Origin of the sequence: Halorubrum sp. Ea1, from assembly GCF_002252965.1 — an archaeon.
GTDB lineage: Archaea > Halobacteriota > Halobacteria > Halobacteriales > Haloferacaceae > Halorubrum.
Genome location: NZ_NHPG01000088.1, coordinates 1 through 53,199, shown reverse-complemented (window position 1 = coordinate 53,199; position 53,199 = coordinate 1). Strand labels below are relative to the sequence as shown.

The following is a 53,199-nucleotide window of genomic DNA, read 5'->3' as shown; positions in this document are numbered from 1 at the left end:
CCTCGACCACCTCGATGAGACGATGTTCACGTCCTACTCCCGGGAGGACATGGTCGCCGCGTCCCGGGAGATCGAGGACCGCGCGTGGCGCGTCGGCGACGGCGAGCTCCACGCCGGGTTCCAGACCCTCGACGTCCTCACCGGCGAGGCGGACACGTACGACCTCTTAGGCGAGAAGGAGCGGCTCAGCGTCCACGCGTACGCCGCGAACGAGGGCGACCCGCCGGACGTCGAACACTACACGGTCCACGTCGGGGAGACCGCCGAGATCCGCGAGACGTGGTTCGTCGCGTACGACGGCGGCGGCTACGACGACGCGAAGTGCGCGCTGCTCGCCGAGGAGCGCGCGCCCGGCGAGTTCTTCGGCTTCTGGAGCTACGACCCCGAGACGGTCGATTACATCATCGACTACCTGGCGGAGCGGTACGGGGGATCGGAGCAGACGGACGACGGCGGAGCGACGGTGTGACCGGCCGCCCCTCGGAGGCGACGGTCTGGCTGTCGGCCGCGACGCTCGTCGCGACGGTCGCGACCGCGGGGAGCCTCTGGTTGAGCCTCGGGCTCGGGCTCGCGCCCTGCGACCTGTGTTGGTACCAGCGGATCCTCATGTACCCGCTCGTCGCGGTGCTCGGCGTCGCGACGGTCGAGGCACGGCCGGCGGTCTCGCGAACCGCGCTCCCGCTCGTGGCTCCCGGACTGGCCCTCTCGGCGTACCACTCGCACCTCCAAGCGACGCAGGGACAGTGCACGCTCGACGGTCCGTGCGCGACCGTTCAGTGGCAGAGCCCGTCCCTCGGACTCACGATCCCGAACCTCTCGCTCGTCGCGTTCGTACTGCTCGCGGTCCTGCTCGTCGGGATGCGGCTACGCGTCGAATAAGAGCGGAGCGGCGAACGCCGCGCGACGGTGTCTTCAGTCCTTCCGCTTGACCACGTCGCCGAGCGTCATCGTCCCCGAGTCGCCGCCGTCCCAGTCGGCGTCCTCGACGGACTCGCCCTCGACGAGCGAGATGTCGAGCGCCCGCTCCAGCTTCCGCTGGACCTCGTCGGTCGGGAGGGTGTCGCCGCGTTCGAGCTTGCGGATGAGGCTGGCCTTCTCGTTGAGCTGGTCGGCCAGCTCCTCTTGGCTGAGCCCGCGGGACTCGCGGGCGTTCCGGATCTGATCGTCGTAGTCGGTGGCGATCTCGTCCATGTCGTCGAACATGTCGCGCGGCCGCGTCGAGCCGCCCGAGGAGCCGCCGGACCCCGAGGCGCCGGACGACGAGCCTGAGGCGGACGACTTCCCGGTGCTTGAGCTCGTGGAGTACTTGCTGCCACCGGAGCCGGTGGACTCGTCGCGGACCTCTGTGCCGAAGTCCGTACACGAGCTACACAGCTCCAGTTCGGCGCCTTCGACCTTCGTCGTCGTCAGCGAGGCTTGGTCGGCGCCGCACATCTCACACTGGGGCATACGCGACGCTAACGCTCCCGGTGGTATAAAGGGTGCGCCGGGGCGCCGCGGCGGAACCGATCGACCGCGTCCGCGGCCGTTCGCCCCGCGACGAGTCGTGCCGCGTCCGGTACCGACTTGTCGCCGCGCCCGGCAGAGGTGGTATGGACGTCCACGTCACCAACTCGACCGTGCGGGGGACGACCCGCGCGCCGCCCTCGAAGAGCTACACGCACCGCGCGCTGCTCGCCGCCGGGTACAGCGACGGCGCGACCGTGCGGTCCCCGCTCGTCTCCGCTGACACGCGGGCGACCGCCCGCGCCGTGACCGCCTTCGGCGGCGCGGTCGGGCCGGAGTCCGGGAGCGACGTCGCCGACGCCGACACCGACGCGCTCGTCCCCGACGGCGCCGAGTCCCTCTCAGTCGACGGCTTCGACGGCCGGCCGGCGGTCCCCGACGACGTGATCGACTGCGCGAACTCCGGGACGACGATGCGGCTGGTCACGGCCGCGGCCGCGCTCGCCGACGGCGCGACGGTGCTGACGGGGGACGGGTCGCTCCGGTCGCGCCCGCAGGGGCCGCTCCTGACGGCCCTCACGGACCTCGGCGTCCGCGCGGAGTCGACCCGGGGTAACGGCCAGGCGCCGCTGGTTATCTCCGGGCCCCTCGCGGGCGGCGAGGTGGCGATCCCGGGCGACGTCTCCTCGCAGTACGTCACCGCGCTGCTGATGGCCGGCGCGGTCACCGACCGGGGGATCGAGATCGATCTGACGACCGACCTCAAGTCGGCGCCGTACGTCGACATCACGCTCGAACTGCTCGACGACTTCGGCGTCGAGGCGACCCCCGTGGGGGCCGACGGGGAGGCGCTCGACGGCGCCGCCGGCGCGGCGGGGTTCGTCGCCGAGGGCGGCCAGTCGTACGCGCCCGCCGGCGGGAGCTACGCCGTCCCCGGCGACTTCTCGTCCATCTCGTACCTCGTCGCGGCCGGGGCGGTCGCGGCCGGCTCCGGCGAGTCCGTCCGGATCGAGGGCGCTCGCCCGAGCGCGCAGGGTGACTCCGCGATCGTCGACATCGCGGAGCGCATGGGCGTCGACGTCGAGTGGGACCGCGACGAGGGGGTCATTTCCGTCCGACGTTCGGACCTCTCGGGCGTCGAGGTCGACGTGGGCGACACGCCCGACCTCCTCCCCACCATCGCCGCGCTCGGCGCGGTCGCCGACGGCGACACCCGGATCACGAACTGCGAGCACGTCCGGTACAAGGAGACCGACCGCGTCGCCGCGATGGCCGAGGAGCTGACGAAGATGGGCGCCGAGACGACCGAGGAGCCGGACGTCCTGACGATCCACGGGTCCGAGAGCGACCTGCGGGGGGCGACCGTCGACGGCCGCGCCGACCACCGGATCGTGATGTCGCTCGCCGTGGCCGCGCTCGCCGCCGAGGGCACCACGACGATCCGCGGCGGCGAGCACGTCGACGTCTCGTTCCCGGACTTCTTCGACGCGATGGCCGACCTCGGGATGGCCGTCGAGCGCGAGGGTACGGGCGAGTAGACGCGATATATAAACACCGCTAGACGGAAGCGGCGATTATTTATAAACGAACGGCGGTGCAGTGGCGCGTGCCTGCGAGGTCGCTTCGCGGCCGAGCAGCACGCGCGAGGGAGTCGCGAACGAAGTGAGCGACGAGGCTGGGGAGGTGTGAGGCTGCGGTGCGGTTGCGGGTGGATGGGACTCAAAGGGGCAGTCGCGAGGACGAAGACGGGCGATGCAAGCACCGCAGGGAGCGAGTGAAACGAGCGACTGAGGAGCGCAGCGAGCCCATCGAGTCCTCGCGACTGGGGCTTTGGAGGTGTTCACCGCCGATTCGCGGTCAACCATTTCCAACCGAGCGACTGGGGCTTTGACGTCATTCGCCGAGATAGCGACAGTCACTCTGATTGTCTATTTTCCGCGATCTGACTCCCACGAGTCCCCTTCGTAAGACCGACGAGTACACAAACGCGCCGCGCCCACGACCCGGTATGGACGACATCGACGTCGAACCCGTGGATCGCGTCGAGGAGCCCGAGAGCGACGAGGACGCCGCGGGCGACGGCGAGCACGGAGCCGGCGGTCACGAGACCGACGCCACCGACGCCGACCTACCGGCCGAGACGGACGCCGCCACGGACCTCCCCGAGGGCGTCGACGCCCCCGAGTACGTCCTCTACGGCGGGAAGGGCGGGGTCGGGAAGACCACGATGGCGGCCGCGACGGGGCTCTCCTCGGCCGCGGGCGGCGTCCGCACGCTCGTCGTCTCGACGGACCCGGCGCACTCCCTCTCGGACACCTACGAGACGGACATCCCGGCGGAGCCGACGCGCATCCGCGAGGACATGCCGCTGTTCGCCGCCGAGATCGACCCCGACGACGCGATGGACGAGGGGATGTTCGGCGCGGACGGCGACCCCCTCGGCGGGATGGGCGAGATGGGCGACGCGATGGGCGGGATGGGCGGCATGGGCGGCGCCGACCCGGACGGCGACCCCGACGGCGAGGAAGGAATCGGCTCGCTGCTCGGCGGGACGATGCCCGGCGCCGACGAGGCGGCCGCGATGCGCCAGCTGCTGGAGTACCTCGACGACCCGCGGTTCGACCGGGTGATCGTCGACACCGCGCCGACCGGGCACACCCTCCGGCTCCTCCAACTGCCCGAGATCATGGACTCGATGATCGGCCGCGTGATGAAGCTCCGCAACCGCTTCTCGGGGATGATGGACGGGCTCAAGGGGATGTTCGGCGCCGGGGACGACGAGGCGGACCCGACCGCCGACCTCGACGAGCTGCAGGAGCGCATCGAGCGCCTCCGGGCCGTGCTGCGGGACCCCGCACAGACCGACTTCCGCGTCGTGACGATCCCCGAGGAGATGAGCGTCGTCGAGTCGGAGCGCCTGGTCGCCCGCCTCGACGAGTTCGGGATTCCGGTGAACACGCTGGTCGTCAATCGCGTGATGGAGGGCGTCGGGGACGTGGCCGACGTCGACCCCGCGTGGATCGTCGAGCCTAACCCGGACACCTGCGAGTTCTGCGCGCGGCGGTGGGAGGTCCAGCAGTCCGCGCTCCGACGCGCCACGGACCTGTTCCGCGGCCGCGACGTGAAGCGCGTGCCGCTGCTCGCGAACGAGGTCCGCGGCGAGGCCGCGCTGCGGGTCGTGGCGGCGTGTCTGCGCTAGGACCGTTCGTCTAACGCCCCGTACAGCCCCTCCCGGACCCGCTCCGCGACGCCCGTGAGGTGCGCCTGTCCGAACGTCGCCACGACCAAGGCCCCCACGGAGTTGTACATCAGGTCGAGCACGGTGTCGTCGAGCCCGAACTGGGCCAGCGGCATCGAGACCCCCGTCTCGTCGGCGACGATGTCGAGCGCGAACTCGAACAGCTCCCAGACGACGCCGAACGCCAGGACGACGACGAGGATGAAGACGAACGCGAACCGCGAGGGGATGGATATCTCGTCGCTGTGGAGGTCGATGGCCCGCAGCGTCGTGTACCCCGCGCCGGCGATCAGCGACGCCGAGAGCGCGTGGGTGAGGTGGTCCCACCACGGGATCTGTGCGTAGAACCACGCCGACCCGAGCGTGTGGAGTAACACCGCCGACGTGATCCACACGCCGAGCCACGGGTCCAGCGGGATGTCGTAGTTGCGTTCCAAAAGCGCCGGCACGAAGGTAACGAAGAGGCCGAGGCCGCCGTTGGTGATCGCCTTCGGTTGGCCGAAGACCACGCCGTACACCACGATGGCGGCGAGGAGGACCTGCATCCCCCTCGTGAGCCGGCGCTGGGTCCGTAGCGACGGGCGGGCGCGGAAGGCCCCGCGGACGCTCATCGGCGCACCACCCATCGGATGGCGCGACGCAGCCGCGCCCCGCGGCGCCGGAAGTAGGCGTCGAAGATGACCCCGGCGGCGGCGCCGGCCAGCGTCACGTACATCCACTCGATCATCAGCGCCTCGTTGGTCGTCAGGAACTCCGTGCCGAGCAGTCTGTCGGCGTTCCACCGGAGCACCGTCCACGCGGCCGCCGTCGCCATCGTCGCCAGCACGACGAACACGATCGCGAACCAGTGCGTGACCCGCAGCGTGGTGAACATCTGGAGTTCGACCGTGACGATCAGCGCGAACGCGGCGATCGCGAGGTACGTCGCGAACGTCCCGAGTTCACCCCCGAAGAGCGTGCGTACGAGCACCGGCAACAGCGCGAGTCCGAGGACCTCCCACGGGGGAATCACCCGCGGGTCCCGTGCCGCGACCGCCGGCGCGACCACGACGGCGGCGATGGCGGCGACGAGGACCATCGGAAGGAGGTCGGCCCCGAGCAGGCTCTCGACGAAGGCGCCGACGAGCACGGCCACCATCGACCACGCGACGATGGCGTTCGTCCGGCCGCTCTGAAACAGCCGCGCCAACCGGTCTTCGATGGCGTCCCCCTCCGGGCCGTCCGGTTCGTCGTCGGTCGGGTCTTCGGACTCCGCCTCGGCACGTTCGGACCCCGCCTCGGCACGTTCGGACTCCTCCCCGGCCCCCTCGAACTCCGTCCCGGTGTCCCCGTCCGCGGGGTCCGCCGGGGATCGGTCGGTGTCCATACCGCTCTTCAGGCGTGCCCCCACTAATATAGGTTGGCTCCGGGTCGCAGACCGACCGTCGCCGCGGCCCGGTCCGGCCGTCACTGCACCGGGGCGAACGGAGGCGCTCGCGGTGACGTGAACGGACGCGCTTTTACCCGCCACGCGCCTCCGTTCGATATGAACTGTCGGCGGTGTGGCACTCCACTTCGCAAGCCCGGTGACTACTGTCTCACCTGCAACACCGCCAACGCCGACGCCGTCGTCGCCGAGTTCGCCGAGGACCGCGCGCGCCTGACGATGCTCGATGAGGACGAGGTCATCGGCGAGACCACGGTGACGACCCGCCCGGAGAGCGACGAGCAGCTCACCGAGATCCAGCTCCGCAACTTCGCCGGTCGGGTCGCCGACGAGATCCGCCGCAAGCGCCCCGACACCGTCTACGCGGCCGGGGCGCGCGAACCCCTCCGTGAGACGCGCGCGCAGGTCCACCACGAGTTCTACCGCGTCCCGGACGCGCGGACCGACGCGGGCGACGACCCGGACGCGACTCGCGGTCTCGACGTGAGCCCGGTCGTCTCGTGGGTGCTCGACCGGCGCGGCGACCGCGCGCTTGAGGTGGTCGAGACCCCGCCGCGCGAGAAGATCGGCGGCTCCCACTCGACGCTGATCGGCGACCGCAAGGGGCGGAAGGCGGTGAGCACGGTCGCGCAACACCCCCACGTCAAGAAGATCGTCCCGGGTCCCATCGACGCCGGGGGCACCGGCTCGCGGACCGGCCTCCGCGCGAAGGCGACGCGCGCCGGCACCAACGGGAACGTCCGGCTGCTCCTCCGCGACGGCTCCAGCGTGCAGGAGAACCGGATCGTCACCACCGCGATGGACCGCGAGACCGGCGAGCGCGTCCGCGAGGACCTCAACGAGGCGCTGCGGGAGGCCGAGCTCCAAGACGAGTGAGCGTCACCGACCGGAGCGCCGCGGACGCCGCTTCCGACCGCTCCTCACTCCCGGTAGGTATTTCAGCCGCGGGCCGCGATCGCTTATAAATGCTGAGCGACGTCATGGAGGACTACCTGAAGGCGATCTACGTCCTCCAGTCCGAGCAGGGGCCGCCCGTCTCGACGTCCGCGATCGCGGAGTACCTCGACAAGACCTCCCCGTCGGTGACGGACATGCTGGGGAAGCTGGAGGACCGCGGGCTCGTCGAGCGCGAGCCGTATCAGGGCGCGGAGCTCACGGCGGAGGGGGAGGCCGTCGCGCTGGAGGTCGTCCGCCACCACCGGCTGCTGGAGGCGTTCCTCGCCGACCGACTCGACTACGACTGGAGCGAGGTCCACGACGAGGCCGACGCCCTGGAACACCACATCTCCGAGGAGTTCGAGCGCCGCGTCGCCGAGGCGCTCGGCGACCCCGCCGTCGACCCCCACGGCGACCCCATTCCCGGAGCCGATTTGGAGCCGGTCGACGAGGGGAGCGGGCCGCGGCTCTCAGACCGCGCCGAGGGGGACCGGGTCGTCGTCGCTCGCGTCTCCGACCGCGACGAGGACGAACTCGACTACCTCGCCGACGCCGGGATCACGCCCGGGACCGAGGTCGAGGTCGTCGACGTCGCCCCCTTCGGGATGGTGACCGTGCGGACGCCGACCGGCGAGCAGAGCCTGCCGGCGGCGATCGCCCGGTCGATCCGCGTCGACGACGCGGACTGAGCCGCGAGCGCGGCGCCGACCGCGGCGCCGATCGCGGCTTGTCGGTCGCATCGCTCACCACACCCGTCCGTCGACCGTCGCGCTCGACACATCCGCTCGTCGACCGTCGCGCTCGACACATCCGCTCGTCGACCGTCGCGCTCGACACATCCGCCCGTCGGTGTCGGTTTTCCGACGCTGACGCTCATCGCTCCTTCGCGGACTTTTTCACGAAACCGACCGTTCCGAGCGGTGTGAACCTCCTCGTGACGCTCGCCGCGGGGGTCGTCTTCGGCCTCGCGCTCGCGGCCCCGCCCGGTCCGATGAACGCCGTCATCGCCGAGGAGTCGGTGCTGCGCGGTCGGGCCGCCGGCTTCCGGGCCGGGCTCGGCGCGGCGACCGCCGACGCGATCTTCTTCGTCCTCGCGTACCTCGGCGTCGTCGCCGTCGTCGACGCGCTCCCGCTGCTCCGCGCCGCGATGGTCGCCGCCGGCGGCGTCCTGATGCTGTACTTCGCCGTCGGCGCGGCCCGAGGCGCGCGCGCGTCATTCCGCCCGACCTCGGGCGACGAACCGGCGATCGAGGCGGGCAAGGGGTTCCGGAAGGCGCTGGTACTCGCGCTCACGAACCCGTACCAGGTGCTGTTCTGGCTCACCGTCGGCGTCGGCCTGCTGCGCCCCGGCGAACTCGACGTGCTGGCCCGACTCCCGGTCGTCGGCGCGGACCTCGCCGGCGCCTTCGTCGTCACTACCGGCTCCCCCGCGCTCATCGGCGGCTTCTTTCTGGGCATCCTGATCTGGATCACCGGCTTCCCCGCGGGGCTCGTCGCCGCCGAGAACCGGGCCGAGACGTTCGCGCCCCTCGTCGCGGTGGCCTCGGCGGTCGTGCTCGCCGGGTTCGGCGTCTTCTTCCTCTACGACGCGGCGACGACGCTCTCGGCGCTCGCCGCGTAGGCGGCCGCGCGGAGAGCGGGCGTCGCTCCCGACCGACATGGACAACGGCTTTGACCCGCGGGCGCGACCGACCGGTATGTTCGACAAGTCCACGTGGATCAAGCTCCCGCGCAACGTGCTCGTCGGTCACGACGTGATCGACGACCTCGGCGCCGCGGTCGGCGAGCTGTACCTCACGGGGCGGCCGCTCATCGTCACGAGCCCGACGCCGAACGAGATCGCCGGCGACCGGGTGCGCGCGCAGTTCGACGACCCCGCCACCGCCGTCGTCGAGGACGCCTCCTTCGACGCGGTCGAGGAGCTGAAAGAGACCGCCGAATCGGCCGACCCCGGCTACCTGATCGCCCTAGGCGGCGGAAAGCCGATCGACATCGCGAAGATGGCCGCCGACCACCTCAACGTCGGCTTCGTCTCCGTCCCCACGGTCGCCTCCCACGACGGGATCGTCTCGGGGCGCTCCTCGATCCCCGAGGGCGACACGCGGCACTCGGTCGCCGCCGACCCGCCGCTCGCGGTCGTCGCGGACACGACGCTGCTCGCGAACGCCCCGTGGCGGCTCACCACCGCGGGCTGTGCCGACATCATCTCCAACTACACCGCCGTGAAGGACTGGCGGCTCGCCCGCCGGCTCCGCAACGTCGAGTACAGCGAGTACGCGGGCGCGCTCTCGGAGATGACCGCGGAGCTGCTCGTCGAGAACGCCGACATGATCCGTCCCGGCTTAGAGGAGTCCTCGTGGGTCGTCGTGAAGGCGCTCGTCTCCTCCGGGGTCGCGATGTCGATCGCGGGCTCTTCCCGACCCGCCTCCGGCGCGGAGCACCTCATCTCTCACCAGCTCGATCGGATCGCCCCCGGAAAGGCGCTCCACGGCCACCAGGTGGGCGTCGCCTCGGTCATGACGGAGTACCTCCACAGCGGCGAGAACGGGCGGTGGAGCGCGATCCGCGACGCGCTCGCCGAGCTCGACGCCCCGACGACCGCCGCCGAACTCGGCGTCGACGACGAGGAGCTGATCGCCGCGCTGACGACCGCCCACGAGATCCGCGACCGCTACACGATCCTCCAAGGCGGGATCAACGAGGAGGCCGCGATCGAGGTCGCGAGGGCGACCGGCGTCATCGAGCGGTGAATCGACGCCCGGCGCCAACGACCCGTGAGCGCCGACCGCCTGCGACTCGTCCCGTCCTCGAAAGCGAAATAACCGTTCCGCGACAACCGACTGTATGTCCACCGTCAGCGTTCGCGACCGGGCCAAGGGCCGGGCCGGCGCGATCACCGTGCTCCTCACCCTCGTCGGCTACGGCGCCGTCGGCGGCGTGTTCCTCGTCCCCGAGTTTCAGGCGCTGTTTCCGACGCTTTCCCGCGGTACCGTCGATCTGCTCGCACACGGCATCGCCGCCGTCAACACCGTCACGATCGTCACGCTCTCGCTCGGGTGGTACTGGATCCGCAACGACGAGGTAAAGAAGCACGCGGCGGCGATGACGACCTCCTTCGCCCTCATCCTCGTGTTCCTCGGCATGTACCTCCCAAAGGTCGCGGGCGGCGGGACGAAGGAGTTCGTCTTGGACTCCGCGTACGCGTGGGTCCCGCTGTGGGAGTGGGTGTACCCGGCGTACCTGATCATGCTCGCGATCCACATCCTCCTCTCCGTCGTCTCCGTCCCCGTCGTCCTCTACGCGATCGTCCTCGGGCTCACCCACACGGAACGGGAGCTCCGGAACGAGACGCCCCACCGCCGCGTCGGCCGGATCGCCGCGAGCGCGTGGATCCTCTCGCTCGTGCTCGGCGTCGTCACCTACCTCCTCTTGAACCACCTGTACGACTCGACGTTCGCGGCCGCCGAGGCCGCGACGGCCCTGCTGCCGCTCGTGCCGGGGGTATAACCTCCGGCACCGGCCGCCGCCACCGAAACGCTTGAGCCGCCGCCGCCGCACCCACGCCCATGACCGACTGGATCGGCGACACGTTCACGAGCGACGCCGGCTGGCGCCACCTCGAAGCCCTCGTCGACCTCGACCACCGCATGGCGGGCACCGACGGCGAGCGCGAGGGACTGGAGCTGACGCGCGACGCGCTGGCCGCGGCCGGCGCGCGGAACGCCCGGATCGAGGCGTTCGAGATACAGGGCTGGGAGCGCGGAGACAGCGCGATCCGACGCGGCGATGACCCCGTCGCGAGCGGAATGAACGCCTGCATCGCGCTCCCGCGAAGCCCGAGCGGCGAGGCGATCGGGGAGTTCGTCGACCTCGGTTACGGCGTCCCCGAGGACTTCGAGGGCGACCTCGACGGGACGGTCGTGATGGTCTCGTCGGACACCCCCGACTCCGTCGACCGGTTCATCCACCGCCGCGAGAAGTACTACCACGCCGTCGAGGCCGGCGCCGCCGCGTTCGTCTTCGCGAACCACGTCGAGGGGACGCTTCCGCCGACCGGCAGCGTCGGGACCGCTGACGCGCCGGTGGGCGACATTCCCGCGGTGGGCGTCTCGAAGGAGGCCGGCTCGCGGCTCGCCCGCCGCAACGAGGGCGACGACCTCACCGTCGCCGTCGACTGCGAGACGCCCGACGCGACGAGCGGGAACGCGGTCGCCGAACTCGGGCCCGACACCGACGAGTACCTCGTCGTCTCCTCGCACGTCGACGCGCACGACATCTCGCAGGGCGCGATGGACAACGGCGCCGGAACTGCGACGATCGTCGAGGTCGCGAACGCCCTCGCCGCCCGCGAGGACGAGCTCGACCGGCGGGTCCGGTTCGTCGCCTTCGGCGCCGAGGAGGTCGGGCTCGTGGGCTCATCGCTGTTCGCCGAGGAGGTCGACCCCGACCGGGTCGCGGCGGTCGTCAACGTCGACAGCAACGTGTTCGGCCGCACCCTGAAGCTCGAACACCACGGCTTCGACACGCTCGAGACGGCGGCCGAGCGCGTCGGCGACCGCTTCGACCACCCGGTGTCGCTCGGCGGGGAGCTGGTCCCGCACAGCGACCACTGGCCGTTCGTCGAGCGGGGGATCCCGGGATACATGGTCTCCGGCGAGACGGAGGGTCGCGGCCGCGGCTGGGGGCACACCGGCGCGGACACGCTCGACAAGCTGGAGCCGCGGAACCTCCGCGAGCAGGCGATCCTGTTGACCGAGCTCGTCGCGGAGCTCGCCGACGCGTCGGTGACGACCGAGCGGCGGGACCGCGAAGAGATCGCGGCCGCCCTCGAACGCGAGGGGAAGGCGACCGGGATGAAGATCACAGGCGACTGGCCGTTCTGAGGGCGACCGCCGTCGCGAACCGAGGGGTTTTCACGCGCGCCGGCCGCATCCCTCGCGTATGCACTCGTCGGAACGGCGCGTCGCGGTCGTCGGCGACGACCGGGCGGCGGCGCTCCGGCAGGCCCTCGGGGGCCTCCCGTATCGATCCGTCGAACGGTCCGCCGCGGACGCGGTCGTCGCGGTCGGCGACGAGGCCCTCCGCGACGTCCTCGTCGACGCGCCGGACGCGCCGGTGATCCCAGTCGGCTCGCGGCGGCTCGCGGTCGATAGCGACGCCGCGGAGCGGCGCATGGGTGCCCTGCTCGACGCGGCCCTCTGCGGCGACGGCGACCGCTCCGGCGACGGCGACCGTCTCGCCGACGGCGATTTTCCCGCCGACGGCGACCGCCCCGCAGACGACGTCCGGCGCGTCACGCATCCGGTCCTCGCGGTCGACGCGGGGGACGGCGAGGCCCGGCGCGCCGCCTTCGACGTCGCGCTCGTCACCGCGGAGCCCGCTCGTATCTCCGAGTTCGCGATCGACTTCGCCGGTGGGACGCACGAGTCGTTCCGCGCCGACGGCGTCGTCGTCGCGACCCCCCTGGGAAGCGGCGGGTACGCCAGCGCCGCCGGCGGACCGATCGTGGAGCCCGGCGGCGGGCTCTCCGTCGCGTCCATCTCCCCGTTCAGCACCCGGACGGACGCGTGGGTCGCCGCCGGGCGGCTCTCGCTCTCCGTCGAACGCGAGGCCGAGTCGGTCGCGCTCGTCGTCGACGGCGAAGAGCGCGGGGACGTCGATCCCCATCGATCGGTCGCGATCGAGGCGACCGACTCGGTCGCGGTCGTGACGTTCGCGGGCGCGGGCCGAGCGCGTCGATCGGAAACACTCTAATAACTCGTGAACGGATGTGACGATATGGACCCACTGCAGTTCCTCGTTCCCCTCGGCTGGCTGTCCGCCGTCGGACCGGTGCTGCCGTACGCGATACTCGTGATGGCGGTGGCGAACCTCGCCACACGTCACGTCGCGTACCGACGACACGTCGAACAGGGAAACGCCGGTGACGACGTCGAACCGTACACGCCGCACGCGTTCACGAACATCGGACTGCTACTGCTGAGCTTCCTGTTCGTGCTCGACGCCCCCGTGAGCGGCGTGATCCTCTCGGTGCTCGTGATCACGATGCTGACCGCCGACCTCTTCGAGCTGGAGGCGCGGAACGTCGAGGCGCGCAACGACATGCCGATCGAGGCCCCGAAGAGCTCCATCGCCGCGTCGCTACTCGTCTTGGTGTTCGCCTCCTACTACGCCCTCTGGTTCCTCGTCGCGGGCGTCTGGAACCAGTTCGTCGTCGCGTAGCTCGGCGACGCCGGGAGCGACGTGTCCACGTCGTCACCGCCTGCGGTCGCCGCCTCGGTTCGCTCTTTTCTCGTCGCGGTTCCGTCCTCCTCATCGCCGTCTACGTCGTCGTCCACGTCGTCGCCGTCCACACAGTCGCCGTCCACGCCCTTTCGAGCCCCTCAGTTGAGCGCCGTCCGCTTAGCTGAGCGCCGCTCGCGGCTTTCCCGACGTGACCGCGTTCACGCACGCTCCGCCGTCTCTCCGGCCACGAAGCGGCACTGACGCGCCGACGAGTCGCTGATGGAGCTGCGACAGACTACGGTAAAACGAGATCAGGGGGCGAGAGCCGGCTCGAAGGGCGAAACGGCTCCGGATCAGTTCGCGGCGTCGGCGTCGTCGTCGTTGAGAACGTCGCGCAGTTCGCGGCTCGCCGGAATCAGCACCCAGAACGTGAGCGCGCCGAGGACCATCACCCAGAAGAACGCGTCGCCGGCGACGAGGCCGATCTCCCCGTAGACGCTATCAACGCCTTCGGCGGGATTGACCAGCTGCACGACGTCGTAGTACGTGGGCGTCCGGTACCATCCGCCGAAGGTGAGCCAGCCGAGGCCACCGAGCGCGAACAGGGCGAACCCCTTCATGAACTCGTCTGCCATTAGCTTACGATTCGCCGGAGTCGTCTTGAGACTTTCCCATCCCTTGGCCCCGGAACCGCGTCCCCAGCACGTACACCGCCGTCCCCCCGACGATGAACGCGATGCCCGTGATCGCCAGCGCGGCGACCAGCGTGTCGTCCGAGGGGTAGAGGCCGGCGCTGTTCAGGAGATAGACGACCGTCGTCCGGAAGAAGCTGATCTGGCGCGTCGCAGCGTCGACGAGCGTGAACCCGATCAGGTACGCGATCACGGCCGCGAGCGTCGAGAAGACGGTGACGGCCTTGTACATCCGGAACGGGACCACCACCTCGCGCCCGTCGGGCCCGATACGCGGGCCCGTCGGCTCGTCGCGAGGGTCCTCCTGCTCGTCGGCGGCGATGGGGTCGCCCGTCTCGTCGAACGCCTGTGCGTCGTCGCGGTCGGTTGGTGATGACATCGAAATAGTGGAAACAGGCGGAAACGGTCGGGCGGCGGGTGCGGTTCTGTGTCGTTACTTCGGGGGCCGAAGCATGTAGTACCGCCGGTTCAGGTCGTACATGTACCCTTCACGCATCGTCTTCAACACCGCGTAGGTGATGATCCCCCCGACGAGCGGGAGCATGAACGTCAGCGTGAGCAGCAGGTCGAGCGTGATCGGGAAGAAGTTCTGGATCGCGAGCGCCGCGAGCGTGATCGACAGAACGACGCCGGTCACGCCGACGGCCGCCCAGAACGGCTCCTCGACGGGACGCCGCGCGCCCCCCTTGTTGAGGAACGGCACGAGCGTGATGGTACCGAAGACGATCCCGTGAGCGATGATCCCGAGGAACTCGTTGGAGATCGCGATGTTGCCGCCGAGCACCGCCAGGTTCGGGTTGATGGGGTTGAGCTTCAGCAGCCCGAACGACCAGTAGAGGTACCAGTCCGGCAGGATGATCGCCGGCGTCGCGCCCGGATTTGCCGGCTCGCCGTAGTGGGCCGGCAGGATCGCCGCGATGAGGATTATGATCCCGACGAAGAAGCTCGTGATAGCGAGGTTCCGGATCGTCTCGTGGGGCCAGGTCGGGAAGCCGAGCACGTCGCGCTCGACGTACGTCGACTCCGCGCGGAGGTTCTCGTCCTCGCGCCGCGACCGCTCGAAGTACTGGTAGGTGAGCTGTGCGAGCCCGCTGGTGTGCTCCTTGCGCTCGCTCCAGGTCGGCGTCTCGTCGTCCGGCGGAACTGTCGCCGGCGGCCCGCCGTCCGTGCGGGCCTCCTCATCGGTGCCTCCGTCCGTCATGGGGGTGGTGTCGTCGGTCATTGGATTAGTGCGGCTCCGCGATTCCCTGCACCCAGACGATGCCGACGTGGAGCGCGATGAGACCGGTCACCACGAACGGCAGCACGAAGACGTGCAGGATGTACATTCTCACGAGCGTCGCCTGTCCGAGGGTGAAGCCGCCGAACAGGAGCTGCGCCGCCCACTCGCCCACGAGGGGCGTCGCGAGCGCCATCTCGACGCCGATCTGTGCGGCCCAGAAGGACAGCTGCTTCCACGGGAGCACGTATCCGGAGAAGCCGAACAGGAGCGTCAGACCGATGAGGATGACCCCGAGGATCCAGTTGACCTCACGGGGCTCCTTGTACGACCCGGTGAAGTACACGCGGAGCATGTGTAGGAACACCGCGGCGACCATGAACTGGGCCGCCCAGCTGTGGATCGAGCGGAGCATGAACCCGAACTGGACGTCCGTCATGATCATCACGACGGAGTCGTACGCGGCCGTCGGGTCGCCCTGCGCGGCGGCGCCGGCAGTCGACGGGGAGTAGTAGAACCCGAGCAGTGCGCCCGAGACCGCCGCGACCAGATACGCGATAATCGACAGCGATCCGAGCGAGTACAGCGGGTACCAGTACCAGAACTTGTTGTCGAGGTCGTACTGCTCCGTGTGGCTCTTCGGCATCTGCATGTTCGCGCGGTAGTACATCGTCTCCAGCAGCTCGAGGTAGTCGACGATGCGTAGCCGCTTGTCGAGCCAGATGAGCGTGGTGAGGAACGCGGTCTCGATGACCGTCAGATCCTGCTTTTTGAGCCACGCGTTGTGGTCCATATCGTCTTGTTTCTTTAGACTCATTGTCAGTTACTTCTTGTAGTACGGGTAGATGGCCCGTTTCACCGTCTCCATCGCCCCGTCGGTGTCTATTCCGACGCCGTCTTTGTCCTCCTCGCGGACGTAGAGGTCCTCCCACTTGCGGCGGCGCTTCTTCACGATCATCACGTCCGGCAGGAACTCCTTGCGATACAACAGGAGGATGAACGCGAGGTCGATGAAGATCATCGCCAGCAGCGCGGCGGTGTACATGTTCCCGAACTCCGTCGACGCCCACGCGGACATGAGCCCGTAGACGAACAGCCCGACGAACACGACCTCGATGACCGTGAGGAGCACGATGGCGATCGCCGCCGCGGTGCTCTCGCGGGCCGGCTCGTACCGGTGGATGTCACCGTACGAGGAACCGCCGGAACTCATTGGGCACCTCCGTGACCGGTGTGAGCCGACTCGCCGTACTTCAGCATGTAGAACGTGAACACGAACGTGAGCGAGATGCCGAGGACCGCGGCGATCCCGACCCAGTGGGCGTGGAGCGGCACCCCGACGTGGGCGATGTTCTCCGGCCACCCGCTGGCGCCGCCGCCACCGGCTTCAGTCGTCGGGATGTCCTCGCCGACGGCGAGGCCGGCGTGCATGCCGACCGCGGTGTGGGGAACGCAGTGGTAGTGCGTGATGCCGACGTCCTCTTCGGTCACCTCGTACTCGTAGGTGTACCCCTCCTCGCCGACCGGGTCACCGCTGTCGAGGCTGGCCGGGCCGCCGCCCTCGACGGTCTGGACGTTGTGCGCTCCGCCGTTCCCCGTCCACTCGAACGTGATCGTGGTACCAGTGTCGACCCACAGCTTGGTCGGGTCGAACGCGAGGCCGCTGTCGCCCGCGCCGACCTGCACGGTCACCTCGCTCTCGCCGCGGGCGTCCTGATACGACCCGAGGTTCCCGCTGGTGACCCCGCTCGGCCAGTCCGGTTGTTGCTCCTGTGCGGCGGCCGTCCCGGTCGCTCCGGCACCGGCCGCGACCGCGGCGGTCGCACCCCCGGCCGTCCGCACGAATTCCCGCCTTTTCATACAGGTTCACTCAGGACGGCGTGCGCTTAAACCCACCGACTGAATCCGTCGACGTGGGGGCGTTTACAGGGGCTCTATCACCCGATATCGGCGCTTTACTCGTCCAGCTGCTCCTCGTCTACGACCCCCCCTTCGACCGGGACGAAGTCGGGCCGCTCCTTCGCCTCGCGGAGGGCCCGTAACCGCTCGCGGTACTCCTCCGAACGGAACCGATCTGAGAGCCGCGCGTTCGCCACCATCACGAAGAGGAACAGGCCCACGAGCAGGAACACGATCCCCATCGCCGGCGCCACGATGGTGTCGAGGTCGGTCAGGAACGTGGCGACGAGCAGCGCCGCGCCCGCGAGCACCTGCACGACCGCGATCACCTGAACCATCAGGTTGCCGAACTCCCCCGACCCCTGGGGAACCGTGTCCGGGTGCGGGAGCGACCAGTCGTCCGGCGGTTCCGGCACGTCGTACGACTCCATCGCCGCCAGCGCGACGATCGGCTCGATGTCGCGCAGCACCGTCCCCTGTCCGGCCACCTCTCCGGTCGGGCGGACGATGGCGTACCCCTCGTCGGAGTAGACCAAGATCCGCTCCTCGCCGTCGGCGCGAACTCGTTCCAACACGCCGAACACCTCGCGGCGGGCGACCCGCGACTTGAGCTCCGCCTCGGCGCGTTCGAGCAGGCGGTCGCCCGTGATCCACGAGTCGGGGTCGAAGGCGGCGTCCCACTCCTCGGCGCTCATCTTGGCCATGTCTGACGGACCGAAGTCGTCGAAGTCGTACTCCTCCTCGACGCGCCGCCTGAGCTCGTCGAGGTCGTCCGCGGCGCCGCCCTCGACGGTCGGTTCTCCCCCGTTCCCGGACGTTTCCCCGCCGGGAGACCCCTCGTCGCCGTCCGGTGTGTTCCGCGATCGGTCCGGTCTCGGCTCCGATTCCGATCCCGTCGAGGTATCCTCCATCGTCCGGCCGTACGGGCTCCGGACGCTAACTGTTTTCGTCCTCGGTCCCCGACCCGACGCCGACCGGGCAGACCGGCTCGGAGGCGATACCGTCCGGTGAGAGACGCGGATCGGGGAGTTTTACGCGCCGGAGCCCGAACCGTTGATCGATGGTAGACGAGTCGGTCTTCGCGGCGCTCGCGGGACTGTCGGTGACGTCGAGTCTCCCCTTCCTGCTGTACGGGGCGTGGATCATGATCGACGCCGAGACGGTGAGCTGGAACGTTCTCACGCACCACCTGTGGTACATCGGCACGGGACTGGCGCTGACCACCGTCCCGATCGTCGGGTGGATGATCCCCCGCGTCCTCCAGCGGCTGACCGGCCTCGCCGTGATCCACGCGTTCCTCGGCCTGCAGGCGTACGCCCTGCTGGCGTTCGCGCTCACCGGCATCTTCCGGATCCTCCAAGCCAAGCGCAACGCCGACGCGTACGAGGACCCCGACGTCGACATCGACGAGATCCACGAGGACATGAGCCACTGGCGCGCCCGGCTCCGCGTCGGCGTGGCGGGGTTCATGCTCCTCTGGCTCTGCGCGTGGGTGACCGGCCTCTACCGCTTCTACTCGATCCACGTCGCCCCGGCGATGTGAGCGGCGCGCCGCCTCCTCTCCGTCCCGACAGCCTCTCGCCGACCGACAGGTTCAATCCCGTTTTGTCCTAAGGGAGGGTATCGTGGCAGTCACCTTCGACCTGTTCGGGACGCTCGTCGACGTCGAGTACCCGTCCGACCCCGCGGAGATCGTCGCGCGCGAGCTCGAATCCCGCGGCGTCGCGGTGCCGGACGACTGGCACGTCGCGTACGGCGAGCGGCACGTGGACGCCCCGGCGGGCGCCGAGGTCCCGCTCCCGGCCCACGTCGCGCACGCCCTCGACTCCCGCGGCGTCGACGCCGCGGAGAACGTCGTCAGACACGCCGTCGTCGCGGCGTTCGACCCCGACGTGACGAGACGCGAGGGCGCTCTGGACGCCGTCCGCGACGTGAGCGAGCAGGGGGCCGTCGGGCTCCTCTCGAACTGCGCCGTGCCGGAACTCGTCTCCAAGACGCTGATCCGCGCGGGGCTCCGCGGCGAGTTCGACGCCGTCACGACCAGCGTCGGCTGCGGCTGGCGGAAGCCCCACCCGAAGGCGTTCGAGGCGGCGGCCGAGGCGCTCGACGTCGCCCCCGCGGAGCTGATCCACGTCGGCGACGACCCCGCCACCGACGGCGGCGTCGAGGACGTCGGCGGCCGGTTCGTCGACGTGACGGAGACGCCGCTGCCGCGGGTCGCGGCCGACCTCGAAGCCGAGCCGTAGGCCCTTTTAAACGACTCTCACTCCGCGCGCCCGCGGCCGAGCCGGTCCGCCCACCTCTCGTCGATCCTCCCCTCCGCGAGGAGCTTCTCCAGGTGCGCGACGACCGTCGCCCGCGCGAGGTCCGCGACGCCGGTCAGGTCCTTCTCGTAGGCGGCGTCGACGACCTCGTCAACGTCGCTCGCGCCCGCCGCCGCCGCCGCGAGGACCGCCCGCTCCCGGTCGAGACGGTGGTCGATCAGCCGGTCGCAGACAGCTTCCGGGTCGTCGATCGCGGGACCGTGACCCGGGTATAGCCGGTCGTAGCCCGCGTTACGGACGCGTTCGAGGCTGTCGAGGTAGCCGCGGAGGTCCCCCTCCGGAGCGCCCACGACGACGCTCCCCTCGGCGACGGCGAGGTCGCCGCAGAGCAGCGCGCGGGAGGACCCGTCGCCCGCGCTCTCGCCGCTCGCCTCGCGGTTCTCGCCGGCGCGCCCCTCCGCCACCGCGAACGCGACGTGGTCCGGCGCGTGGCCGGGCGTGTCGACCGCGCGGACCTCGGTGTCGCCCACGGTCTCTCCGCCCTCGAACGTCCCGTCCGGCTCCACGCCGGCCGCCTCCGCGAGCCGGTCGACGTGGTCGCCGTGCGCGAGGACGGACGCGCCCGTGAGCTCGGCGTACTCGGCGACCGCGCCGACGTGGTCCGGGTGGGTGTGCGTGACCGCGATCGCCTCGACCGCGACGCGTTCCCCCTCGCGTCCCCCTCCGGCGTCGAGTCCGACCGCGTCGTCGAGCGCGTCGGTGCGGGCCGCGGGGTCGACGAGGAGCCCTCCGGCGACGTACGCGTTCGTCGTCCCGCCGGGGGCGCGGGTGTCGACCGGGACCGGGACGCGCTCGATCGGCGGTCTCGGATCCGGCGCCGCCATCGGCTCAGTCCCCGCGTCCGACCGAGGAGCCGTCGCGCCGGTCGAGCAGGGAGCGCGCGGCCGGACCGGGGCCGGACCCGGCGCGCTCGCGGCCCGGGATCGGCACGTCCACGTCGTCGGCGACGGCGAACCGCGACAGGTCGGCGACGCCGGCGTCGACCTCCTCGACCGAGCCGTACGGGCGCCCGACGACGACGTCCCCGGCCTTGCTCCGATTGATCCCCGGGATCGCGGTCAGCTCGTCCATCGACGCCGCGTTGACGTCGAGGGGGTAGGGGACGCCCGTCACGGAGCGGTAGCCGTGGTCCGTGATCGCCACGTCGATAGCGGTGCCGAGCTCTCGCTCGCCCGGAACGGCGACGAGGAGGGCGTAGGTGCCGAGCTGGCGGCCGAACGTCTTCCCGTCCTGGTGGTACTCCAGGTGCACGTCCGGGAGGACCGTCCCCGGCGGGACGACCCGGTCGAGCATCGGGTTGTCGACCGTCTCGCGCACCTCCCGCTTGTACGCCTGGAACTGGTCTTTGTGCTCCTGTGCGATGTCGGCGCCCGTCTCGGCCATCTCCGTGCCGGCGAACGCCATCACCTGCCGGATGTTGATCCGGCGGAGCATCAGGCCCTCGTCGTAGACGGTCTGGAGGAACCGCTTGTTGTGCTCGTACGTCTCCGGGCGCTCGCCGGCGAGCCCGTGGACGAGGTTGATCCCGGGGAGGAGCTTCGGGAGCCGCGGCGAGGCGTCCGGCCCGGTCGAGGGGCCGGTCACCCGGTCGTCGCCCCCGGGCGTCGTCTCCGGGGCGTCGCCCGGCCGCCACCCGCCCTCCTCGTTGACGACGCGGACGGCCTCCAGGCACTCCTCGGCCGTGACGAGCAGGTTGTTCTGTTCCTGGACGACGGGGTCCGCCGACTCCAGCCCGAACGCGGCGGTGTCGCCGGGCGTGTTGTGCGCGGCGATGACCCGGATCGCCTCGCGGGAGGCCTCGGGGTAGTCGGTGATCGTCACCGGGTTCATGTTGTCGAGGTGGAGCGTCCGCAGGTCGGGCGCGACCTCGCGGATCCCGCCGTACAGCTCCCGTAAGGCGTCGGGGTTCGGCGCCTCGCCGTCGCCGCCGAACGCGAGGATGTCGGCCTGCCGGCCGAGCCGGAAGTGCCTGACCCCGCGGTCAGAGAGCGCGTCGACCTCGTCGACGACCGACCGCGCCTCGCGGAACGCCGGGCTCCCGTACAGCGGCTCCGTGCAGAACGAGCAGCGGTAGGCGCAGCCGCGGGAGGTCTCCATCTCGCAGATGAGGTAGTCGGGGTGGTTGGGGTGCTGATCGACGACGAACGCCCCCTTCTCGGCCCACCGGTCGATCTCCGCGTTGTCGCGCATCCGGTTGCCGAACCCCTCTAACCCCTCGCGCACGAGGTCGTACGCGGCCGCCTCCACGTCGCCCATCGCGACGAAGTCGTAGTCGAGGTCGTCGCGCTCGGTCTCCGTCGCGCCCGCGTTCTCCTCGCCGACGCCGAACCGCACGGGGCCGCCGAGCAGGGTGACGCCGTCCGCGGTCCAGCCCAGCTCCCGCACCTCGTCCGGTTCGGCCGGCGTCCCGCCGACGTACTTGCCCGGGACCGTCATCCCGCCGACGTACACCATGAGGTCGGCGTCGGCGACGTCGGCGCGCTTCGAGCGGTCGTCGCGCAGTTCGTCGATGGTGTGATACGTGATCCGCGACTCCGGGACGCCCGCGTCCACGAGCGCGCCGGCCGTGTACCGCGGGTACGTCGAGATGTACGGCGGGACGCCGAAGTGGGCCGGCTCGTCGACGTAGCCGTCGACGATGGTGACGGAGAGGTCCGTCGGGTCGGGCGGGTGCGAGCCGCGACCCGACGCGGGCGAATCGGTCATGTTGGCCGTCCGTAGTCGGCCGAGACGGGAAAAGCGTGCGGAAGGTCGTGGAATCGGCAGATCGCTTATTTTACAGCGCGCGGAATCGCCGGACGTGCCCTCCCAGCGCCCTCCGGCCGACGAGACGCCCTCGCCTGATGACGCCGCTCCGACCGGCGACGGCCCCTCCCGCCGGCAGCGGGTCGGACAGTACGTTGCGTTCGCCGCGGTCTGCGCGTACGCCGCGGTGCAGTTCGTCAGGGCCGATCCCAGACCGTGGGGGATCGCAGCGGGCTGGGCGGCTGCGACCGCCGTCGGCCTCGGGCCGGTCGCGTGGTTCGCCCGCGATCGCCTCCCGCCGGACCGGCTGGAGACGCTGGCGTACGTCGCCTTCGGCCTCGGGATCCTCGTGCTCTCCGTCGGGCTGGGGGCCGCGCTCGCGTTCGAGGTCCCGTTCTTCCCGTACGGCCCCGGCTTCCTCGCCGGCGTCGCCTTCGGCGCGACGGCCGTCCTGATCGTCGAGCGCGCCACCGTCCCGGATCGGCTCCGGGGAATGGCGGCCTGAGAGCGTCTACTCCCGCGATCGGCGCACCGTCTCAGGCGTAGATGTACCCCTCGAGCGCGACCGCGTCGGGATCGTCGAACCCGGCGACGTCCGTCTCGTACCCCCGCCTCCACGCCGTGAACGCCCCGAGGCAGGCGGCCGCGGCGTCGAGGGCGTCGCCGCCCGCGTCCGAGACCATCGCGCCCGTCAGGTCGCTCTCGGGCTCGTAGGCGACGTCGGCCTCCGCGGCCAGCCCCTCGGCGTTCTGCCGCCGACGCGCCGTCTCCGACTCGCCGCCGCCCTTGTAGCTCGTCCGGCTGAGCCCGAGGCGGCCCAACACCGCCGCCGGGTACGTCTCCACGACGGTCGGCCCCGGCGGCGCCTCGGGCCGCCACCCCTCCCCCGATCGGTCCATCGGCGCGAAGCGGGCGTCGTCGACGACGGGGGCGAGCACGTCCCGCATCCCGTGGAACGCGATCGTGTCGGCGATGAACCCGTACGGCGACCGCGCGCCGACCGCGGCGTCCGTCTGGCGCTTATCGTACGTCCCCTCGCCGTGGCGGTCGGTGAGTCCGACGCAGCGCTCGGCGAACGCGCGCACCGGGTCGTCCGTCCCGCGGTGGCCGGCTCCGAGGAGCGACTCCGGAAAGCTCCCGATGAACGACCGCCACGAGTCGCGGCCGCTCTCCTCGACGACGAACCGCGGGAGGCCGAACGGGAAGTCGAGCCCGACGACCGCGCTCTCGTCGAGGGCGCGGATCCACGCCGCGAGCGCCGGGAGGGCGTCCTCGCGGCGGGGGCCGTCGACCCCGCCGAGGTCGGCGAGCCGCCGGAGCCCGGTCACGACCAGTTCCCCGCGCTCGGGGTCGACCGTCCCGCTCGCGATCCACGTCTTCCGTCCCGCGTCGTGGGCCGCGGCGCTGAAGTCGACGCCGTAGACGCGGACCGGCCCGTCGTCCGCGCGACTCGCCCCGCCGCCGTCGCCGATGCCGTCCATACACGGACGGCCGCCGCCACGCCGTTTAAGCCCTCGCCGGCACAACGGAGTCGTATATGCCATCGACCATGGAGGTCAAGTGCGAGAGCGACGACTGCGAGCTCGACATGTTCGAGAACCACTACACGTACGACGTCCCCGACGACCACGCCGTCGAGGACCTGTCGTGCCCGTACTGCGGCGGGAGCGAGCTCGCCGAGATCGAGGTGTAACCCGTGAGTGGATTCGTCGACGCGGGCCGGTCGGCCGTCCGTCGCGTCCTCGAGCGCGTCGGCCGCGGGTGGAGCAAGATGCAGGAGCGTCGGCCGCTCTCGTACGACCTCCTCGAGAGCGACGACGCCTACCTCGTCGTCTTCGACGCCCCCGGAGTCCGGGGCGAGGACCTCAACGTGACGTTCCTCGACCACACCGTCGAGGTCGAGCTCGACCGGTTCCGCGACTTCTACGACGGCTACGAGATGGTGTTCCCCGGACGCGGCGTCTCGCTCTCCGGGAGCGCCGACCTCCCGCGCGACGCGAACGTCACGCCGCAGGGAGCGAACGCGACGCTGACCCGCAACGGAACGCTGCAGGTGGAGATCCCGAAGAACGACGACGCGCGGGACGTCGCGGTCGTCGAGGAGGACGCCGACGAGACCGACGACGAGAACTGAGACCGTTTCCGCTCCCGGCGGTCTCCACCCCCCCCCTCCGGCCTCATTCCCCTGTTCTCGGGTCTCACTCACCCGTTCTCCGTTCTCATCTCCCCTCCCTCCGGTCTGACTCCCCCGTTCGCTCTCCCACCGACATCCCCTCGCTGATATCGAACGCCTCGTCGCCGTCGAACCGATCGGGGTCGAAGGCGCCGATCCACGGCGACTCGGGGTCGTCCGCGTCGGTCCCGTCGAGCGACGCCACCACGCCCTCGGCGACGAGCTCACCCATGGCCGGCGCGCGCATGAAGCCGTGGCCCTGCCAGCCGGCGGCGACGAACAGGGGGTCCGCGTCGCCGTCGGGCCCGTCTCCTCCCTCGCCCACGGGCCCGACGAGCGGGTCGCCGTCGGGCGTCGCCGTGCAGAGCCCGGCCCACGCTCGCTCGACGTCGGGCCCGACGTCCGGCCCGTCGCCGCTCACGGCGTCCACCCGATCGCGGAGCGTCTCCGTGACGGAGGCGACGAACCAGTCGTCCCCCTTGCGGTCGTAGTCGTCGGGGTCCGCCGGGACCGGCTCGGTGCCGTCGCCGGCGAGCAGGCCGGTCGGGTGGGGTCGGACGTAGACGCCCGCGGTCGCGTCGTACACCATCGGCCCGTCGTAGTCGACCCCGCTCGTCAGCGCTTGGACCCGGTAGGGGACGACCGGGACCTCGATCCCGGCGCCCGCGAGCACGTCGGCGGTGCGAGCGCCGGCGGCGACGACGACGGCGTCGAACTCGCGGGTCTCGGCGCGGCCGTCGTCTTCCCCGTCGATCCGGAGCCCCGGCCCGTCGCCGGTCACCGAGACGGCCGTCTCGGTCTCGATCGTGACCCCCTCGCGACGCGCCCGCCGCCCCGTCGCTTCGACGTAGCTCGCGGGGTCGCACCACCCCGCGCCCTCGGCGACCGCGGCGACCGCGAGGTCGTCGGCCGCGATCGGGAACCGGTCGGCGAGTGCGCTCGGTGTCACGAGCGAGACGTCGCGCCCGTGCGAGCGCATCCGCTCGACCATCGCGGGGACGGCGTCGGCGTCCGGGTCGCCCTCGCGGACCGCGATCACGTACGGGCACGGCGCGAACGAGAAGCCGGGGAGCGACCGGTCGAACGCCCGGAACCGCTCCATCGCGCGGGCGGCCAGCGCGGCGTCGACGTCCTCCGCGTACGCGTCGTACAACACGCCGGCGGCCCGGCCGGAGCTCTCGGCGCCGAGCGAGCCGCGTTCGTAGAGGGTCACGTCGACGCCGCGGGCCGCGAGGTCGGCGGCCGCGGTGACGCCGACGGCGCCCCCGCCGACGACCGCGACGGTCGGCGCCGCCTCGTTTCGTTCGGACATACGTCAGGAGACCGCGGGCCCGACCGAAAAGCCACCGGCGCGGGCGGCGGCGGCTACTTATAAGCAACCCCGCGGCCAGTCGGCGCGCCTCCGAGCGCCCGACGGGAGCGAGCCGTCGCAACGGGGTCGGCGATAGCCGTCGCGCCGATGTCGTTCGTCTATCAGCGAGCGACAGACCGACCGTCACCCCGATCCGATTCCACACGTCGCACGGCCGGTGACACGCGTGTCCCCGCCCACGTTATGCACGTCGAGCCCGTAATTCAGATATGAATCAACTCGTCGACGGCGAGTGGCGAACGGACACGTACGAAGCGACGGACGAGGACGGCTCGTTCCAGCGCGGCGAGACGACGTTCCGGAACTGGATCGCCGGCAGCGACGTGCCCGACCACGTCGACGCCGAACCGGACGAGCGGTTCCAGCCGGAAGCGGGGCGGTACCACCTGTACGTCTCCTACGCCTGTCCGTGGGCGCACCGCGCCCTGCTCGCGCGGTCGCTGCTCGGCTTAGAGGACGCCATCGGCGTCTCGGTCGTGGACCCGTACCGCGACGAGGGCGGCTGGCAGTTCACCCCGGAGAAGGCGGGCTGTACGCCCGACCGCCTCCACGACAGCGACTACCTCCGGGAGCTGTACGTCGAGGCCGACCCCGACGCCACCTGTCGGGTGACCGTCCCCGTGCTGTGGGACACCGAGACGGAGACGATCGTCAACAACGAGTCACGGGAGATCCTCCGCATGCTCTCGACCGCGTTCGACGACCTCGGAAACGACGTCTCGCTGCTGCCCGACGCCGACGACGAGGCGACCGTCGCGGACGTCGACGAGGTCATCACCGAGATCTACGAGCCGGTCAACAACGGCGTCTACCGCGCCGGGTTCGCCACGTCCCAGGCGGCGTACGACGAGGCGATCGACGAGCTGTTCGGCGCGCTCGACCGCTGGAACGACCACCTGTCCGACCGGCGCTATCTCGTCGGCGACTCGCTCACCGAGGCCGACATCTGCATGTTCACGACGCTGGTCCGCTTCGATCAGGTGTACCACACGCACTTCATGTGCAACCGGAAGTTCGTTCACCAGTACGAGCACCTCTGGCCGTACCTCCGCGACCTCTACCAGACCGCGGGCGTCGCCGAGACGGTGAACATGGACCACATCAAGGAGCACTACTACACGACCCATCCGGACGTGACGCCCTCCGGGATCATCGCGCGCGGGCCGGACCTCGACTTCGAGGCCGACCACGACCGCGACGCGCTCGGCGGGAAGGCGCCGACGCCGACCGCCGACGACTGAGTCGACCGACCGAACGGCAACGCCGGCTGCGTATCGCTCCGCGGCGTCGCGCGGTTCCTCCGCCCTCGCGGCCGTGGTCGTCGGATCGGTCCGGCCCGACACGGCCGCGTACGAAGAACCGCCTCAGGCGACCGCGGCCTCGACTTCCTCGTCCGTGAGGAACACGTCTTCGCCCGTCTCGGCGTCGAACAGGTGGACGTGTTCCTCCTCGAAGACGACTCCGACCTCGTCTCCGGCCTCCGGCTTGACGTTCGCCGGCGCGCGAGCGAGGAAGTCGTCGTTGACGGAGAGGTGGACGTAGTTATCGGAGCCGATCGGCTCGACGACCTCGACGGTCGCGGTGAGCGTCTCGTCGCCGGTGGGTTCCTCGACGATCCCGATGTTCTCGGGACGGATTCCGAGCGTGTACGGACCGCCTTCGAGCTCGTGGCCCGCCACGTACTCGCGGCTGAGCGCGAGCGCGAGCCCGGAGTCGCCGTCGCGGATCGTCGCCGTCGTCCCGTCGGTGTCGACGTCGACGTCGATGAAGTTCATCGACGGCGAACCGATGAAGCCGGCGACGAACTCGTTGACCGGGTTCTCGTACACCTCGGTGGGCTCGCCCACCTGCTGGAGCTTCCCGTCGTTCAGGATCGCGAGGCGGTCGCCCATCGTCATCGCCTCCTCTTGGTCGTGGGTGACGTACATCGCCGTGACGCCGAACTCCTTCTGGAGCTTCTGGATCTCCGCGCGCATCTCGGTGCGGAGCTTCGCGTCGAGGTTCGAGAGTGGCTCGTCGAACAGGAACACTTCGGGCTCGCGGGCGATGGCGCGACCGAGGGCGACGCGCTGCTTCTGCCCGCCGGAGAGCTCGTCCGGCTTGTCGTCGAGCAGGTCCGCGATCCCCATCATCTCGGCCATCTCGGTCACGCGCTCGTGCCGTTCCTCAACCGTCATGTCGGTGCTCATTTTGAGCCCGAACGCCATGTTCTCCATCACCGTCTTGTGGGGATACAGGGCGTAGTTCTGGAACACCATCGCGACGGGTCGGTCCGTCGCGTGGATCTCCGTGACGTCCTCGTCGTCGAAGTTGACGGTCCCCGACGTGGGCTCCTCCAGTCCCGCGACCATCCGCAGCGTGGTGGTCTTCCCGCAGCCCGACGGCCCGACGACGGTCACGAACTCGCCGTCGTCGATCTCCAGGTCGAGGTCGTCGACGGCGACGATGGTCCCCCGATCGAACTCCTTCCGGAGCGTGTCGAGCGTTACTCTTGCCATTTACTGGCAAAGGGCGCTTCCCGCATATTAGTTCTTCGCTGTTTTCTTGATATGTGAGGAACAATCTCATCTCAAATGTGTGACCGAGGCGCGCCTGACGGCCGAGCCGCGGATCGCCGGAGAGAACGGTGCGAGGAGGCCACGGCATCGACCCCCCGATCCCAAAAACTAAATGTATGAATATGTAATTCATCGTTTGTTGTAGTCACATGAACGAGAAACGCAGGACGCTACTCAAGACGATGGGGGGAAGTACCGCGCTCGCGGCGCTCGCGGGCTGTATCAGCACGGACAGCGGCGACGGCGGAAGCGGCGACGGGTCCGACGGGTCGGACGGATCCGACGGGAGCGACGGCGGAAGCGACGACGGCTCCGACGGGTCGGACGACCAGAACACCGGCACCGCGGCGCTGTGGACCGACCTCTCCGACGGCGAGGACGAGGCGATGTCCGGGTACGTCGATGACTTCGAGTCGGAGACGGGCCACACGATCAACAGGGAGGCGCCCGGCGGCGAGCTCGACCAGCAGCTCGAGACCGCGATCCCGTCCGGAAACGGACCCGACTCGTGGATCTGGGCGCACGACTGGATCGGCCGGTTCGCGGTGCGCGAGGAGCCGCCGTTCCTCTACGACGCGAGCGACGACGTCGACGTGTCGCTCGACTCCTACTCCGGGGCCGCACAGCAGGCCGTGCAGTACGACGGCGCCCTCCACGGGCTACCCTTCGCCTCCGAGACGGTCGCGCTGTACTACAACAAGGACATGGTCGACGAGGCGCCGGCGACCGTCGAGGAGATGGTCTCGATCATGGACGAGTTCCACGACCCCGGCAACGGCCAGTACGGGCTCTCGTACCCCGTCGCGAACCCGTACTTCGTGAGCGGCTACGTCCAGGCGTACGGCGGCAACATCTACGACGAGGAGAACCGGGAGGTCACCCTCGACAGCGACGCCTGTAAGGAGGGGATGGACGCCCTCGAGACGCTGTCCGACTACGTCCCGGCGGACCCGGGTTACGAGTCGCAGATCGTCGCGTTCGCTGACGGCGCCGCACCGTTCGCCGTCAACGGCCCGTGGGAGCTCGCGAACCTCCAGAGCGAGATCGATAACCTCGGCGTCGCGCCGCTCCCGGCGGTCGACGGCAACAACCCGCGGTCGTACTCCGGGATCCAGACCATCTACTTCAGCGCCATGTTGGACGACGCCGACCAGTCGACGGTCGACGCGATCACTCGGTTCGCCGAGTGGTACACCACGAACGAGGAGGTCGTCGAGACCAACGCCAAAGAGCAGGGGTACATCCCCGTGCTGAGTTCCGTGATCGAGGGCGGGGACTTCCCGGCCGAAGTCGAGGCGTTCGCCCAGCAGGTCGACCGCGGCGTGCCGACCCCGACCCACCCCGACATGAACAGCGTCTGGACGCCGCTGACCGAGGCCTTGACGCGCGTTTTCAACGGCGACCAGGAGAGCGGCCCCGCGCTCGACCAGGCCGCGTCCGAGATCCGGGAGAACCTGTAGGCACTCTCCCAGCTAGTCATCATGGCTTCCTCACAGACCGGCACCGGCGCGAGCGGGCTCGCACGACTCCGAGCGGCGGTGCCGTTCTCCAACCGCGACTGGGGGCTGCTCCTCGTGATACCCGGCGTTATCCTCTTTTCGAGCTTCATGCTGTATCCGATATTCTACCTCTTTTACATCTCGCTGACCGACGCGACGTTCGCCGGATCGGTGATCGGCGGCGGCGCGGAGCTGATCGGCTTCGACAACTACGTGCGGCTGCTCGGCGACTCGCAGTTCTGGACGTCGATGTCGACCACGTGGCTCTTCGTCGCCGTCTCGCTCGTGGTCAAGGTGTTCGTCGCGGTCGGCATCGCCCTCCTGTTGAACCACGCGCGCGTCGTCGGCAAGCGCTACATGCGCGCGGCGGTGATCGTGCCCCTCGGGTTCCCCGGGATCTTCACGATCACCGTCTGGCGCGGGATGTTCAGCGACGCCCGGTTCGGCGTGTTCAACACGATACTCGGGCGGTACAACGGCGTCATGTCGTCGCTGTCGGCGCCCGAATTCCTCCTGTTCGACGTCCCGATCGGCTTCCTCAGCGGCCGCTGGGAGGCGTTCTTCGCGTACGTCACCACCGAGGTGTGGCTGGCGTACCCGTTCATGGTGATCATCATCGTGAGCGCGCTCCAGGACGTGCCGCGCGAGCTCCACGAGGCGGCGATGGTCGACGGGGCCGGCTTCCTCCAGCGGTTCCGCACCGTGACGCTGCCCGCCATCAGGCGGCCGGTGCTGTTCGCGTCGATCCTCACCGGCGCGACCGCGTTCCAGCAGTTCCTGATCCCGTGGGTGTTCAACCGCGGGGGACCGGCGCGACAGAACGAGCTGATCATCGTCTACGGCTACCGCGAGGCGATCAGCTTCAACGAGTTCGGGCTCTCGGCCGCGATCCTCATCGTCGCGATCGGATTCATCGGCGTCTTCATGTACGCCGCCGTGCGCTACGGCGGCCTCGCCGAGGGGGTGGGTGAGCGATGAGCGCCCTCGCCTCCGTCCTGGCGCTGCTCCGCGCGAAGCTCCTCGGGCTCGCGACCGCTCCGAAGCGGTTCGCCGTGACGGTCCAGCGGGCCGTCTACGACCTCCGGACCGGGAAGCGGACGCCGTGGGACGTCGGGAAGAGCGTCCTGATGACCCTGTTCGGGCTGGCGATGGTGTTAATCCTCCTCTTCCCGCTGTTCTGGATCTTCACCGCGTCGCTCGCGGAAGGGACCCGGCTGTTCAACACCAGCGGGATCTTCCCCGACCCGACGACGTACAACCTCGACGCCTACCGGTGGGTGCTGTTCGAGTCCAACTTCTTCTTCGTCGACGGCGACTGGGGGTACCCGCAGCTCGTCATCGGCGGCGGGAGCGGGCTCGTTCCGCTCGGCTTCCGGTGGGTCGGGACCGACACCGGTCCCGGCGCGGTGTTCAACAGCCTCTATCTGGTCAGCGTGACGATCGCCGCCGGCTTCGGGATGATCGTGCCGGCGGCGTACGCGTTCTCGCGGCGACGGTTCGTCGGCCGGAAGCGGATCCTCTACGGCTACGTCCTGTTCACGCAGATCGGCGCGGGCCTCTCGATCGCGACGCTCGTGGCGCTGTACTCGCTGTTCAGTTCGTACGGGCTGACGAACAACCTGTTCGTCCTCGGGCTGTTCTACGCCGCCGGCGCGATCCCGTTCAACACCTGGCTGCTGAAGACGTACATGGACAACATCCCGGTCTCCTACGAGGAGGCGGCGATGGTCGACGGCGCGAGCTTCCTCCAGACGATCCGGGAGGTGATCATCCCGCTGACGAAGCCGGGGCTCGCGGTCGTGCTCATCTTCGTCTGGCTCGCCGGGTGGAACGAGTTCATCATCGCGCAGACGCTGCTCTCGCCGGAGAACTACCCGCTCTCGGTGGAGCTGTACAACCTCGCGACGGAGGGGCGGTTCTCCACGCCGTGGACGCGCTTCGCGGCGTTCGCGAACCTGTTCGCGCTCCCCGTCGCGATCGTCTACTTCGCGGCGCAGCGCTCCGTCGAGGACGGCCTCTCGTTCGGCGGCATGGAGGGGTAAGCGGACCTCGGTCCGTTCCATTCCGTCCTGCGACTTTCTCGTTTCGCGGTTTCTCGCGTTGAACGGTCTCGATTCGGCGATCGGACTGATCTCTGTCACGCCTCCCCGATCTCGTTGCTCACTCCGTTCGCGACTCCCTCGCGCGTGCGATGGCCGGCGCTACGCGCCGGCGACGCCACCGCAGCCCGCTTATAAGCGGTTCCGCCGATCGACGTACCGTCCCTCTCAGAGGCCGCCGTCGCCGACAACGCCTTCAAGTGCGCGCTCGTCCGACCGGAGGGTACGCAATGGAGCCGCCGAACATCGAGCGGTTGGACGAGCGCACCGTCCAGCGCATCGCGGCCGGCGAGGTCGTCGAGCGCCCGGCGAGCGTCGTCAAGGAGCTGATCGAGAACAGCCTCGACGCCGGCGCGAGCCGGGTCGCCGTCTCGGTCGAGGCCGGCGGCACCGAGGGGGTCCGCGTCCGCGACGACGGCGTGGGCATCCCGGCGGACCAGTTGGAGGCCGCGATCGCGGAGCACGCCACCTCGAAGATCGGCGACATCGAGGACCTCGACCGCGGGGTCGGTACCCTCGGCTTCCGCGGCGAGGCGCTGTACACCGTCGGCGCGGTCTCGCGGCTCACCGTCCGGTCGCGTCCTCCGGGCGCCGACGCGGGCGCCGAGGTCACGGTCGAAGGCGGCGATGTCGGCGAGGTGCGCCCGGCGGGCTGTCCCGAGGGGACGACCGTCGAGGTGACGGACCTCTTTTATAACACCCCCGCCCGCAAGAAGTTCCTCAAGCGGACGGCCACCGAGTTCGACCGGGTCAACACGGTCGTCACCGGCTACGCGCTCGCGAACCCCGGCGTCGCCGTCTCGCTGGAGCACGACGGCCGCGAGACGTTCGCCACCGAGGGGAACGGCGACCTCCGGTCGGCCGTGCTGTCCGTGTACGGCCGCGAGGTCGCGGAGGCGATGGTCGACGTGGAGTGGGAGCCGGAGGGCGACGCGGCGGACTCCGCCGGACCCGACGATCCCCCGGTCCGCCGCGTCACCGGCCTCGTCTCCCACCCGGAGACGACGCGCTCGACCCGCGAGTACCTCGCCACCTACGTCAACGACCGGTACGTCACCGCGAGCGCGCTCCGCGAGGCGGTGTTGGAGGCGTACGGCGGGCAGCTCGCGCCCGACCGCTACCCCTTCGCGGTGCTGTTCGTCGAGGTGCCGCCCGGCGACGTCGACGTGAACGTCCACCCGCGCAAGCTGGAGGTCCGGTTCGACGAGGAACCGGCCGTGCGCGCCGCCGTGGAGGCGGCGGTCGAGGGGGCGCTGCTCGACCACGGACTGGTCCGCTCGACCGCGCCGCGGGGGCAGTCGGCGCCGGACCAGACCGAGATCAGCCCCGAGGGCCCGGAGGCCGAGGCCGTCGGCGGCGCCGGGACCGACCACGAGCGCGCGGCGCTCGGCGACCGCGACGGCCGAAGCGGCGATGACCGAAGCGACGACGGCCGAAGCGCTGACGGCGTCGAGAGCGCCGACGCCGCGGCCGGCGCATCCGAGCTGGACCCGACCGACGAGGACGCGTGGGCGGTCGGCGACGTGAGCTCTGACGCCGCCACCGACCCGGACCCGTCCCCGGCCGACCGGCCGTCGCCGCGGAGCTGGCAGTCGACGCCGGACGACGCCGAGGGCGACTCGGGAGACGAGGGCGGAAGCGCGGCCGCGACCGAGACCGACGCGAAAGAGGCGGACGGGCTCGGTCGATTCGACGACTCGGGAGCCGCTGTCACCGACGACGCCGCCACCGGTTCCGCGTCGGACTCCGATGTCGACCCCACGGCCGACCCCGGCACCGACTCCGTCACGGACGGCCCCGCCGCTGCGCCGAACGAGCGACGAGAACCGGCGACGGAGGCGGCGACCGAGCCGCGTCCGACTCCGACCGCCCAGCGGACCCTCGCCGGCGACACCACCGAGGCCGCGGAGCGGACCTTCGACTCGCTCCCGTCGCTTCGGGTGCTCGGGCAGCTCCACGACACCTACGTCGTCGCGGAGGCGCCGGACGGGCTCGTGCTGATCGACCAGCACGCGGCGGACGAGCGGGTGAACTACGAGCGCCTGCGGGAGGCGTTCGCCGACGGCGCCGACGCGCAGGCGCTCGCGGAGCCGGTCCGCGTCGAGCTCACCGCGCGGGAGGCGGCGCTGTTCGACGACTTCGCCGACGACCTCGCGGGGATCGGGTTCCGCGCCGAGCGCGCGGGCGACCGCGAGGTGGTCGTCGAGTCGGTCCCGGCCGTCTTCGACGCCGCGCTGGACCCTGACCTCCTCCGGGACGTCCTCTCCGCGTTCGTCGACGACGCGGCCACGGGCGACGAGCCGGTGACCGACGTCGTCGACGAGCTGCTCGCGGACCTGGCGTGTTACCCCTCCGTGACCGGGAACACCTCGCTGACGGAGGGGCGGGTCGTCGACCTGCTCGACCGGCTCGACGCCTGCGAGAACCCGTACGCCTGCCCCCACGGGCGTCCGGTCGTGATCCGACTCGACCGCGAGGAGATCGGATCGCGGTTCGAGCGCGACTACCCCGGTCACGCCGGCCGGCGCGCGGAGTGACCCGCCCGCGGGACCCCTCACCGCCCCGGCGACCGCAGAGAGGTACGCTTTAGGCGAGCGCCGTGGACGCATCGGTATGGAACGCGTAGCGGTAATCGGCGCGTCGATGACCCAGTTCGGGCAGCGCGACGCTTGGGTGCAGGAGCTGTTGGCCGAGGCGGGCGCGGCCGCGCTCGACGACGCCGGCATCGACGGCGGCGACCTCGATCACCTGTACGTCTCGAACATGGCCAGCGGCGAGTTCGAGGGGCAGACCGGCGTCCCGAACGCGCTCGCTCACGACTTGGCGGCCACGGGAGCGTACACCGCTCGGATCGACCAGACCTCCTCCTCGGGGGGCGCGGGCGTGTACGCCGCGTGGCAGTCGGTCGCCTCCGGCGCGAGCGATGTCACGATGCTCGTCGGCGGCGAAAAGATGACCCACCGGACGACCTCGGAGGCGACCGACGTGATCGCGTCGCTCACGCACCCGGTCGAGTACAAACACGGCGTCACGCTCCCCTCGTTCGCGGGGCTCACCGCCCGCCTGTACCTCGACGAGTACGACGCGCCCCGCGAGAGCCTCGGGAAGGTCGCGGTGAAGAATCACCGGAACGGCGTGGACAACCCCCACGCGCAGTTTCAGAAGGAGGTCGACCTCGACACGGTGCTCGGTTCGCCGGTCGTCGCCGACCCCCTCCGACTGTACGACTTCTGTCCGATCACGGACGGCTCCGCGGCGCTCGTGTTCTGTCCCGAGTCCGTCGCCCAGGAGTACGTCCCCGAAGACGAGTACGCGGTGATCTCCGGAATCGGCGGCGCGACCGACACCCACGTCGTCCACGAGCGCGCGGACCCGACGACGATGGGCGGCGTCGTCGACTCCTCGGAGATCGCGTACGAGATGGCCGGCGTCGGACCCGACGACGTCGACGTCGCTGAGCTCCACGACATGTTCACCATCCTCGAGTTCCTCCAGAGCGAGGACCTCGGCTTCTTCGAGAAGGGCGAGGGGTGGAAGGCGGTCGAGGAGGGCGTCACCGACCGCGACGGTGACCTCCCGATCAACACCTCCGGCGGGCTCAAATCGAAGGGCCACCCGCTCGGGGCCAGCGGCGTCGCACAGGTGTACGAGATATATCAGCAGGTCACCGGGAACGCCGGTCCGCGGCAGGTCGAGGCCGACACGGGGCTCGCCTGCAACGTCGGCGGGTTCGGGAACTGCGTGACCACCGCGATCCTGGAGGGAGGCCGATGAGCGACCACGAGACAAGCGACACCGACGACGCGACCGGTAGCGACGGGAAACGGGGCGCCGAACCGACCTTCGAGGCGGCGGAGTACGCGGACGGAACGGTCACGTATCCGCCCCACACCGTGAGCCCGAACGGCGCCGAGCGCGTCGGGACGGTCGACCTCCGCGAGTACGAGGCCCGGATCGTCACGTGGACGATGTCGACGGCGACTCCGCCGGGCGTCCGCGAGCCGAACACCCTCGCAATCGTCGAGTTCGACATGGGCGACGAGTACGACGGCCCGGTGGTGCGCGCGCTCGGGCAGGTGGCCGAGCGCGGGGGCGCGGACGACGCCGGTGAGCCGGGCGACGTCGAGGTCGACATCGGCGACCGCGTCGAACCCGTCTACGCCGACGACCTCAGGGAGCCGGGCGCGGGGATCCGCGAGCCGGCGAGCCAGGACTGGGACGGCTTCCGGTTCCGACCGGTCGAGTGATCCGTCGCCCCGTCTCGTAACGGCGTTTCAGGCCCGGAACCGCGACGCCTCCGAGTCGGTGAGTCCGCCGAGGCGCGCCTCGTGGGCCCCGTCGAGCGTGTACACGTCGGGGCGGTACCGGATCTCCTCGGTCACCCCGTGGGCCTCCCCGAGCCGTCGGCGGACGCGGTCGACGTCCTCCCGGTCGAAGTAGTTCGGAGTGAACACGAGCACGGCGTGGTCCGTCTCGCCGAAGGCCTCGCGGCCCGCCCGCGTCGTGACCTTCGCGTCCCAGAACCGCTCGGCCGCGACGTCGTCGACCACCGCCTCCCAGAGGTCGTCGACCGTCTCCGCCGGTCGCTCGACGAGCCACTTCCCGCTCAGATAGGTCGTTTCGAGCGCGAGTCGGTCGGCGTCGGCGACGGTCTCACCGTCTGCCGGGAGCGTCGTCCGCCCTCCATCGTCGACCGACGGCAGGTCCGCCTCCGTCGTCGCCGCGGGCCGCGTCACGCCGTGTCTCGGGAAGTAGCTGTCGCGGGCGTTCCGCGGGAACCCCGTCACGTGCTTGACCCGGAGCCAGTGCCACCCCGCCTCGTCGATCTCGGTCGGCGCGCGATCGGTGACCATGTCTCTGCTTGCGTGCCCCGAGAGAAAACGCTCCCGCCGAGAGAGACCGGGCCGCCCGAGCGGCCGCCGTCCTCAGAGACGCCGGAAGTCGCCGAGCCGCGTCCCGTTCAGGAGGTACGCGTCGCCGGCCGGCAGCGCGTCCGGGAGGAACGGCGCGAGGAACGACTGCCCGTCGACGTTGACCCACGTCCCGCCGGAGCGCTCGTTGAACGCCGGGAAGACGACGAGCTCGGGCGGGTCCCCGTCGGCGACCGCCGCCGACCCGCCGTCTCCGACGAACGCCGCCGGATCGAGCCGGCCGCGGAGCCACGCCCGTTCGACGCGAGAGCCGCCGACTGAGTCCTCTAGGCGCACCTGCGGGTGTTCGTGGCCCATGCACACCACGTCCGCGTCGAGCAGCGCCGGGTCGGGCCACGTGTGGCCGTGGAGGACGGCGACGCCGCCGCTCCGGCGTCGGCTCGCTTCGTCGCCGCCGGCGACCCCGCCGAGCAGCCCGCCGCCGGCCCCGATCACGTCGAGGTCGTCGGCGAACGCCTCCGCGACCCCCGCGTCGTGGTTCCCCTCGACGAGCGTCATCGGGACCCTGTCGGTCACCGCGCGGACCAGGGCCTCCAGCTCCTCGTGCTCCTCGCCCTCCGGCGCCGCGATGCGGTGCGCGAGGTCGCCGAGGACGACGAGCCGGTCGGCGTCGGTCTCCGCGAGGAGGCCGCAGAGCCGCTCCCGGCGCTCGTCCGCTCGGTCGTCGAGCTCGACGCCGCGCTCGTAGCGGAGGCCGACCTCGATGCCGGCGTGGACGTCGGCGACGAGCAGCGCGCGCTCGCCGCCGAGGTCGGCCACCGCGGCGGGCTCGCCGACGACCGGCTCGACGCCAGGCGACGCGCCCCGCGCCATCAGATCGGCTTGAGCACGCCGTCGCCGGGTTCGTAGCACTTCCCGCTCATCAGCGCGTCCTGGATCGCGTCCTCGACCGCGTCGGCGGCGACGCCGTGTTCGTCGACCACGCGGTCGACGACCGCCTCGCGGTCGGCGCCGTCGCCGTCGTCGAGCGCGCCCATGGCGTCGATGACGGCGTCCTCGAGGTCGACGTCCTCGCCGCCGTCGTCCGATCCATCGTCCGATCCATCGTCCGATCCGTCGGCCGCGTCCGTCTCGTCGCCTCCGGCCGCCCCACCGGTCGCGTCGTCATCCGCCTCCGCTTCGACGGGGTCGGCGTCGAGGTCGGCCGCCGCGGCGCCTTCCGGCGTCTCCTGTAGCTCCTCTGGGTCCGGCACGTCGATGTCGGCCTCCCCGGGCTCGTCGACCTCGGAGCCGGTCGCGAAGTCGGTGCCGAACTCGGACTCGATCTCCTCGCGCTCCGTCTCGTCGAGCTCGTACATCTCGTCGCCCGCGGCGCCGACGTCGTCCGAGCCCGCCGGGGCCTCCGCGTCGTCGGCCCCCTCGTCGACGTCGATGGGCTCCTCGGCGTCGATGTCGGCCTCGCCGGCGTCGATGTCGGACTCCCCGTCGCCGGTCTCGAAGTCGCCGAGTCCGCCCTCTCCGACGTCGGAGGCGGCGGACGCCGCGGTGTCGTCGCTCGCGTCGGTCTCGTCGACATCCGCCGTGCCGCTCTCGGCCGATGTGGTCGCGTCGCTTTCCGTGGAGGTGGTCGCGTCGCTCTCGGCGGGGGTGGTCGCAACCGTCTCGCTCTCCGAGACATCGGTCGCGCCGACCTCCTCGACCGAGTCGGCCTCGTCGCCGGCGTCGGCCGCGGTCCCGGTCGCGTCGACCGGCGCCGCCCCGGCCTCAGCGGTCGCTTCGGCCTCGACGCCCGCCTCGTCGGCTTCCGACGGCGCCGCGGCCCCGGTCGGGGCCTCGATCGTCACGTCGGTCTCCGGGAGCGCGCCGATGTCGCTCTCGCCGCCGGCGTCCGGGGCGAGGTCGAGCGTCCGGACCTCGTCGCGGTCGCCGGCGATCAGCTCCAGCGCGTCGACGGCGAGGCGCCGGACCGCCTCGACGTACGCCGTCGAGGTGTCGTAGTGGTCGATCGCCTTCGGGATCCCCGCCGCGAGCGACGCGGGCGCGCCGCCCGATTCGAGGGCCGCGCGGAGCTCGTCACCGCGGAGGTCGGCGTCGAGGGCCTCGGCGAAGACGGCGAGGCGGTCCAGCGTCGCCTCCGCGGCGGAGACGACCCAGCGGTCGCGGGTGTCCCCGTCGACCTCGTTCAGGCTCTCGGGCCGGACGGAGGTGAACACGCGGTCGGAGTCCTCCGGTTCGAAGGTGCGCGCCTTCCCCGTGAGCGCGACGAACGACGGCGGGTCGGCGCGCTCTAAGAACGCCTGCGCCTCTGGCTGGTACTGGCCGGCGTAGGTGACGAAGGCGCCGGAGGGGTCGACGACGCGCCCGCGGCGCGTCTCGTCGTTCACGCGCTCGACTTCGGTGAGCACGCCGGCGACGAACAGGCGGTTCACGCGCTCTCCCGTCGGCGTGACCACGTAGTTCGGGGCGCGCTCCTCGTCGCTCTCGGAGTAGGAGAGGGAGGCGTCGTCGAACTCGGCGGCGAACGCCCGGCGGGCGACCTCGCGGGCGCCCGGCCCGTCGTCGCTCATTCGGCCACCTCCGCGAGCGCGGCTCGGGCGTGCTCGGCCGGGTCGTCGTCCGCGAGTTCGAACTCGACCGCGTCGAGGTTGGCGCCGTAGTCGTCGACCGAGAGGTTGCCGCGGACGCGGTAGGCGCGCCCGACGAGCGAGTCGGCGATCTCCTCGGCGACGACCTCCTTGTCCATCGCCTCTTTCGCGGCGTCGAGGGCGTCGTCGAGGCCGCCGCCGTACACTTCCGCGGTGAGCTCGTCGTCGAGCACGACGGTGACGGTGTCGGTGCCGTCGTCGAGGATTGCCTTCACGCGCAGGTCGTCCTCGCCGTCCACGTCGCCGTGGCTCCGGCACTGACCGTTCTGGACCACGCGGCCGCACTCCGGGCAGCGCTCGATGAGCCCGGAACCGTCGCGGATCTCCAAGACGTTCCCGACGACTTCGACGTCGAACATCCCGCCCGAGTCGACCGCCTCGCCGACCGAGAGGCGGGGGGCGTCCTCGGCGACCTCGACCGGGTCGGGAAGCGGCGTCACCGTCGAGAACTCCGTGAGGTTGAGCGAGGGGACGCCGCGGAACTCGCGGACGTACACGTCCTCGATCCGGAGGTCGGCGCCCGGCTCCATCTCGGGCCGCGGCTGCCAGTCGGTGAAGGGGAGCCTCGCGGTCGCGTCGCCGACGACGCCCTCGAGGATATCGGTCTCGCCGTCGCGCCCGGAGATCGTCTTCTCGTCGACCTCCAGCACGCGGACCTCGACGTTGCGCCCGCGGTCGCCCGCGCTGATGTCGACGAGGTTCCGGTCGCCGCCGACCTCGCGGTCGACATCGACCGGCTCGTCCGCGATGGCGACGGTGGTGGAGTCGTTGAGGTTGAGCTCCGGCTCGCCCTCCCACTCCCGGACGCCGGCGTTGCCGATCGTCAGCGAGTCGCCGGGCTCGAACCCGAAGTCCTGCCAGGCGGTGTAGGAGATGACGCCCGTCTCGTCGGCGACCTCGCCCTCGCGGATCGTGAGGTCGTCGCCCTGGTACCGGATCGTTCGGGTCCCCTGCGTGAGCACCTTGACGGTGACCGTCACGCCGTCGTTGTCGGTGGTGATCTCGCCCACGTCGACCGCGTCCGGCGTCGGCGTCGAACCCCCGCCGCCGCCGCCGTGTTTTCGCCGGACGCTCTGTTTCGCCTCGTCGATCGGGACGCTGTACTCCAGCAGGTTCTCCAGGTCGGCTTTGACCTCCTCTTTGTCGACGCCGAGGTCGGAGGCGAGCTCCTCGGCATGGCTGTTGACGTCCATCGAAGTCGACTTCGACGCGACCGCACAAAAGGATTCACCACCCGGGAACGGTCGGGGGGCGCGGGGCGACACGGTCGGTCCGCTCGAAGTGTCCCCGGCGACGGGCGGGCGCTCGCGCCGGTACTGCTAAACCGTCCCCGTTCGCAACGTGAGACATGGACGAGATAGACGTCGACGCGCGCGTCACGGGGGAACGAACCGTCATCGACGTGACCGGGACCCGCGACGTCGCGGTCGTCGTCCGCTCCGACGGCGGCGAGCGGATCTACCTCCCACCCGAGAGCTTCGACGAGCCCGTGTCGGGGTCGCCGTACACCTCGCCGTATCAGGGTGCGAGCGGAGTCGACGGCGAGGAGAGCCCATACGGCGGCACTTCCGGCAGCACCCGCGGCGTGGTCGAGACGGCCGAGGGGTTCCGTATCAGCCACCCCGAGCCGGCGACCGAGTTCGACGTGTACCGCCGCGACGAGGAGTAGGCCGGATCGAGAGGGTCGGACCGCGCTCTACGCCACGTCCTCGTACACCGCCAGCGTGTCCTCCGCCACGTCCAGCCACTCCCGACGCTCGTACTGCGGCGGCTCCTCGCGGTCGAGCGCCTCGATGAGGCCGTCGACGATCGACTCCGAGTCCGTCTCGACCTCCACGAGACAGCCGTCGGGGAGCACCTCGGCGACGCCCGAGGGCGTCGCGACGACCTGCGTCCCCGCCTCCAGCGCCTCCGTGATCGTGATCCCGAACGGCTCCGCGTACGAGGGGGAGACGAACGCGTCCGAGGCGGCGTAGTAGTCGCCCAGTTCCGCCTCGGGGACGTAGCCGACGAACTCGACGCGGTCCTCGATACCGAGGAGCTCAGCGAAGCGCTTCAGCTGCTCCGTCTGGTGGCCCGACCCGCCGACGACGAGGGTGACGTCGCGCCCGCGGAGCTTCTTCATCGCGTACAGCAGGTGGGAGATCCCCTTCTGGTCGGTGTGTCTGCCGACGAAGAACAGCATCTCGCCGTCGATATCGAGGTCCTCACGGACGTCCTTGCCCGAGAACTTCGGCGTCGAGAAGCCGTTGTACACGACGCGGGAGTCGGCGTCGTACAGCTCTTTGATGTCCCCGCGGACGATCTCGCTGACGGCGATGTTCGTGTCGGCGGCGTTCGCGAGCCGGCGCTCGGTCTCGACCTCGCGCGTGGGGGGGTCGATGTTGCGGTCGCTCGCCAGCGAGTGGAACGACGAGACCCACGTCGCGTCCGACGCGCGGGCGGCCTGCCGCCCCGGCGCGTAGCCGAACCAGTCGTGCGTGTGGATCACGTCGTGGTCGGGCGCCAGCTCGGCGAACCGGTCGCTGAGGCGCTCGATGCGGGCGGCGATGTCTCCGTCGCCCGTCTCCACGGGTTCGAGGCCCGGCTCGTCGTCCGGCGCGAACTCGGCGGGCAACACGAGAGTGGCCTCCACCCCGAGGTCGTCGCGGAGCCCGGAGAACAGTTCGCCGACGTGGACGTCGAGCCCGCCGGTGATGTTCGGCGGGTACCCCCATCCCAGCATGAGTACGCTCGGTGGCATACCTGCCCGTTTCTGGACTCGGCACTTAGGTATGCCCCTCGTCCGGCGGGGCGAGCGGCTTCGAGGCGACGGAACGAGACGAAAAGACGCTCGGGGGTCGCGGAAAAAACCGGTTCAGGCGGCTCGCACGGCGTCGCGCAGCGCGCCCGTCCGGTCGGTGATCGCCGCCGCGGCGTCGGCGAGCAGGTCGAGCGGGTCGTCGGACTCGGACTTCACCGTCAGCACCGGCTCCGTCTGGCCGCCGGACTGTTCGGGATTCATGTCGTAGGTCGCGGCCGCGACGCCGTCCGTCTCCAGGAGGACGCCCTTCAGCACGTTCATGAACGTGTGATCCTCGCCGGCGATCTCGATGCGGAGTTCCGTGTCGGTCTTCTCGATGACCCGCAGTTCCATACTCGTGGGGTCGGGCGAGCGGCGTTTCAAGCTTTCGTCTCCCGGATATCGGAGGATGCGGACGACCCGCACGCGACTCGAACGCGCCCCGGCCGAGACCCGAACACGCCCCGAACGCGACCCGAACGCGCCCCGAACGCGACCCGCGAAGAACCCGAACGCGTATGTCGCCGGCGTCGATCGACGGCATATGCGACTCCGACGACTGTCGGCCACCCGGGCCGCCGCGGCGCGGTACGTCGCCGAGCTGTGGCTCCCGTATCACCGCGACCTCGCCGAGCGCGTCGACGGGCACGCCCTCGCCGACCGGCCCGAGGGGGAGCTGATCGCCGAGGAGACCGACTTCCGGCTCGATCGACTCCGCGAGGACGACTACCGGCTCTGGGTGGTCTCGGTCGCCGCCGCCGGCGGATCGGACGAGCCGGTCGACGCCGCGGCGCTCGATTCCGAGGGGCCAGGGGCGCTCGATCCCGCGGCCCCCGCGGCTCCGGGCGTCCCCGGCCCGGACCGCGACCTCGTCGCGTTCGTCTCGACCGGCGTCGACGCCTGTCCCGTCGTGTTCGACCGCCCCGACCGGCTCGTCGTCGGGGACCTCTACGTCTCGGCGGCGTTCCGCGGCACCGGGCTCGCCGACCGACTGATGGAGCGCGCGGCGATCGACGCCCGAGAGCGGGACTGCGAGGAGCTCCGGCTCGACGTCGACGCCGACAACGAGCGGGCGCTGGCGTTCTACGAGAAACAGGGGTTCGAGGCGTACCGCGAGCGGCTGACGCGTCCCGTGGAGTGAGCGGTTGCTCGTGAAGCTTCGCTCGGTGGGTTCGGTGCTGACTCTACGATGACCTCCTCCGAAGCTCTCGTTGCGACCGCACCGCGACCTCACGCCTCCCCAGCCTCGCCGCTCGCTCCGGGCTCCCGCCGGTCGCCCACGTCGCTCACGGCGTCCCTCGCGCGTGCTCCTCGTGGCCTGTCGGCCACTCGGAGGCACGCGCCACCGCGGCTCTTCTATACGTAGGGCCGTGGCACAACGCGCCGTCCGTCTCGCGCCGGCGCCGCGGCTAGGCGATTTATAAACGGAAAAGTCGCACGGGGTCGTCTGACGGGGCGTTACTCGTCGGCGTCGACCGCCACTTCGTCGGCGTCGACGTCGACGGCGGCCTCCTCCTCGGCGGCGACCTCGCGCGGCCGCGCCTCCAGCGTCAGCTTCTGGACCTCGACGCGGCGCAGCGGGTAGATCAGCTTCGCCTCGCCGTAGATGGCCGAGGAGAGGTTCCCCTCGACGATGGCGTCGACGAACTCCACGAAGGTGCGCTCCTCGGCGGCCGCGTGGACCTTGTCGATCATGACGCGGCGGATCGCCTTCTCCTGGGAGCGGTCGGCCTTCTTGGTCGTCAGCGCCACGGGCTGGACGCGGATGCGGTAGTCGTCCGTCGTCAGCACCGTGATCGACGCCTCGACCTTGGAGGCGCCGCGGCGGACGAGCGAGCGCAGGTAGTCCCGGGTGAGCTCGTAGGTGATGAACTCGGTGTACGCCGTGTCGCTGCCGACGTCGGTGATCTTGAACGTCAGCTTGGTGTTGTTCGCGCCGGAGTCGCCGGTGAGCTCGCCGAGCGTCGTCGTGATCGTGCGGCCGACGACCTGGTCGGGCTCCTCGGCGAGGGTCTCGCCGAGCTCCTGCCGGTCGAACTGTTCGGGCGCCAGCACGGTGTACCAGCGCTTCTGTTCTCTGCTCTTGGATACGGATCGTTCGCTCATGTGTTGGTGGTGTCGCCGTTGGTGTCGGAGCGGCGCCCTCCGTCGTCGGCCGCGAGGTGCGTCCTCGCGCGCTCGACGATTCGATCTGCGACGCGTGCGTTCACGACGTGGTCGTCCACGGTCGACCGCAGTCCGCCGGTCGTCGGCCGCTCGATCGCGCACTCGATCGCGTCGCCGTCGACGCGGGTGGCCATCGAGTCGGTCTCGTCTGGGGCGAGCGCGGCGGCGACGAGGGCGGCGTCGGCGTGGGTCGTCCGGACGGTCGCCGTCCGGGTCGCCCCGTCGCCACGGGGGTCGTCCCCGCTCATAGCGCCTCCCTGAGCGCGGCGAGCGCGCCCGTGATGTCGCCGTCGGTTTCGGTTCCGCCGCCCTCACCGCCAGCGCCGACCGCGAGCCCGCCGCGCTCGGCGGTCCCCCAGCCGTCGCCGTCGAACTCGGTCGCGACCGACCGACAGGCGTCGCCGAGCCCGAGGGGCTCGACCGCCGCCGCGGCCAGCCGACCGGCCGTCTCGTCGACCGCGACGGCGACCGGCTCGGGCGACCGGAAGTCGCGGGCGAGCCGGGCGACGGTCGGGAGGACGGCGGCCGCGTCGCGCGCGGCGGCGCCGTCCTCGTCCGGGTCGCTCCCCGCGAGGTCGACGCGGACGACGACGCAGCCGTCGTACCGGCCGGTCGTCGCGGCGTCGAGCGCGCGGTGCGCCGCCAGCCCGTGGGACCGCCACGCGTCGAGCGCGGCGGTCCGCAGGTCGTCGCTCGGCTCGGGGTCGAGCGCCAGCGCGACCCCCGTTCCGGGGGCCTCGCGGGCGAGCGCCTCGAGGACGTCGGCGTAGCCGCCGACCGTCTCGAACGGGCCGTCCGCCGCGTACGGGCGCAGGGCGCGCTCGACCGCCGAGGCGGCCCGCGCGCTGCCCCCGTCCGCGTCCGCGACGTCGACGGCGACCAGCGACGCGAGGCGTCGGTGGGCGTCGTCGTCGAGGGCGGCCGGGAGCCCGAGCTCAGCGAGTGCGGCTCGCGCGCTCTCGGGGTCGCCGGAGTACGGCGTCCGGACGAGCGTCGAGGCCGCGACTCCGTCCGCGAGGTCCGCGGTCGGAATCGCGACGCCGGGTCGCCGGCGGACGCGCTCCGACGCCTCGGCGGCGTCGAGCGCGTCGCCGGAGCCGTCCGTTCCGGGGACGGAGCCGGCCGCGACGACGCCCGCGAGGGCGACGACGGGGTCCGGCTCGACGCCGAGCGCGCGCGAGACCGCGAACGCGTCCGTGCTCGCCGGGCGTCCGGCGCCCGGGATCGCGTGCGGACCGCGGGCGGCCCCGACGGTCACCGAGACGCCGTCGTCGGCGTCGCCGGGAACCGGGTCGGTCGAGACTCGGACTTGGAACGGCGTGCCGACGGCTCGCAGCGCCCGGGCGAGCAGCCCCGCGGCTGCCAGCGCGTCGCCGTCGTCGGTCGCGACGAGCCGGGCGAACGGCGCGTCGGCGAGGACGTCGGCGAGGGCGTCGGGGGCGGGCGTGGCGGTCGTCGCTTCGGTCATGGGTCGGGTGGTGCTGTCGTGGATCGGTCGTGGGCGGTTCGTCGGTCGCGGGCGGTTCGTCGGTCGCGGGCGGTTCGTCGCCCGTTCAGCGCGTCGCGTCGTCTTCGGTTCCGCGTCGGTTCCTCGGAGCGTCGCGCGGCGTCGTTACTCGTCGCCGACCAGTTCGGCGGCGCGCTCGTAGGTGTACGTGAACTCCTCGTCGATCTCGTCGCCGCGGTAGTAGTTCGCGAGGCGGCGGATCTTCGACTCGGTGTTCTGGAGCGCGCGCTTGTTCTGGTAGTCCTGGCCGTTCTCCGCCATGTGCTCGCGGAGGCGGACGGCGCGTTCCATCAGCTTGCGGAGGTCCTCGGGGTACTCCGCGGCGGCGTCGTGCTCCTCGAGGATCTCGGTGAGCTTCTTGCCGGTCGCCAGCTTCACGTCGGGGACCGGAACGCCCTTGACGCCCTCGTCACGCAGCTTGAGGCCGATGACGCTGGGGTCGTGGCCCTGCTCCGCCAGTTCGACGACGCGGGACTCGATGTCCTCGGCGTCGACGTCGCTCCACTCCGGATTCTCGTCCGTCGCCGGCTTGTCCGAACCGGACGAACCGCGACGGCGCGTGTGCATTCGTGCCATTGTCTGAAATTGGAACGGCACAACCACAACGTGACCGCGGCTCCGCGCGGCGCGGCTGTCGAGGGCTCGCATCGAGCGAGCGGTCCCGCGGCCCGATCCGCGCGAGCGGACCGGCCCGAGCCGCGACGCCGGAGGCGTCGGTGCACTGCTACATTCCCAAGCCGCGGGCGAAGAGGCCCCGGCGCGTCGGATCTGCAGCTGTGCTGTTCCCATCCATAACCTCGCCGTCGGGGTTCTTAAGCGTGTTCTTGTGGACCGCGACGCGTCCGGGACGGAATCGACCGACCGTCTGGCACGCGGCGTGAGAAAGGAGGATTTAGGTGGGTCGTCGGTCACCGGCCGCGTAGGAACGTCACATGATCGATCCACAAGACGACGATTCGGCGGATCGCGTCGACGACGAACCGCCCGACGACGTCCAGCCGGACCGCGTACCGCCGGACGGTGCACCGCCGAGCGGCGGTCGCGAGTCGGCCGGCGACCCGGTCCTCGTCGCCGACGGCGGGTTCGGCGACGAGTCCGGAGCGACGAACGAGCCCCGGATCAGCTTCTACGGCGGGAAGTGGGCGAGCACGATCCCGCTCGCCTTCTTCATCGTCTGGGCCATCTTCCAGAGCGGCGTCCTCGGGATCGGCGACACGAACGGCCTCGTCATCGGCGCGCTCGTCGGGACTATCCTCGGGATGTTCTTCGCGCGAGGCGACTGGAAGACGTACGCCGACACCATCTTCGAGGGGATGACCCAGCGCGTCGCCGCGACCGCGATCGTGGCGTGGCTGTGGGCCGGCATGTTCGCCGACACCCTGCAGGTCGGCGGATTCGTAGAGGGGCTCATCTTCGCCGCGAACGCGCTGAACGTCGGCGCGGCGACCTTCCCGGCGGCCGCGTTCGTCCTCTGCGGCCTGCTCGCGACCGGGATCGGGACGGGGTACGGGGCCACTATCGCGTTCGTCACCCTGTTCTTCCCGGCCGGCGTGCTGATCGGCGCGAACCCGGTGCTGCTGTTCGCCGCGATCCTGTCTGGCGCGGTGTTCGGAGACAACCTCGCGCCCGTCAGCGACACGACGATCGTGAGCGCGGTGACGCAGGACGCCGACATCGGCGGCGTCGTCGCCTCGCGGTTCAAGTACGCGATCGCGGCGGCGATCCCCGCCTTCGCCGCGTACCTGATCGCGGGGTCGATCATGTCCGGCGTGAGTCTGGAGGGTGCCGTCGCGCTCCGCGAATCCGCGAACGCACTCGGGCTGGTCCACCTGGTCTCGATGGGAACCGTCATCCTCACGGCGGTCGCCGGGCGTCACATCGTCGAGGCGATCTCGTGGGGACTCGTCGTCGCCGTCGCGTTCAACCTCGCGTTCGGCCTCTCGTCGGTGAGCGACGTCCTCGTGTTCACGGTGCCCGAGGCCGGAACGTTCAGTTCGCTCCCGTTCGTCGCGGTCGGCGAAACCGCGGGCGTGGGCGGGAGTCTGTACACGGGCGCGACCGGGTTCTTCCCGCTCATCGTGCTGACCCTCCTGATCGTGGCGATGGCGCAGATCATGATCCGCGGCGGCGGGTTCGCGGCGATTCAGGAGTTCCTGCTCAACTCCGTCGCGACCAACGTCCGCCGCGCTGAACTGACGATGGTCCTCGGCACGGCGACGATCAACGGAATGATCACGATCAACACGGCCGCGGAGATCGCGATCGCGCCGTACATCGCGCGGATCGGCGAGAAGTTCAACATCAACGGCTACCGGCGCGCGAACATCTTGGACGCCAACACCTCGGCGCTCGGGTACATCTTCCCGTGGGCCGGCGGCGTCCTCGTCGGCTACCAGGTGATGGTCGGACCCGGCGGGCTCGGCGAGCAGTACGGGGCGGAGATGGTCGTCAACCCGATCGAGGTGGTGCCGTACGTGTTCCACGGCTGGTTCCTCGTCATCGTCTTCCTGCTGGCCGCGATCACCGGCTTCGGGCGGGAGTACATCCCCGACCGGATCTCCGAGGAGGTGTCGCGCGCATGAGCCGCTTCGAGAAGTTCCTCGCCGGGTGGTCGTTCCGGGGGTCGACACCCGACTACGAGCCCGGCGACGTGCTCGAGGTGATGGTCACCGGCGACGCGGGCGGCGAGACGGTCGCCCGCATCGGCGACTCGACGCTCCGGATCGAGGACGCGCCCGACGACGCGGTAAACACTCGCATTCGGGTCGCGGTCGAGACGTGGGACGAGACGGCCCACCGCGGCACCGGAACCTACCGCGAGACGGTCGGCGGGAGCGCGTTCTGACCGCCCCGGACCGGGGCGCTTTTTAAGACGACCGCCGAAGAAACGAGCGTGCTATCGGTCGAGCTCCACGCGCACTCCGCGCTGTCCTACGACGGCCGCGACCCGGTCGACCTCCTGTTGGAGCAGGCGGCCGCGGTCGGGCTGGACGCGCTCGCCGTCACGGACCACGACGAGATCGACGCCAGCATCGAGGCGGCCGAGAAGGCCCCCGAATACGGGCTCGTCGGCATCGTCGGCATGGAAGTGACCTGCGCGGTCGGTCACGTGCTCGCGTTCGGCATCGACGAGCGCGTCGAGAGCGGGCTCCCCTTCGACGAGACGCTCGACCGCATCCGCGATCAGGGCGGGATCGCGGTCGTCCCCCACCCCTTCCAGAAGTCCCGCCACGGCGTCGCCGCCCACATCACCGACGACCAGCTCGCCGGCGCCGACGCCATCGAGGTGTACAACTCCCGGCTGTTCACGGGGCGCTCGAACCGGCAGGCGGAGAAGTTCGCGATCCGGAACCGGCTCCCGATGACGGCCGGCAGCGACGCTCACATCTCGGAGATGGTCGGCCAGGCGGTGACCGAGGTCGGCGCCGACGAACACTCGGCCGACGCGATCCTCTCCGCGATCCGCGACGGTCGGACCAGCGTCGTCGGGAAACGGACCCCGTGGCGCATCTCGCTCCGCCAGTTCGGCGGCGGCGCGAAGCGCCGCGCGCTCCGCGCGCTCGACGCGCTGCGGTAGACCGCGATGGCAGAACTCCCCTCCGCCGACCTGCGCGGGACGTCGCCCGACCGCGTTCGCGACGCCCTCCGCGACGGCGATCCCCTCCCCGGCGGGCGCGGCTTCGCGGGCCGTCTCCTCGACGCGCCCGGCCGCGACGGGCCGGTCCTCGTCCGGGACGTCCTCGGGCGCCAGCCGCTGTTCGTCGAGCGCGAGGCGATCGATCCCGTGACCGCCGGCGCCCCGGCCGGCCACGGACCGACCGACCCGGACGCGTGGAGCTTCTCGCGGACCGCCCTCGACGACCCGACGCCGGTTCCGCCGGGGAGCGTCGCGTCCGCGATCGGGGTCGAACGCGTCTGGTCCCTCCCCGACGAGGCGCCGGCGGCCCCGGGTCCCGCGCAGGCGGCGGTCGACGACGCGGTCGACGCCGCGCTCGGTGGGCTCGAAGCCGAACCCGGCCGACTCGCGGTCGCCTTCTCCGGCGGCGTCGACTCCGGGCTCGTCGCCGCCGGCGTCCCCGACGCCCCCTGCTACGTCGCCGGCTTCGAGGGGTGTCACGACGTCGCGGCCGCACGCGAGGCGGCCGCGGCGATGGACCGCGAGCTCCGCGTCGTCGAAATCACCCACGAGGAGCTCCTGCGCGCCGTCCGGGCGGTCGCCGACGCGACGGGGCGTCGCAACCCGATGGACCTCGCGATCGCGGTGCCGCTGTACCTCGCGGCCGAGGCGGCCGCGGCCGACGGGGTCGATCGGCTCGCGGTCGGGCAGGGCGCGGACGAGCTGTTCGGCGGGTACAGCAAGGTCGTCGACCCGGCGACCGACGACCGCGTCGAGGCCGACACCGTGCGGGGCGCGCGGACCGAGACCGTCCGGACACTCCCCGGCCAGCTGGAACGCGACGTGCTCGCGCTCCGCGCGGCCGGGGTCGAACCGGTCGCGCCGCTGCTCGACGACCGCGTGGTCGCGGCCGCCCTCGCGCTCCCCGGCCAACTGCTCGCGAGCGACGGGGAACGGAAGGTCGCGCTCCGACGGGCGGCGACCGGTCGCGTGCCGGAGTCGGTCCGGACGGCCGACAAGAAGGCGGTCCAGTACGGGACCTACGTCTCTCGGGAGCTCGACCGCCTCGCGCGACGGGCCGGGTTCAAGCGGCGCATGGACGACCACGTCGGGCAGTACCTCGACGACCTGCTGGCGGGCGACTGACGCCGCTCGCGCCGTCGCCGACGGGGCGACTCGACGGCGCGGCCGCTCCGCGACTGAGTTATTCCGTCGGAAAACGGCCCGTGAGGGCCGCTGCTGACCAAGCCGCCGTATGGAGTACCAGTCCTACGGCCGACGCCCGATCGTTCGGGCGTCTGGTGACGAATAACGGGGACCGGTATAAAATTCGGGGAGTAGTGACAAATATGGCTGGCGCGGTAGAGGTATAGCTGACGATCGGGCACCGAATCGCCGCCCTCTATTCGGATGTGCCGATCCACACGTCGGAGGAGGGCCGAAACCGCACGCGTATCCGGCCGACGGTCGACGCGCGATCCGACGGTTGACGCGCGATCCGACGGTTGACGCGCGGTCCGACGGCCGACGCGCGATCCGATCGACTCCGCCTGGGTCGGCGCGACTCGCTCACCGAACGAGGTACGGGTCGCTCCCCGCGATGAAGCGTCCGAGGTCGCTCTCGCGACGGAAGTCCGTCGACCGCAGCTCCCGGAGGGCGTCGACGAGCCGTTCGGCGTCGCCCGCCGCCCACTCGGCCGGGTCCTTGACCGGGAGGACGAGCCACCCGGAGCCGAGGAGCTCCTCGCCGTGGAGCGCGTCCATGTCGATCTCGGTCTTCCACGCCCGCGCCGTGTACTGCTCGAGGACGTGTGCGGTCGCCCGGGCGCCGACCGGGAGGAGGACGTGCGCGGCTATCGCGCGGAGTTCGGCGTCGAAGAAGCGCTCCATGTCGTCGTACGACGCTTCGGTCGGCTCGCCGTCGGGCACGCACATGTGGAGGTACGAGAAGTACGTGCGCTCGGTGCGGAGCGGTTCGAACTCCGCGTCTCCGTCCGATCGCCCCCCGTTCGCCGCGATCTCGTTACTCGTCGCCGGCGCGGCTTCGTCGGTCGTCGCCGGCGCGGTCCCATCGGTCCCGCTCGTACCGTCCGGCGCCGCGCCCTCGGCGATCCCCGCGAGCAGTCCCCCCTCGGTCAGCGCCGAGAGGAACGCCGGCGACCACGGCTCGCCGGTGAACGGGATTCTCGTCTCGACGCCGCCGTGGATGTCAGGGCGGTCGCCGACGACGTGGAAGTCGGCGTTGGCGTCGCCGTAACCGGGGACGAACGACCGGCAGTCCGGGCGCATCCCGAAGGGGTTGCGCGTCCGGTCCGTAACGTTCTGCACGTCTCTCCGTACGCGACGCCCCGGATAAATCCCGTTCGGTCCGCGGCCGGAACGGGGTCCGCCGCCGCGTCTCGACGACGGTCGCGGGGACCCCTTCGCCCCCCGGATGCGAGGCGCACGAGGTGCGATGGTTACTCGTAACTTATGGAAACGAGCGGGGTTCACACCGCCGTGGATATGCCGATCGTGACAGTCCGCCGATTATATTTCATAATCGTTAATCTATGATACAAAAACGCATGACTGCGTCGGGGTAGCCGGTCAGCACGCGCCGGAAAGTATTTATATACAACTCCGTTCCGGTCGTTCGAAGACCCATGTTCGACCGCATCCGCTCGGCGGCCATCTTCGGGATCCACCAGGCGACCGTCGCGATTGGTATCTCGCTGTTCCCGGTGGCCGTCTTCGCCCGCACGCGCCTCGGTATCAACGTCCCCGTCGGCCGACTCGTCGAGACCACCGGCGAGGTGTACGAGCGCGTCGAGGAGTAGGCGACCGTTTTCGACCCGGACCGTCCGTTCCCATCGCCGAGCGACGGCGTTCGCGTCGGTTCGGCCGCCCGTTCGTCCCCGCTCGCTCTCCGTCTCACGTTCCGCGGAGCCGTGGCCTCGTCGCGACGATCGACCGACTCGACCGCGACGCGCGGGCCGCGACGGCCCGCGACGAATATGCCCGTCGGAACCGGCGGGCGGTCCCCGAAGGGTTGCCTTTATCTGCGCGCCGGGCCAACGAAGGCGTAATGCGAACACCGACTGGCGACCTCTCCGAGGGGACGGCCGACGAGCTGGGCCGCGACCAGCCCGTCTTCGGACCCGAGCTCGGCGAGTTCGAACACAGCGAGCGCCGCGCGGCGCAGGCCGACGGCGAGGGCGAGATGAAAACCGGGACGACGACCGTCGGCATCAGGACCGCGGACGGCGTCGTGATGGCGACCGACATGCGCGCCTCCCTCGGCGGCATGGTCTCCTCGAAGGACGTCCAGAAGGTCGAGGAGATCCACCCCCGCGGCGCCCTCACGATCGCCGGCTCCGTCTCCGCCGCACAGAACCTCATCTCCACGCTCAAGGCCGAGACGAGCCTCTACGAGACCCGTCGCGGCCAGGACATGTCGATGGAGGCGCTGTCGACGCTCACCGGGAACCTCCTCCGGACGGGCGCGTTCTTCATCGTCCAGCCGATCCTCGGCGGCGTCGACGACGAGGGCGCCCACATCTACTCCATCGACGCCCTCGGCGGCACCACCGAGGAGGAGTACACCGTCACCGGCTCCGGCTCCCAGTACGCCCTCGGTGTCCTCGAACAGGAGTACCACGACGACGTCACCGTCGACGAGGCGAAGACCATCGCCGCGAAGGCGATCCAGTCCGCCGTCGAGCGCGACCTCGCGTCCGGCAACGGCATCAACGTCGCCGTCGTTACCGAGGACGGCGTCG

At 70.8% G+C, this 53,199-nt stretch carries 59 protein-coding genes; 32 read left to right on the top strand and 27 right to left on the bottom strand.

The genetic code is table 11. From position 1 onward, the window contains the following. Together DJ73_RS11045 and DJ73_RS11040 are read left to right on the top strand one after the other, a co-directional pair. On the top strand, positions 1-469 hold a 469-nt coding region (locus DJ73_RS11045; protein WP_275542253.1), incomplete at its 5' end, for a DICT sensory domain-containing protein. After that, entirely contained in the window at positions 466-879 is a 414-nt protein-coding gene (locus DJ73_RS11040) for a disulfide bond formation protein B (protein ID WP_094557960.1), read from the top strand. The genes DJ73_RS11045 and DJ73_RS11040, both read left to right, overlap by 4 nt. A 33-nt stretch (positions 880-912) precedes the next feature. Here the strand turns inward: DJ73_RS11040 and DJ73_RS11035 are convergent, their stop codons facing one another. Continuing rightward, positions 913-1,449, bottom strand: coding sequence for a multiprotein bridging factor aMBF1 (locus DJ73_RS11035; protein ID WP_094524989.1), 537 nt, complete (start codon positions 1,447-1,449; stop codon positions 913-915). Positions 1,450-1,592: 143 nt separating this feature from the next. Between DJ73_RS11035 and aroA the strand changes: the two genes are divergently transcribed. Both aroA and DJ73_RS11025 read left to right on the top strand, forming a co-directional pair. Then, the gene (gene aroA, locus DJ73_RS11030; protein WP_094524988.1) at positions 1,593-2,984 is read left to right on the top strand and encodes a 3-phosphoshikimate 1-carboxyvinyltransferase; all 1,392 of its coding nucleotides are present in this window, start codon (positions 1,593-1,595) and stop codon (positions 2,982-2,984) included. Between the two features lie 470 nt (positions 2,985-3,454). Then, complete coding sequence (locus DJ73_RS11025) at positions 3,455-4,645, top strand: TRC40/GET3/ArsA family transport-energizing ATPase (protein ID WP_094557959.1); 1,191 nt, start codon at positions 3,455-3,457, stop codon at positions 4,643-4,645. Here the strand turns inward: DJ73_RS11025 and DJ73_RS11020 are convergent. After that, positions 4,642-5,295 carry a hypothetical protein gene (locus DJ73_RS11020; protein WP_094524986.1) on the bottom strand — a complete coding sequence of 218 codons (654 nt, stop codon included), beginning with the start codon at positions 5,293-5,295 and terminating at the stop codon, positions 4,642-4,644. The genes DJ73_RS11025 and DJ73_RS11020 overlap by 4 nt on opposite strands. Beyond that, positions 5,292-6,050, bottom strand: coding sequence for a hypothetical protein (locus tag DJ73_RS11015; protein ID WP_170938229.1), 759 nt, complete (start codon positions 6,048-6,050; stop codon positions 5,292-5,294). Before DJ73_RS11015 ends, DJ73_RS11020 begins: the two co-directional genes overlap by 4 nt. A 159-nt stretch (positions 6,051-6,209) precedes the next feature. On the opposite strand from DJ73_RS11015, the gene DJ73_RS11010 reads away from it, so the two are divergent. From DJ73_RS11010 to DJ73_RS10975, 8 genes are all read left to right on the top strand, one after another. Next, positions 6,210-6,986, top strand: a complete 777-nt coding sequence (locus DJ73_RS11010) for a DUF2103 domain-containing protein (protein ID WP_094524985.1) — start codon at positions 6,210-6,212, stop codon at positions 6,984-6,986. A gap of 89 nt (positions 6,987-7,075) precedes the next feature. Further along, a complete protein-coding gene (locus DJ73_RS11005) occupies positions 7,076-7,735 on the top strand; it encodes a metal-dependent transcriptional regulator (protein ID WP_094524984.1) in 660 nt (219 codons plus the stop codon). Positions 7,736-7,968: 233 nt separating this feature from the next. Next, the gene (locus DJ73_RS11000) at positions 7,969-8,667 is read left to right on the top strand and encodes a LysE family translocator (protein WP_094526707.1); all 699 of its coding nucleotides are present in this window, start codon (positions 7,969-7,971) and stop codon (positions 8,665-8,667) included. 76 nt (positions 8,668-8,743) lie between these two features. Beyond that, a complete protein-coding gene (locus DJ73_RS10995) occupies positions 8,744-9,796 on the top strand; it encodes an NAD(P)-dependent glycerol-1-phosphate dehydrogenase (RefSeq protein ID WP_094557958.1) in 1,053 nt (350 codons plus the stop codon). A 94-nt stretch (positions 9,797-9,890) separates the two neighbouring features. Beyond that, complete coding sequence (locus DJ73_RS10990; RefSeq protein ID WP_094526705.1) at positions 9,891-10,553, top strand: DUF420 domain-containing protein; 663 nt, start codon at positions 9,891-9,893, stop codon at positions 10,551-10,553. A gap of 59 nt (positions 10,554-10,612) precedes the next feature. Further along, entirely contained in the window at positions 10,613-11,929 is a 1,317-nt protein-coding gene (locus DJ73_RS10985; RefSeq protein WP_094557957.1) for a M28 family peptidase, read from the top strand. Positions 11,930-11,987: 58 nt separating this feature from the next. After that, entirely contained in the window at positions 11,988-12,800 is an 813-nt protein-coding gene (locus DJ73_RS10980) for an NAD(+)/NADH kinase (protein ID WP_094557956.1), read from the top strand. A 24-nt stretch (positions 12,801-12,824) separates the two neighbouring features. Continuing rightward, positions 12,825-13,268: a hypothetical protein gene (locus DJ73_RS10975; protein WP_094524603.1), complete on the top strand. Its 444-nt coding sequence runs from the start codon at positions 12,825-12,827 to the stop codon at positions 13,266-13,268. Here the strand turns inward: DJ73_RS10975 and DJ73_RS10970 are convergent. From DJ73_RS10970 to DJ73_RS10935, 8 genes are all read right to left on the bottom strand, one after another. Next, positions 13,214-13,399 carry a hypothetical protein gene (locus DJ73_RS10970; protein WP_141212947.1) on the bottom strand — a complete coding sequence of 62 codons (186 nt, stop codon included), beginning with the start codon at positions 13,397-13,399 and terminating at the stop codon, positions 13,214-13,216. The genes DJ73_RS10975 and DJ73_RS10970 overlap by 55 nt on opposite strands. Before the next feature lie 225 nt (positions 13,400-13,624). Next, a complete protein-coding gene (locus tag DJ73_RS10965; protein WP_094524604.1) occupies positions 13,625-13,906 on the bottom strand; it encodes a hypothetical protein in 282 nt (93 codons plus the stop codon). Between the two features lie 4 nt (positions 13,907-13,910). After that, entirely contained in the window at positions 13,911-14,342 is a 432-nt protein-coding gene (locus DJ73_RS10960) for a hypothetical protein (protein WP_094524605.1), read from the bottom strand. Positions 14,343-14,396: 54 nt separating this feature from the next. Beyond that, positions 14,397-15,185 (bottom strand): cytochrome B, encoded by a 789-nt coding sequence (locus DJ73_RS10955; protein WP_094524606.1) that lies wholly within the window; start codon positions 15,183-15,185, stop codon positions 14,397-14,399. A 4-nt stretch (positions 15,186-15,189) separates the two neighbouring features. Beyond that, positions 15,190-15,999: a cytochrome bc complex cytochrome b subunit gene (locus tag DJ73_RS10950; protein ID WP_094524607.1), complete on the bottom strand. Its 810-nt coding sequence runs from the start codon at positions 15,997-15,999 to the stop codon at positions 15,190-15,192. 6 nt (positions 16,000-16,005) lie between these two features. Continuing rightward, the gene (locus DJ73_RS10945; RefSeq protein ID WP_094524608.1) at positions 16,006-16,395 is read right to left on the bottom strand and encodes a hypothetical protein; all 390 of its coding nucleotides are present in this window, start codon (positions 16,393-16,395) and stop codon (positions 16,006-16,008) included. Next, positions 16,392-17,042, bottom strand: a complete 651-nt coding sequence (locus tag DJ73_RS10940) for a halocyanin domain-containing protein (RefSeq protein ID WP_094524609.1) — start codon at positions 17,040-17,042, stop codon at positions 16,392-16,394. The genes DJ73_RS10945 and DJ73_RS10940 overlap by 4 nt, the downstream gene beginning before the upstream one ends. A 95-nt stretch (positions 17,043-17,137) precedes the next feature. Next, positions 17,138-17,992, bottom strand: a complete 855-nt coding sequence (locus DJ73_RS10935) for a DUF308 domain-containing protein (protein WP_094557954.1) — start codon at positions 17,990-17,992, stop codon at positions 17,138-17,140. A gap of 149 nt (positions 17,993-18,141) precedes the next feature. Between DJ73_RS10935 and DJ73_RS10930 the strand changes: the two genes are divergently transcribed. Together DJ73_RS10930 and DJ73_RS10925 are read left to right on the top strand one after the other, a co-directional pair. Continuing rightward, entirely contained in the window at positions 18,142-18,624 is a 483-nt protein-coding gene (locus tag DJ73_RS10930) for a hypothetical protein (protein WP_094524611.1), read from the top strand. An 82-nt stretch (positions 18,625-18,706) separates the two neighbouring features. Beyond that, the gene (locus tag DJ73_RS10925) at positions 18,707-19,327 is read left to right on the top strand and encodes an HAD family hydrolase (protein WP_094557953.1); all 621 of its coding nucleotides are present in this window, start codon (positions 18,707-18,709) and stop codon (positions 19,325-19,327) included. 17 nt (positions 19,328-19,344) lie between these two features. On the opposite strand, the gene DJ73_RS10920 is transcribed toward DJ73_RS10925, so the two are convergent. Continuing rightward, a complete protein-coding gene (locus tag DJ73_RS10920; protein WP_094557952.1) occupies positions 19,345-20,229 on the bottom strand; it encodes an MBL fold metallo-hydrolase in 885 nt (294 codons plus the stop codon). A 4-nt stretch (positions 20,230-20,233) separates the two neighbouring features. Further along, positions 20,234-22,111, bottom strand: coding sequence for a radical SAM protein (locus tag DJ73_RS10915; RefSeq protein ID WP_094557951.1), 1,878 nt, complete (start codon positions 22,109-22,111; stop codon positions 20,234-20,236). Positions 22,112-22,205: 94 nt separating this feature from the next. Here DJ73_RS10915 and DJ73_RS10910 point away from each other — a divergent pair, with 94 nt between their 5' ends. Next, positions 22,206-22,655: a hypothetical protein gene (locus DJ73_RS10910; protein ID WP_094557950.1), complete on the top strand. Its 450-nt coding sequence runs from the start codon at positions 22,206-22,208 to the stop codon at positions 22,653-22,655. 31 nt (positions 22,656-22,686) lie between these two features. Here the strand turns inward: DJ73_RS10910 and DJ73_RS10905 are convergent, their stop codons facing one another. Beyond that, positions 22,687-23,631, bottom strand: a complete 945-nt coding sequence (locus DJ73_RS10905) for a DUF429 domain-containing protein (RefSeq protein ID WP_176451120.1) — start codon at positions 23,629-23,631, stop codon at positions 22,687-22,689. A gap of 56 nt (positions 23,632-23,687) precedes the next feature. On the opposite strand from DJ73_RS10905, the gene DJ73_RS20350 reads away from it, so the two are divergent. Both DJ73_RS20350 and DJ73_RS10900 read left to right on the top strand, forming a co-directional pair. Continuing rightward, on the top strand, positions 23,688-23,843 hold the full coding sequence (locus DJ73_RS20350; protein WP_170938276.1) for a hypothetical protein: 156 nt from the start codon (positions 23,688-23,690) through the stop codon (positions 23,841-23,843). Positions 23,844-23,846: 3 nt separating this feature from the next. Further along, entirely contained in the window at positions 23,847-24,284 is a 438-nt protein-coding gene (locus DJ73_RS10900; RefSeq protein ID WP_094526698.1) for an Hsp20/alpha crystallin family protein, read from the top strand. Between the two features lie 85 nt (positions 24,285-24,369). Here DJ73_RS10900 and DJ73_RS10895 read toward each other — a convergent pair whose 3' ends face one another. After that, positions 24,370-25,635 carry an FAD-binding oxidoreductase gene (locus tag DJ73_RS10895; RefSeq protein ID WP_094557948.1) on the bottom strand — a complete coding sequence of 422 codons (1,266 nt, stop codon included), beginning with the start codon at positions 25,633-25,635 and terminating at the stop codon, positions 24,370-24,372. 269 nt (positions 25,636-25,904) lie between these two features. Here DJ73_RS10895 and DJ73_RS10890 point away from each other — a divergent pair, with 269 nt between their 5' ends. Further along, the gene (locus DJ73_RS10890) at positions 25,905-26,936 is read left to right on the top strand and encodes a glutathione S-transferase family protein (protein ID WP_094524816.1); all 1,032 of its coding nucleotides are present in this window, start codon (positions 25,905-25,907) and stop codon (positions 26,934-26,936) included. Between the two features lie 123 nt (positions 26,937-27,059). On the opposite strand, the gene DJ73_RS10885 is transcribed toward DJ73_RS10890, so the two are convergent. Continuing rightward, positions 27,060-28,193, bottom strand: a complete 1,134-nt coding sequence (locus tag DJ73_RS10885) for an ABC transporter ATP-binding protein (protein ID WP_094524815.1) — start codon at positions 28,191-28,193, stop codon at positions 27,060-27,062. A gap of 209 nt (positions 28,194-28,402) precedes the next feature. On the opposite strand from DJ73_RS10885, the gene DJ73_RS10880 reads away from it, so the two are divergent. The 6 genes from DJ73_RS10880 (at position 28,403) to DJ73_RS10855 (ending at position 36,098) form a co-directional block, all read left to right on the top strand. Beyond that, the gene (locus DJ73_RS10880; protein WP_170938275.1) at positions 28,403-29,713 is read left to right on the top strand and encodes an extracellular solute-binding protein; all 1,311 of its coding nucleotides are present in this window, start codon (positions 28,403-28,405) and stop codon (positions 29,711-29,713) included. Between the two features lie 21 nt (positions 29,714-29,734). Next, on the top strand, positions 29,735-30,730 hold the full coding sequence (locus DJ73_RS10875; protein ID WP_094524814.1) for a carbohydrate ABC transporter permease: 996 nt from the start codon (positions 29,735-29,737) through the stop codon (positions 30,728-30,730). Then, a complete protein-coding gene (locus DJ73_RS10870) occupies positions 30,727-31,794 on the top strand; it encodes a sugar ABC transporter permease (RefSeq protein ID WP_094557947.1) in 1,068 nt (355 codons plus the stop codon). The genes DJ73_RS10875 and DJ73_RS10870 overlap by 4 nt, the downstream gene beginning before the upstream one ends. Before the next feature lie 287 nt (positions 31,795-32,081). After that, complete coding sequence (mutL, locus tag DJ73_RS10865; RefSeq protein ID WP_094557946.1) at positions 32,082-34,388, top strand: DNA mismatch repair endonuclease MutL; 2,307 nt, start codon at positions 32,082-32,084, stop codon at positions 34,386-34,388. Positions 34,389-34,464: 76 nt separating this feature from the next. Beyond that, a complete protein-coding gene (locus DJ73_RS10860; protein WP_094557945.1) occupies positions 34,465-35,625 on the top strand; it encodes a 3-ketoacyl-CoA thiolase in 1,161 nt (386 codons plus the stop codon). Beyond that, positions 35,622-36,098 carry a hypothetical protein gene (locus tag DJ73_RS10855; protein ID WP_094524810.1) on the top strand — a complete coding sequence of 159 codons (477 nt, stop codon included), beginning with the start codon at positions 35,622-35,624 and terminating at the stop codon, positions 36,096-36,098. The genes DJ73_RS10860 and DJ73_RS10855 overlap by 4 nt, the downstream gene beginning before the upstream one ends. A gap of 27 nt (positions 36,099-36,125) precedes the next feature. On the opposite strand, the gene DJ73_RS10850 is transcribed toward DJ73_RS10855, so the two are convergent. The 4 genes from DJ73_RS10850 to DJ73_RS10835 all read right to left on the bottom strand — a co-directional run bounded on the left by DJ73_RS10850 (position 36,126) and on the right by DJ73_RS10835 (position 40,560). Next, the gene (locus tag DJ73_RS10850) at positions 36,126-36,704 is read right to left on the bottom strand and encodes a putative phosphothreonine lyase domain-containg protein (protein WP_094557944.1); all 579 of its coding nucleotides are present in this window, start codon (positions 36,702-36,704) and stop codon (positions 36,126-36,128) included. A 72-nt stretch (positions 36,705-36,776) separates the two neighbouring features. Then, positions 36,777-37,595, bottom strand: a complete 819-nt coding sequence (locus tag DJ73_RS10845; RefSeq protein WP_094557943.1) for a metallophosphoesterase — start codon at positions 37,593-37,595, stop codon at positions 36,777-36,779. Next, on the bottom strand, positions 37,595-39,289 hold the full coding sequence (locus DJ73_RS10840; protein ID WP_094557942.1) for a hypothetical protein: 1,695 nt from the start codon (positions 39,287-39,289) through the stop codon (positions 37,595-37,597). Before DJ73_RS10840 ends, DJ73_RS10845 begins: the two co-directional genes overlap by 1 nt. Further along, the gene (locus DJ73_RS10835) at positions 39,286-40,560 is read right to left on the bottom strand and encodes a Single-stranded DNA binding protein (protein ID WP_094524806.1); all 1,275 of its coding nucleotides are present in this window, start codon (positions 40,558-40,560) and stop codon (positions 39,286-39,288) included. Before DJ73_RS10835 ends, DJ73_RS10840 begins: the two co-directional genes overlap by 4 nt. A gap of 155 nt (positions 40,561-40,715) precedes the next feature. On the opposite strand from DJ73_RS10835, the gene DJ73_RS10830 reads away from it, so the two are divergent. After that, positions 40,716-41,036 (top strand): hypothetical protein, encoded by a 321-nt coding sequence (locus tag DJ73_RS10830; protein WP_094524805.1) that lies wholly within the window; start codon positions 40,716-40,718, stop codon positions 41,034-41,036. 27 nt (positions 41,037-41,063) lie between these two features. Here the strand turns inward: DJ73_RS10830 and DJ73_RS10825 are convergent, their stop codons facing one another. Both DJ73_RS10825 and DJ73_RS10820 read right to left on the bottom strand, forming a co-directional pair. After that, positions 41,064-42,092 carry a glycosyltransferase family 4 protein gene (locus tag DJ73_RS10825; protein WP_094524804.1) on the bottom strand — a complete coding sequence of 343 codons (1,029 nt, stop codon included), beginning with the start codon at positions 42,090-42,092 and terminating at the stop codon, positions 41,064-41,066. Between the two features lie 132 nt (positions 42,093-42,224). Continuing rightward, positions 42,225-42,503 carry a DNA-directed RNA polymerase subunit L gene (locus tag DJ73_RS10820; protein WP_094524817.1) on the bottom strand — a complete coding sequence of 93 codons (279 nt, stop codon included), beginning with the start codon at positions 42,501-42,503 and terminating at the stop codon, positions 42,225-42,227. Positions 42,504-42,693: 190 nt separating this feature from the next. On the opposite strand from DJ73_RS10820, the gene DJ73_RS10815 reads away from it, so the two are divergent. Further along, positions 42,694-43,290 (top strand): N-acetyltransferase, encoded by a 597-nt coding sequence (locus DJ73_RS10815; RefSeq protein ID WP_094524803.1) that lies wholly within the window; start codon positions 42,694-42,696, stop codon positions 43,288-43,290. Between the two features lie 317 nt (positions 43,291-43,607). Here DJ73_RS10815 and DJ73_RS10810 read toward each other — a convergent pair whose 3' ends face one another. The 4 genes from DJ73_RS10810 to DJ73_RS10795 form a co-directional block, all read right to left on the bottom strand. After that, on the bottom strand, positions 43,608-44,255 hold the full coding sequence (locus DJ73_RS10810) for a 30S ribosomal protein S3ae (protein ID WP_094524802.1): 648 nt from the start codon (positions 44,253-44,255) through the stop codon (positions 43,608-43,610). After that, positions 44,252-44,563: a KEOPS complex subunit Pcc1 gene (locus DJ73_RS10805; protein WP_094526691.1), complete on the bottom strand. Its 312-nt coding sequence runs from the start codon at positions 44,561-44,563 to the stop codon at positions 44,252-44,254. The genes DJ73_RS10810 and DJ73_RS10805 overlap by 4 nt, the downstream gene beginning before the upstream one ends. Further along, positions 44,560-45,783: an exonuclease RecJ gene (locus DJ73_RS10800; RefSeq protein WP_094557941.1), complete on the bottom strand. Its 1,224-nt coding sequence runs from the start codon at positions 45,781-45,783 to the stop codon at positions 44,560-44,562. Before DJ73_RS10800 ends, DJ73_RS10805 begins: the two co-directional genes overlap by 4 nt. Before the next feature lie 144 nt (positions 45,784-45,927). Continuing rightward, on the bottom strand, positions 45,928-46,398 hold the full coding sequence (locus DJ73_RS10795) for a 30S ribosomal protein S15 (protein ID WP_094524799.1): 471 nt from the start codon (positions 46,396-46,398) through the stop codon (positions 45,928-45,930). Positions 46,399-46,754: 356 nt separating this feature from the next. Here DJ73_RS10795 and DJ73_RS10790 point away from each other — a divergent pair, with 356 nt between their 5' ends. The 4 genes from DJ73_RS10790 to DJ73_RS10775 are packed head-to-tail and all read left to right on the top strand — an operon-like array spanning position 46,755 to position 50,584. Further along, positions 46,755-48,404, top strand: a complete 1,650-nt coding sequence (locus DJ73_RS10790; protein WP_094524798.1) for a Na+/H+ antiporter NhaC family protein — start codon at positions 46,755-46,757, stop codon at positions 48,402-48,404. Next, complete coding sequence (locus DJ73_RS10785; RefSeq protein ID WP_094524797.1) at positions 48,401-48,667, top strand: hypothetical protein; 267 nt, start codon at positions 48,401-48,403, stop codon at positions 48,665-48,667. The genes DJ73_RS10790 and DJ73_RS10785 overlap by 4 nt, the downstream gene beginning before the upstream one ends. A gap of 48 nt (positions 48,668-48,715) precedes the next feature. Then, positions 48,716-49,399, top strand: coding sequence for a PHP domain-containing protein (locus DJ73_RS10780; RefSeq protein ID WP_094526687.1), 684 nt, complete (start codon positions 48,716-48,718; stop codon positions 49,397-49,399). 6 nt (positions 49,400-49,405) lie between these two features. Continuing rightward, positions 49,406-50,584 (top strand): asparagine synthase C-terminal domain-containing protein, encoded by a 1,179-nt coding sequence (locus DJ73_RS10775; RefSeq protein ID WP_094557940.1) that lies wholly within the window; start codon positions 49,406-49,408, stop codon positions 50,582-50,584. Between the two features lie 423 nt (positions 50,585-51,007). Here the strand turns inward: DJ73_RS10775 and DJ73_RS10770 are convergent, their stop codons facing one another. Next, complete coding sequence (locus tag DJ73_RS10770) at positions 51,008-51,766, bottom strand: uracil-DNA glycosylase family protein (RefSeq protein ID WP_094557939.1); 759 nt, start codon at positions 51,764-51,766, stop codon at positions 51,008-51,010. Between the two features lie 317 nt (positions 51,767-52,083). On the opposite strand from DJ73_RS10770, the gene DJ73_RS20345 reads away from it, so the two are divergent. Both DJ73_RS20345 and psmB read left to right on the top strand, forming a co-directional pair. Further along, on the top strand, positions 52,084-52,257 hold the full coding sequence (locus DJ73_RS20345; protein ID WP_170938344.1) for a hypothetical protein: 174 nt from the start codon (positions 52,084-52,086) through the stop codon (positions 52,255-52,257). Positions 52,258-52,505: 248 nt separating this feature from the next. Further along, positions 52,506-53,199: archaeal proteasome endopeptidase complex subunit beta (gene psmB, locus DJ73_RS10765; RefSeq protein WP_094557938.1), on the top strand; the 694-nt coding region annotated here is incomplete at its 3' end.

Coding starts and splice junctions, on each gene's coding strand:
- DJ73_RS10975 (WP_094524603.1), top strand. CDS start 12,825: ATGGACCCACTGCAGTTCCTCGTTCCCCTCGGCTGGCTGTCCGCCGTC.
- DJ73_RS10800 (WP_094557941.1), bottom strand. CDS start 45,783: ATGACCGAAGCGACGACCGCCACGCCCGCCCCCGACGCCCTCGCCGAC.
- DJ73_RS10845 (WP_094557943.1), bottom strand. CDS start 37,595: ATGGCGCGGGGCGCGTCGCCTGGCGTCGAGCCGGTCGTCGGCGAGCCC.
- DJ73_RS10985 (WP_094557957.1), top strand. CDS start 10,613: ATGACCGACTGGATCGGCGACACGTTCACGAGCGACGCCGGCTGGCGC.
- DJ73_RS10795 (WP_094524799.1), bottom strand. CDS start 46,398: ATGGCACGAATGCACACGCGCCGTCGCGGTTCGTCCGGTTCGGACAAG.
- DJ73_RS10810 (WP_094524802.1), bottom strand. CDS start 44,255: ATGAGCGAACGATCCGTATCCAAGAGCAGAGAACAGAAGCGCTGGTAC.
- DJ73_RS10820 (WP_094524817.1), bottom strand. CDS start 42,503: ATGGAACTGCGGGTCATCGAGAAGACCGACACGGAACTCCGCATCGAG.
- DJ73_RS10915 (WP_094557951.1), bottom strand. CDS start 22,111: ATGACCGATTCGCCCGCGTCGGGTCGCGGCTCGCACCCGCCCGACCCG.
- DJ73_RS10990 (WP_094526705.1), top strand. CDS start 9,891: ATGTCCACCGTCAGCGTTCGCGACCGGGCCAAGGGCCGGGCCGGCGCG.
- DJ73_RS10775 (WP_094557940.1), top strand. CDS start 49,406: ATGGCAGAACTCCCCTCCGCCGACCTGCGCGGGACGTCGCCCGACCGC.
- DJ73_RS10920 (WP_094557952.1), bottom strand. CDS start 20,229: ATGGCGGCGCCGGATCCGAGACCGCCGATCGAGCGCGTCCCGGTCCCG.
- aroA (WP_094524988.1), top strand. CDS start 1,593: ATGGACGTCCACGTCACCAACTCGACCGTGCGGGGGACGACCCGCGCG.
- DJ73_RS10815 (WP_094524803.1), top strand. CDS start 42,694: ATGCGACTCCGACGACTGTCGGCCACCCGGGCCGCCGCGGCGCGGTAC.
- DJ73_RS10785 (WP_094524797.1), top strand. CDS start 48,401: ATGAGCCGCTTCGAGAAGTTCCTCGCCGGGTGGTCGTTCCGGGGGTCG.
- DJ73_RS10980 (WP_094557956.1), top strand. CDS start 11,988: ATGCACTCGTCGGAACGGCGCGTCGCGGTCGTCGGCGACGACCGGGCG.
- DJ73_RS10805 (WP_094526691.1), bottom strand. CDS start 44,563: ATGAGCGGGGACGACCCCCGTGGCGACGGGGCGACCCGGACGGCGACC.
- DJ73_RS10995 (WP_094557958.1), top strand. CDS start 8,744: ATGTTCGACAAGTCCACGTGGATCAAGCTCCCGCGCAACGTGCTCGTC.
- DJ73_RS20350 (WP_170938276.1), top strand. CDS start 23,688: ATGCCATCGACCATGGAGGTCAAGTGCGAGAGCGACGACTGCGAGCTC.
- DJ73_RS10790 (WP_094524798.1), top strand. CDS start 46,755: ATGATCGATCCACAAGACGACGATTCGGCGGATCGCGTCGACGACGAA.
- DJ73_RS10855 (WP_094524810.1), top strand. CDS start 35,622: ATGAGCGACCACGAGACAAGCGACACCGACGACGCGACCGGTAGCGAC.
- DJ73_RS10945 (WP_094524608.1), bottom strand. CDS start 16,395: ATGAGTTCCGGCGGTTCCTCGTACGGTGACATCCACCGGTACGAGCCG.
- DJ73_RS10830 (WP_094524805.1), top strand. CDS start 40,716: ATGGACGAGATAGACGTCGACGCGCGCGTCACGGGGGAACGAACCGTC.
- mutL (WP_094557946.1), top strand. CDS start 32,082: ATGGAGCCGCCGAACATCGAGCGGTTGGACGAGCGCACCGTCCAGCGC.
- DJ73_RS10835 (WP_094524806.1), bottom strand. CDS start 40,560: ATGGACGTCAACAGCCATGCCGAGGAGCTCGCCTCCGACCTCGGCGTC.
- DJ73_RS10870 (WP_094557947.1), top strand. CDS start 30,727: ATGAGCGCCCTCGCCTCCGTCCTGGCGCTGCTCCGCGCGAAGCTCCTC.
- DJ73_RS10860 (WP_094557945.1), top strand. CDS start 34,465: ATGGAACGCGTAGCGGTAATCGGCGCGTCGATGACCCAGTTCGGGCAG.
- DJ73_RS10840 (WP_094557942.1), bottom strand. CDS start 39,289: ATGAGCGACGACGGGCCGGGCGCCCGCGAGGTCGCCCGCCGGGCGTTC.
- DJ73_RS11035 (WP_094524989.1), bottom strand. CDS start 1,449: ATGCCCCAGTGTGAGATGTGCGGCGCCGACCAAGCCTCGCTGACGACG.
- DJ73_RS11015 (WP_170938229.1), bottom strand. CDS start 6,050: ATGGACACCGACCGATCCCCGGCGGACCCCGCGGACGGGGACACCGGG.
- DJ73_RS10940 (WP_094524609.1), bottom strand. CDS start 17,042: ATGAAAAGGCGGGAATTCGTGCGGACGGCCGGGGGTGCGACCGCCGCG.
- DJ73_RS11020 (WP_094524986.1), bottom strand. CDS start 5,295: ATGAGCGTCCGCGGGGCCTTCCGCGCCCGCCCGTCGCTACGGACCCAG.
- DJ73_RS10905 (WP_176451120.1), bottom strand. CDS start 23,631: ATGGACGGCATCGGCGACGGCGGCGGGGCGAGTCGCGCGGACGACGGG.
- DJ73_RS10935 (WP_094557954.1), bottom strand. CDS start 17,992: ATGGAGGATACCTCGACGGGATCGGAATCGGAGCCGAGACCGGACCGA.
- DJ73_RS10930 (WP_094524611.1), top strand. CDS start 18,142: ATGGTAGACGAGTCGGTCTTCGCGGCGCTCGCGGGACTGTCGGTGACG.
- DJ73_RS10955 (WP_094524606.1), bottom strand. CDS start 15,185: ATGACCGACGACACCACCCCCATGACGGACGGAGGCACCGATGAGGAG.
- DJ73_RS20345 (WP_170938344.1), top strand. CDS start 52,084: ATGTTCGACCGCATCCGCTCGGCGGCCATCTTCGGGATCCACCAGGCG.
- DJ73_RS10960 (WP_094524605.1), bottom strand. CDS start 14,342: ATGTCATCACCAACCGACCGCGACGACGCACAGGCGTTCGACGAGACG.
- DJ73_RS10895 (WP_094557948.1), bottom strand. CDS start 25,635: ATGTCCGAACGAAACGAGGCGGCGCCGACCGTCGCGGTCGTCGGCGGG.
- DJ73_RS11025 (WP_094557959.1), top strand. CDS start 3,455: ATGGACGACATCGACGTCGAACCCGTGGATCGCGTCGAGGAGCCCGAG.
- DJ73_RS10825 (WP_094524804.1), bottom strand. CDS start 42,092: ATGCTGGGATGGGGGTACCCGCCGAACATCACCGGCGGGCTCGACGTC.
- DJ73_RS11005 (WP_094524984.1), top strand. CDS start 7,076: ATGCTGAGCGACGTCATGGAGGACTACCTGAAGGCGATCTACGTCCTC.
- DJ73_RS10890 (WP_094524816.1), top strand. CDS start 25,905: ATGAATCAACTCGTCGACGGCGAGTGGCGAACGGACACGTACGAAGCG.
- DJ73_RS10875 (WP_094524814.1), top strand. CDS start 29,735: ATGGCTTCCTCACAGACCGGCACCGGCGCGAGCGGGCTCGCACGACTC.
- DJ73_RS10880 (WP_170938275.1), top strand. CDS start 28,403: ATGAACGAGAAACGCAGGACGCTACTCAAGACGATGGGGGGAAGTACC.
- DJ73_RS10885 (WP_094524815.1), bottom strand. CDS start 28,193: ATGGCAAGAGTAACGCTCGACACGCTCCGGAAGGAGTTCGATCGGGGG.
- DJ73_RS10965 (WP_094524604.1), bottom strand. CDS start 13,906: ATGGCAGACGAGTTCATGAAGGGGTTCGCCCTGTTCGCGCTCGGTGGC.
- DJ73_RS11010 (WP_094524985.1), top strand. CDS start 6,210: ATGAACTGTCGGCGGTGTGGCACTCCACTTCGCAAGCCCGGTGACTAC.
- DJ73_RS10950 (WP_094524607.1), bottom strand. CDS start 15,999: ATGAGTCTAAAGAAACAAGACGATATGGACCACAACGCGTGGCTCAAA.
- DJ73_RS10850 (WP_094557944.1), bottom strand. CDS start 36,704: ATGGTCACCGATCGCGCGCCGACCGAGATCGACGAGGCGGGGTGGCAC.